General features: G+C 41.8%; 81 protein-coding genes and 2 tRNA genes (1 of these 83 running past the window's edge). 77 read left to right on the top strand and 6 right to left on the bottom strand.

Going from position 1 to position 54572, the window contains the following annotated elements; translation table 11 throughout:
- Positions 1-244 precede the first annotated feature (244 nt).
- The 8 genes from FLK61_RS13690 (at position 245) to FLK61_RS13655 (ending at position 5910) form a co-directional block, all read left to right on the top strand.
- Complete coding sequence (locus FLK61_RS13690) at positions 245-1384, top strand: GerMN domain-containing protein (protein ID WP_176009951.1); 1140 nt, start codon at positions 245-247, stop codon at positions 1382-1384.
- Positions 1385-1538: 154 nt separating this feature from the next.
- Positions 1539-2294 (top strand): ribonuclease PH, encoded by a 756-nt coding sequence (gene rph, locus FLK61_RS13685; protein WP_176009950.1) that lies wholly within the window; start codon positions 1539-1541, stop codon positions 2292-2294.
- A complete protein-coding gene (locus FLK61_RS13680; protein WP_176009949.1) occupies positions 2287-2883 on the top strand; it encodes an XTP/dITP diphosphatase in 597 nt (198 codons plus the stop codon). Before rph ends, FLK61_RS13680 begins: the two co-directional genes overlap by 8 nt.
- 27 nt (positions 2884-2910) lie before the next feature.
- Positions 2911-3423, top strand: coding sequence for a metallophosphoesterase family protein (locus tag FLK61_RS13675; RefSeq protein WP_176009948.1), 513 nt, complete (start codon positions 2911-2913; stop codon positions 3421-3423).
- 252 nt (positions 3424-3675) lie between these two features.
- Positions 3676-3749, top strand: a tRNA-Gly gene (locus FLK61_RS13670).
- Positions 3750-3763: 14 nt separating this feature from the next.
- Positions 3764-3840, top strand: a tRNA-Arg gene (locus FLK61_RS13665).
- An 87-nt stretch (positions 3841-3927) separates the two neighbouring features.
- Positions 3928-4887 (top strand): tyrosine-type recombinase/integrase, encoded by a 960-nt coding sequence (locus tag FLK61_RS13660; protein WP_176009947.1) that lies wholly within the window; start codon positions 3928-3930, stop codon positions 4885-4887.
- A gap of 234 nt (positions 4888-5121) precedes the next feature.
- Entirely contained in the window at positions 5122-5910 is a 789-nt protein-coding gene (locus FLK61_RS13655) for a helix-turn-helix domain-containing protein (RefSeq protein WP_176009946.1), read from the top strand.
- Between the two features lie 1068 nt (positions 5911-6978).
- Here FLK61_RS13655 and FLK61_RS13650 read toward each other — a convergent pair.
- Positions 6979-7200 carry a helix-turn-helix domain-containing protein gene (locus FLK61_RS13650; RefSeq protein WP_176009945.1) on the bottom strand — a complete coding sequence of 74 codons (222 nt, stop codon included), beginning with the start codon at positions 7198-7200 and terminating at the stop codon, positions 6979-6981.
- Positions 7201-7318: 118 nt separating this feature from the next.
- Here FLK61_RS13650 and FLK61_RS13645 point away from each other — a divergent pair, with 118 nt between their 5' ends.
- The 18 genes from FLK61_RS13645 (at position 7319) to FLK61_RS13560 (ending at position 18829) form a co-directional block, all read left to right on the top strand.
- A complete protein-coding gene (locus FLK61_RS13645) occupies positions 7319-7537 on the top strand; it encodes a hypothetical protein (RefSeq protein WP_176009944.1) in 219 nt (72 codons plus the stop codon).
- On the top strand, positions 7524-7796 hold the full coding sequence (locus tag FLK61_RS13640) for a hypothetical protein (RefSeq protein ID WP_176009943.1): 273 nt from the start codon (positions 7524-7526) through the stop codon (positions 7794-7796). The genes FLK61_RS13645 and FLK61_RS13640 overlap by 14 nt, the downstream gene beginning before the upstream one ends.
- Positions 7793-8032: a hypothetical protein gene (locus FLK61_RS13635; RefSeq protein ID WP_176009942.1), complete on the top strand. Its 240-nt coding sequence runs from the start codon at positions 7793-7795 to the stop codon at positions 8030-8032. The genes FLK61_RS13640 and FLK61_RS13635 overlap by 4 nt, the downstream gene beginning before the upstream one ends.
- Positions 8033-8058: 26 nt before the next feature.
- The gene (locus FLK61_RS20355; protein ID WP_176011248.1) at positions 8059-8241 is read left to right on the top strand and encodes a stalk domain-containing protein; all 183 of its coding nucleotides are present in this window, start codon (positions 8059-8061) and stop codon (positions 8239-8241) included.
- 3 nt (positions 8242-8244) lie between these two features.
- The gene (locus tag FLK61_RS13625) at positions 8245-8541 is read left to right on the top strand and encodes a holin (protein WP_176009941.1); all 297 of its coding nucleotides are present in this window, start codon (positions 8245-8247) and stop codon (positions 8539-8541) included.
- Between the two features lie 1028 nt (positions 8542-9569).
- Positions 9570-9785 carry a helix-turn-helix domain-containing protein gene (locus FLK61_RS13620; protein ID WP_176009940.1) on the top strand — a complete coding sequence of 72 codons (216 nt, stop codon included), beginning with the start codon at positions 9570-9572 and terminating at the stop codon, positions 9783-9785.
- A gap of 24 nt (positions 9786-9809) precedes the next feature.
- On the top strand, positions 9810-9992 hold the full coding sequence (locus tag FLK61_RS13615; protein WP_176009939.1) for a DUF5659 domain-containing protein: 183 nt from the start codon (positions 9810-9812) through the stop codon (positions 9990-9992).
- Positions 9993-9995: 3 nt separating this feature from the next.
- Positions 9996-11438, top strand: a complete 1443-nt coding sequence (locus FLK61_RS13610; protein ID WP_176009938.1) for a TOTE conflict system archaeo-eukaryotic primase domain-containing protein — start codon at positions 9996-9998, stop codon at positions 11436-11438.
- A 152-nt stretch (positions 11439-11590) separates the two neighbouring features.
- Complete coding sequence (locus FLK61_RS13605) at positions 11591-11956, top strand: hypothetical protein (protein WP_176009937.1); 366 nt, start codon at positions 11591-11593, stop codon at positions 11954-11956.
- Positions 11957-12084: 128 nt separating this feature from the next.
- On the top strand, positions 12085-12630 hold the full coding sequence (locus tag FLK61_RS20350) for an HNH endonuclease signature motif containing protein (RefSeq protein ID WP_217706290.1): 546 nt from the start codon (positions 12085-12087) through the stop codon (positions 12628-12630).
- On the top strand, positions 12621-12881 hold the full coding sequence (locus tag FLK61_RS13595; RefSeq protein ID WP_176009936.1) for a hypothetical protein: 261 nt from the start codon (positions 12621-12623) through the stop codon (positions 12879-12881). The genes FLK61_RS20350 and FLK61_RS13595 overlap by 10 nt, the downstream gene beginning before the upstream one ends.
- 14 nt (positions 12882-12895) lie before the next feature.
- Positions 12896-13201, top strand: a complete 306-nt coding sequence (locus FLK61_RS13590) for a hypothetical protein (protein ID WP_176009935.1) — start codon at positions 12896-12898, stop codon at positions 13199-13201.
- A 25-nt stretch (positions 13202-13226) separates the two neighbouring features.
- Entirely contained in the window at positions 13227-13838 is a 612-nt protein-coding gene (locus tag FLK61_RS13585) for a hypothetical protein (RefSeq protein WP_176009934.1), read from the top strand.
- 108 nt (positions 13839-13946) lie between these two features.
- On the top strand, positions 13947-14618 hold the full coding sequence (locus tag FLK61_RS13580) for a hypothetical protein (RefSeq protein WP_176009933.1): 672 nt from the start codon (positions 13947-13949) through the stop codon (positions 14616-14618).
- A gap of 70 nt (positions 14619-14688) precedes the next feature.
- Entirely contained in the window at positions 14689-14961 is a 273-nt protein-coding gene (locus FLK61_RS13575) for a hypothetical protein (protein WP_176009932.1), read from the top strand.
- Entirely contained in the window at positions 14951-17320 is a 2370-nt protein-coding gene (locus FLK61_RS13570) for a phage tail tape measure protein (protein ID WP_176009931.1), read from the top strand. The genes FLK61_RS13575 and FLK61_RS13570 overlap by 11 nt, the downstream gene beginning before the upstream one ends.
- Positions 17320-18384: an XkdQ/YqbQ family protein gene (locus tag FLK61_RS13565; RefSeq protein ID WP_176009930.1), complete on the top strand. Its 1065-nt coding sequence runs from the start codon at positions 17320-17322 to the stop codon at positions 18382-18384. Before FLK61_RS13570 ends, FLK61_RS13565 begins: the two co-directional genes overlap by 1 nt.
- A 1-nt stretch (position 18385) precedes the next feature.
- Entirely contained in the window at positions 18386-18829 is a 444-nt protein-coding gene (locus FLK61_RS13560) for a phBC6A51 family helix-turn-helix protein (RefSeq protein ID WP_176009929.1), read from the top strand.
- A 394-nt stretch (positions 18830-19223) separates the two neighbouring features.
- Here the strand turns inward: FLK61_RS13560 and FLK61_RS13555 are convergent, their stop codons facing one another.
- The 5 genes from FLK61_RS13555 to FLK61_RS13535 all read right to left on the bottom strand — a co-directional run bounded on the left by FLK61_RS13555 (position 19224) and on the right by FLK61_RS13535 (position 24011).
- A complete protein-coding gene (locus FLK61_RS13555) occupies positions 19224-20333 on the bottom strand; it encodes a site-specific integrase (RefSeq protein WP_176009928.1) in 1110 nt (369 codons plus the stop codon).
- A 10-nt stretch (positions 20334-20343) separates the two neighbouring features.
- A complete protein-coding gene (locus FLK61_RS13550) occupies positions 20344-20826 on the bottom strand; it encodes an ImmA/IrrE family metallo-endopeptidase (RefSeq protein ID WP_176009927.1) in 483 nt (160 codons plus the stop codon).
- Positions 20827-20918: 92 nt separating this feature from the next.
- Positions 20919-22298, bottom strand: coding sequence for a hypothetical protein (locus FLK61_RS13545; RefSeq protein ID WP_176009926.1), 1380 nt, complete (start codon positions 22296-22298; stop codon positions 20919-20921).
- 18 nt (positions 22299-22316) lie between these two features.
- The gene (locus FLK61_RS13540) at positions 22317-23279 is read right to left on the bottom strand and encodes a hypothetical protein (RefSeq protein WP_176009925.1); all 963 of its coding nucleotides are present in this window, start codon (positions 23277-23279) and stop codon (positions 22317-22319) included.
- A gap of 339 nt (positions 23280-23618) precedes the next feature.
- Complete coding sequence (locus FLK61_RS13535) at positions 23619-24011, bottom strand: helix-turn-helix domain-containing protein (RefSeq protein WP_176009924.1); 393 nt, start codon at positions 24009-24011, stop codon at positions 23619-23621.
- A 176-nt stretch (positions 24012-24187) separates the two neighbouring features.
- Between FLK61_RS13535 and FLK61_RS13530 the strand changes: the two genes are divergently transcribed.
- The 51 genes from FLK61_RS13530 to FLK61_RS13280 all read left to right on the top strand — a co-directional run.
- Positions 24188-24412: a helix-turn-helix transcriptional regulator gene (locus FLK61_RS13530; protein ID WP_176009923.1), complete on the top strand. Its 225-nt coding sequence runs from the start codon at positions 24188-24190 to the stop codon at positions 24410-24412.
- A gap of 241 nt (positions 24413-24653) precedes the next feature.
- Positions 24654-24908: a helix-turn-helix domain-containing protein gene (locus tag FLK61_RS13525; RefSeq protein ID WP_176009922.1), complete on the top strand. Its 255-nt coding sequence runs from the start codon at positions 24654-24656 to the stop codon at positions 24906-24908.
- Between the two features lie 11 nt (positions 24909-24919).
- Entirely contained in the window at positions 24920-25240 is a 321-nt protein-coding gene (locus FLK61_RS13520; protein ID WP_176011246.1) for a DUF771 domain-containing protein, read from the top strand.
- 13 nt (positions 25241-25253) lie between these two features.
- The gene (locus tag FLK61_RS13515; protein ID WP_176009921.1) at positions 25254-25616 is read left to right on the top strand and encodes a hypothetical protein; all 363 of its coding nucleotides are present in this window, start codon (positions 25254-25256) and stop codon (positions 25614-25616) included.
- Positions 25617-25804: 188 nt separating this feature from the next.
- Positions 25805-26068, top strand: coding sequence for a hypothetical protein (locus FLK61_RS13510; protein WP_176009920.1), 264 nt, complete (start codon positions 25805-25807; stop codon positions 26066-26068).
- Positions 26058-26222, top strand: a complete 165-nt coding sequence (locus tag FLK61_RS13505) for a hypothetical protein (protein WP_176009919.1) — start codon at positions 26058-26060, stop codon at positions 26220-26222. The genes FLK61_RS13510 and FLK61_RS13505 overlap by 11 nt, the downstream gene beginning before the upstream one ends.
- A 188-nt stretch (positions 26223-26410) precedes the next feature.
- Positions 26411-27001 carry a Rha family transcriptional regulator gene (locus FLK61_RS13500; RefSeq protein WP_176009918.1) on the top strand — a complete coding sequence of 197 codons (591 nt, stop codon included), beginning with the start codon at positions 26411-26413 and terminating at the stop codon, positions 26999-27001.
- A gap of 16 nt (positions 27002-27017) precedes the next feature.
- A complete protein-coding gene (locus FLK61_RS13495; protein ID WP_176009917.1) occupies positions 27018-27854 on the top strand; it encodes a conserved phage C-terminal domain-containing protein in 837 nt (278 codons plus the stop codon).
- Complete coding sequence (locus FLK61_RS13490) at positions 27841-28164, top strand: replicative helicase loader/inhibitor (RefSeq protein ID WP_176009916.1); 324 nt, start codon at positions 27841-27843, stop codon at positions 28162-28164. The genes FLK61_RS13495 and FLK61_RS13490 overlap by 14 nt, the downstream gene beginning before the upstream one ends.
- 2 nt (positions 28165-28166) lie before the next feature.
- A complete protein-coding gene (gene dnaB, locus FLK61_RS13485) occupies positions 28167-29456 on the top strand; it encodes a replicative DNA helicase (RefSeq protein ID WP_176009915.1) in 1290 nt (429 codons plus the stop codon).
- Entirely contained in the window at positions 29453-29731 is a 279-nt protein-coding gene (locus FLK61_RS13480; protein ID WP_176009914.1) for a hypothetical protein, read from the top strand. The genes dnaB and FLK61_RS13480 overlap by 4 nt, the downstream gene beginning before the upstream one ends.
- On the top strand, positions 29724-29909 hold the full coding sequence (locus FLK61_RS13475) for a hypothetical protein (protein ID WP_176009913.1): 186 nt from the start codon (positions 29724-29726) through the stop codon (positions 29907-29909). Before FLK61_RS13480 ends, FLK61_RS13475 begins: the two co-directional genes overlap by 8 nt.
- A complete protein-coding gene (locus tag FLK61_RS13470; protein WP_249777600.1) occupies positions 29902-30303 on the top strand; it encodes a Rossmann-fold NAD(P)-binding domain-containing protein in 402 nt (133 codons plus the stop codon). Before FLK61_RS13475 ends, FLK61_RS13470 begins: the two co-directional genes overlap by 8 nt.
- Positions 30303-31010, top strand: coding sequence for a hypothetical protein (locus FLK61_RS13465; protein WP_176009912.1), 708 nt, complete (start codon positions 30303-30305; stop codon positions 31008-31010). The genes FLK61_RS13470 and FLK61_RS13465 overlap by 1 nt, the downstream gene beginning before the upstream one ends.
- A 64-nt stretch (positions 31011-31074) precedes the next feature.
- Positions 31075-31272, top strand: coding sequence for a hypothetical protein (locus tag FLK61_RS13460; RefSeq protein WP_176009911.1), 198 nt, complete (start codon positions 31075-31077; stop codon positions 31270-31272).
- Between the two features lie 43 nt (positions 31273-31315).
- A complete protein-coding gene (locus tag FLK61_RS13455; protein WP_176009910.1) occupies positions 31316-31720 on the top strand; it encodes a YopX family protein in 405 nt (134 codons plus the stop codon).
- 30 nt (positions 31721-31750) lie between these two features.
- Complete coding sequence (locus tag FLK61_RS13450) at positions 31751-31888, top strand: hypothetical protein (protein ID WP_176009909.1); 138 nt, start codon at positions 31751-31753, stop codon at positions 31886-31888.
- A gap of 95 nt (positions 31889-31983) precedes the next feature.
- Positions 31984-32268 (top strand): hypothetical protein, encoded by a 285-nt coding sequence (locus FLK61_RS13445; protein ID WP_176009908.1) that lies wholly within the window; start codon positions 31984-31986, stop codon positions 32266-32268.
- A complete protein-coding gene (locus tag FLK61_RS13440) occupies positions 32253-32405 on the top strand; it encodes a hypothetical protein (RefSeq protein ID WP_176009907.1) in 153 nt (50 codons plus the stop codon). Before FLK61_RS13445 ends, FLK61_RS13440 begins: the two co-directional genes overlap by 16 nt.
- A gap of 56 nt (positions 32406-32461) precedes the next feature.
- Entirely contained in the window at positions 32462-32647 is a 186-nt protein-coding gene (locus FLK61_RS13435) for a DUF3954 domain-containing protein (protein WP_176009906.1), read from the top strand.
- 91 nt (positions 32648-32738) lie between these two features.
- Positions 32739-33194, top strand: coding sequence for an ArpU family phage packaging/lysis transcriptional regulator (locus tag FLK61_RS13430; protein ID WP_176009905.1), 456 nt, complete (start codon positions 32739-32741; stop codon positions 33192-33194).
- Complete coding sequence (locus tag FLK61_RS13425; protein WP_176009904.1) at positions 33191-33733, top strand: site-specific integrase; 543 nt, start codon at positions 33191-33193, stop codon at positions 33731-33733. Before FLK61_RS13430 ends, FLK61_RS13425 begins: the two co-directional genes overlap by 4 nt.
- Positions 33734-34019: 286 nt before the next feature.
- On the top strand, positions 34020-34961 hold the full coding sequence (locus tag FLK61_RS13420; protein WP_176009903.1) for a hypothetical protein: 942 nt from the start codon (positions 34020-34022) through the stop codon (positions 34959-34961).
- Positions 34962-35175: 214 nt separating this feature from the next.
- A complete protein-coding gene (locus FLK61_RS13415; RefSeq protein ID WP_176009902.1) occupies positions 35176-35373 on the top strand; it encodes a YqaE/Pmp3 family membrane protein in 198 nt (65 codons plus the stop codon).
- 73 nt (positions 35374-35446) lie between these two features.
- Complete coding sequence (locus tag FLK61_RS13410) at positions 35447-35830, top strand: HNH endonuclease (protein ID WP_176009901.1); 384 nt, start codon at positions 35447-35449, stop codon at positions 35828-35830.
- Positions 35796-35984: a hypothetical protein gene (locus FLK61_RS13405; RefSeq protein WP_176009900.1), complete on the top strand. Its 189-nt coding sequence runs from the start codon at positions 35796-35798 to the stop codon at positions 35982-35984. Before FLK61_RS13410 ends, FLK61_RS13405 begins: the two co-directional genes overlap by 35 nt.
- A gap of 103 nt (positions 35985-36087) precedes the next feature.
- Complete coding sequence (locus FLK61_RS13400) at positions 36088-36615, top strand: P27 family phage terminase small subunit (protein ID WP_176009899.1); 528 nt, start codon at positions 36088-36090, stop codon at positions 36613-36615.
- Complete coding sequence (locus FLK61_RS13395; RefSeq protein WP_176009898.1) at positions 36605-38155, top strand: terminase large subunit; 1551 nt, start codon at positions 36605-36607, stop codon at positions 38153-38155. Before FLK61_RS13400 ends, FLK61_RS13395 begins: the two co-directional genes overlap by 11 nt.
- Before the next feature lie 16 nt (positions 38156-38171).
- Positions 38172-38348, top strand: coding sequence for a hypothetical protein (locus tag FLK61_RS13390; protein ID WP_249777599.1), 177 nt, complete (start codon positions 38172-38174; stop codon positions 38346-38348).
- A gap of 5 nt (positions 38349-38353) precedes the next feature.
- Positions 38354-40402: a phage portal protein gene (locus FLK61_RS13385; protein ID WP_249777739.1), complete on the top strand. Its 2049-nt coding sequence runs from the start codon at positions 38354-38356 to the stop codon at positions 40400-40402.
- 19 nt (positions 40403-40421) lie between these two features.
- A complete protein-coding gene (locus FLK61_RS13380) occupies positions 40422-41339 on the top strand; it encodes an HK97 family phage prohead protease (protein WP_176009895.1) in 918 nt (305 codons plus the stop codon).
- 7 nt (positions 41340-41346) lie between these two features.
- Positions 41347-42567 carry a phage major capsid protein gene (locus FLK61_RS13375; protein ID WP_176009894.1) on the top strand — a complete coding sequence of 407 codons (1221 nt, stop codon included), beginning with the start codon at positions 41347-41349 and terminating at the stop codon, positions 42565-42567.
- A 45-nt stretch (positions 42568-42612) separates the two neighbouring features.
- On the top strand, positions 42613-42999 hold the full coding sequence (locus tag FLK61_RS13370; protein WP_176009893.1) for a hypothetical protein: 387 nt from the start codon (positions 42613-42615) through the stop codon (positions 42997-42999).
- A gap of 10 nt (positions 43000-43009) precedes the next feature.
- Positions 43010-43303, top strand: a complete 294-nt coding sequence (locus tag FLK61_RS13365; RefSeq protein WP_176009892.1) for a hypothetical protein — start codon at positions 43010-43012, stop codon at positions 43301-43303.
- A 4-nt stretch (positions 43304-43307) separates the two neighbouring features.
- Positions 43308-43883, top strand: coding sequence for a head-tail connector protein (locus FLK61_RS13360; protein WP_176009891.1), 576 nt, complete (start codon positions 43308-43310; stop codon positions 43881-43883).
- Positions 43880-44254, top strand: a complete 375-nt coding sequence (locus FLK61_RS13355) for a phage head closure protein (RefSeq protein ID WP_176009890.1) — start codon at positions 43880-43882, stop codon at positions 44252-44254. The genes FLK61_RS13360 and FLK61_RS13355 overlap by 4 nt, the downstream gene beginning before the upstream one ends.
- On the top strand, positions 44232-44654 hold the full coding sequence (locus FLK61_RS13350; protein ID WP_176009889.1) for an HK97-gp10 family putative phage morphogenesis protein: 423 nt from the start codon (positions 44232-44234) through the stop codon (positions 44652-44654). The genes FLK61_RS13355 and FLK61_RS13350 overlap by 23 nt, the downstream gene beginning before the upstream one ends.
- Positions 44651-45043, top strand: coding sequence for a hypothetical protein (locus FLK61_RS13345; protein WP_176009888.1), 393 nt, complete (start codon positions 44651-44653; stop codon positions 45041-45043). Before FLK61_RS13350 ends, FLK61_RS13345 begins: the two co-directional genes overlap by 4 nt.
- 5 nt (positions 45044-45048) lie before the next feature.
- Positions 45049-45663, top strand: a complete 615-nt coding sequence (locus FLK61_RS13340) for a major tail protein (RefSeq protein ID WP_176009887.1) — start codon at positions 45049-45051, stop codon at positions 45661-45663.
- 38 nt (positions 45664-45701) lie between these two features.
- Positions 45702-46028 carry a phage tail assembly chaperone G gene (gene gpG / locus FLK61_RS13335; protein WP_176009886.1) on the top strand — a complete coding sequence of 109 codons (327 nt, stop codon included), beginning with the start codon at positions 45702-45704 and terminating at the stop codon, positions 46026-46028.
- 35 nt (positions 46029-46063) lie between these two features.
- On the top strand, positions 46064-46219 hold the full coding sequence (locus FLK61_RS13330; protein WP_176009885.1) for a hypothetical protein: 156 nt from the start codon (positions 46064-46066) through the stop codon (positions 46217-46219).
- A gap of 35 nt (positions 46220-46254) precedes the next feature.
- Positions 46255-48315 carry a phage tail protein gene (locus tag FLK61_RS13325; protein ID WP_176009884.1) on the top strand — a complete coding sequence of 687 codons (2061 nt, stop codon included), beginning with the start codon at positions 46255-46257 and terminating at the stop codon, positions 48313-48315.
- Entirely contained in the window at positions 48312-49175 is an 864-nt protein-coding gene (locus FLK61_RS13320; protein WP_176009883.1) for a phage distal tail protein, read from the top strand. The genes FLK61_RS13325 and FLK61_RS13320 overlap by 4 nt, the downstream gene beginning before the upstream one ends.
- 6 nt (positions 49176-49181) lie before the next feature.
- Positions 49182-50075 (top strand): hypothetical protein, encoded by an 894-nt coding sequence (locus FLK61_RS13315; RefSeq protein ID WP_176009882.1) that lies wholly within the window; start codon positions 49182-49184, stop codon positions 50073-50075.
- A gap of 2 nt (positions 50076-50077) precedes the next feature.
- Positions 50078-51262: a hypothetical protein gene (locus FLK61_RS13310; protein WP_176009881.1), complete on the top strand. Its 1185-nt coding sequence runs from the start codon at positions 50078-50080 to the stop codon at positions 51260-51262.
- A 14-nt stretch (positions 51263-51276) separates the two neighbouring features.
- Complete coding sequence (locus tag FLK61_RS13305; protein ID WP_176009880.1) at positions 51277-51612, top strand: hypothetical protein; 336 nt, start codon at positions 51277-51279, stop codon at positions 51610-51612.
- A complete protein-coding gene (locus FLK61_RS13300) occupies positions 51605-51751 on the top strand; it encodes a hypothetical protein (RefSeq protein WP_176009879.1) in 147 nt (48 codons plus the stop codon). Before FLK61_RS13305 ends, FLK61_RS13300 begins: the two co-directional genes overlap by 8 nt.
- On the top strand, positions 51744-51893 hold the full coding sequence (locus tag FLK61_RS13295) for a hypothetical protein (protein ID WP_176009878.1): 150 nt from the start codon (positions 51744-51746) through the stop codon (positions 51891-51893). Before FLK61_RS13300 ends, FLK61_RS13295 begins: the two co-directional genes overlap by 8 nt.
- A 414-nt stretch (positions 51894-52307) precedes the next feature.
- The gene (locus FLK61_RS13290) at positions 52308-52895 is read left to right on the top strand and encodes a hypothetical protein (RefSeq protein WP_176009877.1); all 588 of its coding nucleotides are present in this window, start codon (positions 52308-52310) and stop codon (positions 52893-52895) included.
- An 86-nt stretch (positions 52896-52981) separates the two neighbouring features.
- Positions 52982-54112, top strand: coding sequence for a siphovirus ReqiPepy6 Gp37-like family protein (locus tag FLK61_RS13285; RefSeq protein ID WP_176009876.1), 1131 nt, complete (start codon positions 52982-52984; stop codon positions 54110-54112).
- Between the two features lie 23 nt (positions 54113-54135).
- Positions 54136-54572, top strand: the 5' portion of a protein-coding gene (locus FLK61_RS13280) for a phage holin family protein (protein ID WP_176009875.1). Its footprint extends 46 nt past the window's final position; 437 of the gene's 483 nt are visible here — the first part of the coding sequence; it begins with the start codon at positions 54136-54138; the stop codon falls past the right edge of the window.

Genomic DNA, 54572 nt, shown 5'->3' with positions numbered 1-54572 from the left:
AGATTTAAACTAGTTGGCACTTCATTAATCTAGCTCGAAGAGCTAGGCACTAAACTAATTGGCACTTTAGCAATCGGAGCTCGAAGAGCTAAGGAATTTGCACGAAAATTAGTTGGCACTTAAGCAACTCCAGCTCAGAGAGCTGGGAGAAGTTGCACGTAAACTAATCAGCATTTAAGCAAAACCGTTCTACTCTTTTTGCTCGCACATACACTCTAGTACAAACTGTATTGGAGGGACGTGCATGCGAATAGATAAAAGGGTGCTCATTGCCTGCTTGCCATTACTTCTCGCTGCTTGTGGTGGGAATGTAGATGATGTATTAGAGGAAATCGATCCTCCTCAAGTCGAATTCATCACAGAAGAGGAACTAGCTAATTATTTAGAAGAAACCACAACGAATGTCAATCAACAGGACGAGTCGCCGTCCAATATGAATGAGCCTGATGAAACAGAATCAGAATCACAGTCAGAATTAGAAGAGACCACTGACGACGTTGCATTAGAAAAGGACGGGCCAGTCGCGGATGATACCGTAAACCAGCTTTACTTATTAGATGCAAATGGACAAGTTGCACCACAAATTATGCGTGTTGGAGGCCAGAGCTTAGAAGGACTTTTAAGCTATTTAGTCCAAGGCGGTCCAATTGAAGAATCTCTTCCAAGTGGATTCCAAGCAGTTCTTCCGCCTGGTACAGAAATAATGGATGTCACAGTGATGTCCGGTGTAGCGGAGATTAACCTTAGTGAAGAATTTTTATCCTATGAAGAAACGAAGGAAACGGCTATTCTAGAAGCACTCACATGGACAGCTACATCCGTTGAGGGAGTGGACCGAATTAAACTCCTTGTTAACGGGGAAGAAGTAGAGGAACTACCGCATGGGGCATCTGTAAAAGACGGCTACTCTAGATCTAACGGTATTAATTTAGAACTGACAGACCATGTGGACCTCATTAATACCGATTCTGTAACGCTATACTTCCTTCAGCAACAGGCTGGTGACATCTACTATGTGCCAGTGACAAGACGCGTTGATGCGACGTCAAACAAGCACGAAGCGATTGTCAACGAACTGCTCTCTGGTCCAGAGTTTTCAAGCCCGCTTTTAACAGACGTCCATCAGGATGCGGCTCTCACAGATGAGCCTACTTTAAAAGACGGCACGTTAACATTAACGTTTAACGATGCGCTCGTGAATCAAGCTGAGGGCGCCATTCTCTCCGAGGAGACCGTCAACATGCTTGTTCTCTCCTTAACAGAAAACGAAGAAATTGACCGAGTAGCAATAGAAGTAGACGGCTTAGAGGATCCAATTATGATGTCTACGGGCGAGGTACTTGCCGAATCGATCTCAAGACCGCTTGTGAATATCGTAGAATAAGACAAAAGAGTACGGTCCACTAGTTTTGACTAGTGGGCTTTTGTTATGTGATGAAGGAAGTGTTATGCGGTTAATCCAAAAAGAGCGTTTGAATTTGCGTCTTGTAACAGCTATGATAGGAGAGGATTATTTATATTATTGAGGGAGTGTTTTGATGCGTCTTGATGAGCGTTTAAATAATGAATTGCGTAAGGTTGAAATTATCTCTGGCTTTGTGAAGCATCCGGAGGGATCGGTGCTTGTGTCGTTTGGCGATACGAAGGTGATTTGTTCGGCGAGTGTGGAGGATCGTGTGCCTCCGTTTATGCGTAATCAGGGCAAGGGTTGGATTACGGCGGAGTATTCGATGCTACCTCGTGCGACGGAGCAGCGGACGATTCGCGAGTCATCTAAAGGGAAGGTTACTGGTCGGACGATGGAGATTCAGCGTTTGATCGGGCGTGCGCTTCGTTCGGTTGTGAATTTGGATGCGCTAGGCGAGCGCACGATCTGGGTGGATTGCGATGTGATTCAGGCAGATGGTGGTACGCGTACCGCGTCGATTTCTGGCGCTTATGTCGCGGTCGGTCTAGCGGTGCAAAAGCTTTTAGCGGACGAAAAGATTGCAGAATCTCCACTACTAGGTCAGCTTGCAGCTGTATCTGTTGGTGTGTCGGCGGAAGGCGAGGCTCTGCTTGATTTAAATTATCAGGAGGATTCTACTGCGAGTGTGGATATGAATGTTGTGATGACGAGTGCCGGCGAGCTCGTTGAAGTCCAGGGTACAGGGGAAGAAGCGACGTTTACTCGCGCACAAATGAATGACATGTTAGACTTAGCAGAGAAGGGTATTAAGGAGATCTTTACCATTCAATCTGACGTACTAAATGCAGCTAGTGAAGCGCGTAAGGAGCAGATGTCTGATGTTTAAAGAAATTTTTATTGCCTCTAATAATGCTGGCAAAATAAAGGAATTTCGTCACTTTTTCGCGAAAAAAGGAGTAGAGGTAAAATCATTAGCTGATTTACCTGAAGAGATTGATGTTGTCGAAGATGGCGACACCTTTGAAGCGAACGCGATTAAGAAGGCGAAAGAAATTGGGGAGCGTTTTAACATTGCGGTGCTTTCAGACGACTCTGGTCTAGAAGTCGATGCGTTAGACGGAGCGCCTGGTATTTACTCGGCTCGCTACGCAGGGGAAGCTAAAAGCGATGACGCAAACAACGCAAAGCTTTTGGATGAACTTGCTGATGTTAAGGAGGGAGCGCGTTCGGCGCGCTTCGTATGTGCACTTGCCATCTATCATCCTGATAAGGGTGTAAAAACAGTGCGCGGCACGGTTGAAGGAGAAATCGGCTTCGAAAAGCATGGCGACGACGGATTTGGCTATGATCCTCTTTTTTATGTGCCAACTGAAGGCAAATTTATGGCGGAGCTTGGTCGCGAACGCAAAAATGAGATTAGCCACCGCGCAAATGCACTTCACTTATTAGATCAAGAATGGGACAAGTGGTTTTAATCTGACGAGGGCAGGTGAACGATGACGATGAAAACATTAATTTTAAGCGATAGTCATGGATGGACGGATGAAGTAGCAGAGATTACAGCGCGTCATCAGGACGTACAAGCTGTTATTCACTGCGGAGATTCCGAGCTTTCCGCTGACGAAAAGGCGATTCAAGGCATGAATATTGTCGCAGGTAACTGCGATATGCACCATGACTTTCCTGAGGAATGGACAGGAGAGATCGGCGGTCTGCGATTCTTTGTTGGTCACGGTCACTTACTCCAGGTAAAATCAACGGAGATGAATCTGCTTTACAAAGCAGAGGAAGCAGAAGCGGACATTGCATGCTTCGGTCATACGCACGTTGCTGTTGCGACGGAAGAGAAGGGCCGCATTCTGATTAATCCAGGTAGCGTGCGACTTCCACGCGAGTACCCAGTAGGGACGTATGTTATTTTAGAAGAAAAAGCAAACGCGATCGACGTGAACTTTTACGATACTTCTGGGCAATTTGTGGAAGAGCTAAGCAAAACTTTTAGTAAAAACAGTTGACTTTAGACCGAGGATTGTTTATGATAAGTAATGTCGCTACGGTGCGACGGAGCAATTCTCGGTTTTCTTTTTAAAGAATACTTGCTTATAAGGAATTCATTTATATTTGCGGGTGTAGTTAAATGGTAAAACCTAAGCCACGAGCAACGCTTCCAAGAATAAGCTACGAGTTGCGTCGGCAGATTAACGTCGAAGCGAATCTAGCAGAGGAAGACGCATGATTACAAAATGAGGAAACGAAATATTATAAATGCGGGTGTAGTTTAATGGTAAAACCTCAGCCTTCCAAGCTGATGACGAGAGTTCGATTCTCTTCACCCGCTCCATTACATAACTAGCTGTCCCAGTAGCTCAGCAGGATAGAGCAACGGCCTTCTAAGCCGTCGGTCGGGGGTTCGAATCCCTCCTGGGACGCCATAAATGCCTACGTAAGCCTCTTTTTCCGGAGTCTGTTACGGTCACTTGACCGGTCAGTCTCGCGTAAAAAGGAGGCTTTTTTGCGTTATGACTAGACGGAATCCAGCGTATTACCACCACGACTACGAAATAGCTTCGATATTTAACCCTGCGCGCGCCAAAGACGTCACGATTGACTTTGCGCTTGAGCAGGTACTCCTTCAATTACGTTCCAGCGGGTATCGCCCGCGAACACTCAACGATTACGAAACGATTGTCACCAAATTTGCGCAGACGATGCGCGTTCACACGATTCGCGAAATCACTCGCGACACAATTTACGCCTGGCTGTCCGGTATGGACGTCAGCAATCAAACGAAACTAACGCGGCTTAAATGCCTCAAAGCGTGGCTTACACATTGCGAGCGAAATGGCTTCGTGCGAGTAGCTTTTTGGCGCAACATCCACGTCAAGGTCGACGAGACGGTTAAGATCGCGGCAACCGAGGGCGAAGTCCGCCTGCTATTAAGCATGCTCGACCTGACGAAATTCAGCCCTTTGCGCGATGCTACCGCGATATATCTCATGTTCAAGACGGGAGTGCGCGTCGGTACCCTGTGGCAGATCCGCGAGTCTGACATCGACTTCGACGAAAAGGTGCTGCGGCTAGGCGGCGGCATCCTCAAGAATCACGAGTCTATTTATCTGCCGTTTGACGACCAGCTAGTCACGTTGTTCCGCCAGCTCATGAAGCACAACCGCGCGATCCGCAAGTATCACGGCACGGATAACGACTTGCTATTCATCACGTACCGCGGAAATGCCGTGTTTACGCCGCCGTCGAATCATCTCATCACAAAGCGTATGTCGGCTTATTGCCGCGAGTACAAGATCAAGTCGATCACGCCGCACGGGCTGCGCAGAGGCTTCGCCATGAGCCTGCTCGAGAAGGGTGCGAACATTAACGTCATTAGCCGCGCGTTGGGCCATAGCGATTTAGGCGTCACCAGTACGTATTTGCAGCTTGACAAGCGAGACGTGGCGACTGCCTTGCGCGGGTTCCTATAAATGAACGCAAATAAAAAAGGCCCCGTAAAGGGCCCATACGAACAAACACACGCTATTGCGACAGTTTGGCGACCTCGCAGTAGCTACCAACTAAATAGATGAACAACCGGGGAAACCGGAGGCTTTAAGTCTATTTAGACTAAGGCGTATTTGCTATACATTGTTATGGCAATTTTACACGAGTTCCCCGGTCATCGTCAAGCGACCTAACTACCTAACCGGGAGGACTGTATCATGTCTACTAAACTATTAGCTACGCCAGGCACGCTTACTAAACTATCAACTTTTCGCGATAAGGACCACATGGACGCTTCAATCCGCCAGCACCGCAAATGTCACATCCGGGCACTCACGCCAACTATGCGCGACGTACTCGACGTAATCGCACAATATGCCCTTCGCTATCCTGGCGTTTGCTATCTGCGCAAGCAACGCATTGCCGACCACATTGGCCGCAGCCGCCGCACGGTTATTCGCGCCTGCAAAGCGCTTGAGCAGCTCGGCATCATTGAGCAGTATCCGTTGTTCCGCGACAAGGGCGATCGCCGCCGCAGTGTGAACGCTATCGTCGTACAGCCTGCGCGTGTCACAACCGAATGTCACAGCCATAAACCCAAGCATAAGCCCGTTAAACAAACGAATAGCACTAACGGTACGCACACGCCTACTCGCCCGACCAAGCGTGCCGAACATAAGGAGCCACCGCATCTTGACGCGTCTTACCTTCGCGATAGTATGCCGGTAGCTTTGTTTGACGTACTCAGCCCGTTCCTTGACGCGAAAGCCCTCTACGAGGCAGTAGGCGCCATATACGCAGGCAAAGCCAGCATTGACGCCACGGTGACGATCGAGGAAGCGCCTAAACGGTGGGCTGACGCTATTAAGAGCGCCATACGCAGCTACAAAGCCGGCAGGGTGCGCAACTTGAACGGCTACCTCCGCGGCATGGCTGCGCGTGTGGCGAGCGAGGTCTGCCGTGTGAGGACTGGCGCAGGGGGTGCTACGTGGCTTACAGGCGCTTAGTGGCGGTTGATGACGTAATTGTAGACGAATGAGCTAACGTTGCTTATACGGCAATCTGAGGCGTCTGACGGCGTGTGTGGCGTGTGAGTGGGCGTTGGCTGGGCGGCTGTGTTCGGTGGAAAGACTCGCGTGTTGAAAAATGAACCTAAATAACTAATCTATATCGTTAGGTAGCGCAGTAAGTACGCCACATCACCAACCGCGCAAGCATGGGCATGACTGCAATATTTGCGGGGGAGGGGGTGCAGTATTTGCAGACGAACTATACTAAGAAATAACTAGACTAATTAAGCGTCAGCAAGCAGGCGGTTTTCCTGCGAAGCTAATTACTTAAAGAGCCATCGGGGCAAGGGCTGCCCCTCAACCTGCGCAAGAAAGAGCGCTTGCTTGGTAGTATAACGTTTATCGCGAAAAGGTATGGCGCAGGCAAGCCCGCAGGATCCGTTATAAGTCGCGCAAGGGGCTAACGGGGCTGGGCGCAGAGGCAGGCGTGTGTGGGCGCATATGGGGCGGTAGGAGCCCGTAGGAGTAGCGCAGGGCTATCGCATAGGTAGGCGCAGGCAAGGGCGTAGAGTAGCGCAGGGGGCTGATTTACCCGCGACGGGGTCCTGACGCGCGGGGGTCCGAAAAACTTTCGGCGAGCATGCCGCAACTAGTCGGGAATAGCTTACGTTTATGCAGGATTTTATGCAGGGGTACGCTGTATATTGCGGAGGGGTACCGTTGATATAGCGGTGAATAGCCGACTGCATATTCGTATATTATACGCGGAACTTATGCGCGGAGAGGAAACGTTGATATGACGGGGTTTTTTGCGTGTGTGATCGTTGATCTAGTTTACATAAGGTTTATTATCGGAACTTAATAACGCATAAACATGAATGTTGTATTCATCGCGAAAACGACCGTTTATAACGAACTGACGCAAGGCTGGCGACCCCACGGCACCCCCTCCGTTAGCCCGTTAGCTGGTCGGTCTAATATGCGCATATCATTTTAAAATGTTGGTTTTTGAGCGGTTTTTGAGGATTTAACATAGGTTTTGTGTCGAATCATGTCGAAAATAGACTAGCTTCTCGTCACTCGGAACAGCTTACTTATGTCAGTTATTTCCAATTCGTCCATGATGCGCGCAATGTGTTCCAGCTGCACACGTTCCAGTTTATTGCTCGCTAGTTTACTAATAGTAGCTGGCCGGAGCCCTGTTCTATTTGCTAGTTCCAGCTGCGTCATATTAACATCGATCAATAACTCTCGCAGTCTTACCTCTATTATAGTACGTTTAGTCATTTCGCCACCTCCTTGCGGTAAGTATATCAGTAAATTACGTAAAAGCGTAAAACATTTGTTGACATTAATTACGCATAAGTGTAATGTAAGGGTATACCAATTACGAGGAGGCATTACAATGACCGAAATTAGTTATAAAATCACACACGCAAGACTAGGCGGAGAGCCAGCTGTTCGCTGCACCGGAGCCAACGCAAAGCTTGTCATGCCATTATCGTTATGGCGCGCATTTGGTGGCGAAGGTCAGCCGGGCAGCACGGGCATGACGGAACTTGACGCGGAAACACTAACGGAGCTATCCGGAGAGCAGGAGGTATACGCATATGCTGTGTCTTGATCACGCAACTACCACACCTATAACGATTGACGTTGAGCAAAATGCCGTAATCATTTCGCGCAAATTTGGCGAGGTTGACCTTGCCTACGGAGCTAACACGGAGGGCGAGCGCTGGGTGCAACTGACCACGGAGGAGCAAACTATTTATATGCGAGTCAATACAGCTACTATGATGCTTTTCGAGCGTGCTGAGGAGCTCACAGGCGCTCAGATAGCGCTTATTATTGCTGTTAATACTAAGGAGGTTTTTGCGTTATGAAGCCTATTGAGCGCCGACTAATACGGAATATGTTGTCCTTGATCGAGCTCGCCTACGAACGCGACGAAGCCGGCGATGTGTTTAAAGTGCTGCGCTGGACGATACAGTCGCAAATGAAATTTAGCATAAACGATGGACAGTTCACGATAGATGAGCTTGCCGAGCAAATGCGTAATTATCACATAGACGATGCTGTCATTACTCGCGTAATTGCCGACATAAGCAGCGCGAAGTAGCCAACGGGCGCGAGTTTGCCGAGCTAATCGGCGCAACCCTTACGTGGAGTCAGGCGGACGGCGCACGCATCAACGGACGCAAGGTCGGCGGCAAGGTCATCGACGGCAGAACGTATCTGCCCGTGCGTCAAATCGCGGAACTGTTCGGCTTGACCGTTGGTTGGGATTCCGCCACACGTACGGCGACACTTAACGGAAAGGCGGTGTAAGCGATGGCTGAAGCAATCGGATTATCGCAGGTCGACCTCGTAACGCAAATATTAATATTCGCGACATTCCTCGCGGGCATAGTTGGCGCGCTAGTAGAAGTTTCGAAGCAGACGTTTAACTACCCGAAGAATTACGTGCCGTTAGTGGCGCTAGTTCTCGGCGGGCTGGTCGGCTTTGCGGCCGCGCCATTTACGGACTTAGACGTAGGACTTCGTTTGTGGGCGGGATGCCTGGCGGGACTAAGCGCCACGGGGCTGTTCGAGCTCGTCAGCAAGCGCGACGGGCAGACTAAGGAGTAACGTAGTATCATCGCAACACCGCAACAAGGTCGGCCTAGCCAGTCGCCCGTTTTGACCGCCGGCAGAGTCGTAATATATAACGGATAACGGAGAGGGGGAGCGCGCCAACGTTTCGCCCTCTTTTTTTTGCGGTAATTTAAACAACTTTATCGCAATTTCAAGCCTATAAAGTGAGGAGAGAGGTTTTTTTTGGGGGTAAACGTGACACTGCGGGGAATTAAACACCTTTAGAGTGAGGCGCGATATTTTATATAAAAACGTCACAATTGTTATTCCCATGACGGCAATAAGGGGAGAGACTTATTTTCGCGGAAATACCCATATTAAGGAGGCTTTCACGCCTATAAAGTGAAGAGAGAGCTTTTTTTCGAAAAACCCTGTTATTTGTCTCTGAGAGACGGCAATAAGGGGACGGCTGTAACTTTTTATTGCGTTAGTTGGATACGAAAGAGAGGAGAAGAGTTAAGTAATTCAGAACAGCTAGCTGTTTATTTGGTGTTTAGTTACTTACGCACTGTGAGAAGTTTTAAATAATAAAGGTTCATATTGTGTGAAATTGTGTAAATGACGAGAGTGTAGGGCACAAAACTGCCAAATTGTTAGGTATTAATAAATGAGGGAACCTTTTTGAAATCGGGTAACAACATTCCTGCTAATTTTTAAGTTATATAAATGAGGAGAATAATTTTTAAAAATAAGCTACGGATTTTAAGGCGTTTTGTGGATATACGTTATGAGAATATTTTTTCGCAAAAGTGGTTGTAAAATCGCGAAAATGTTATGTCTTAAATAATGAGAGAGCTATTTTTATTTAACTGATTACTTTTCATACACTTAGTTATCTTATTAAGAGAGACTTCCTTAGAAGAAGATAAACTCCATCATTCATTGGTGGAGTTTTTTTATTTTCGTGAAACTGCCAAAATTATTTTTTTAGCGTAACAGAATAATATGATAACTATTTTTTTGTGCCTATGTAAACATCTGATAGATTCCATAAAAAATCTTAATTAGGAGGAGGTGTTGATATGGACTCGATCTATATTCGCGCGGTCAGACACTATTTAAATATGACTCAAGATGATCTAGGCAGCTTACTTGGTACATCTAAGACATCACTATCTCTAATTGAAAATGGGCATCGACCAATTAGCAGTCGCACACAAGCAAGGTTATTGCAGATTTTTACGCCGGACGAAAGATTTGAAGAATTCTTAAAGAACTATCGCAAGCTTTCAAAATAAAAACCATTAAACGGGGGCGATTATATGGAAGGTAAAGTTGTAGTTTTTTCGCGAAGAGTTGCGAATGCACTGATTGAAAATGGGCATCCGATTCGAGAAATTCAGGCAAGCTTCCGCCAAAAGGACAAGCTAGTTTTTATTTTTGAGGACTGCGACGAGGTCCAAGCGATTTTAACAAAATTTAGACGTAAAAAAGAGATGGCATAAATTATGCCAATGACACCTCCAAAAATTAAGCAACCTTCAAAAAGTGTCAGGCAATTGAATGATCTATACTTAATGACGCGAAGCAAGTATCTCGTCCAGTTTCCGGGCGGAGCCTACAAGACGTTCAGCTACAAATCAGCCGGCCGCGTCCCGAAATTAAACGACTCCATGTTGCGCAAGCACCTAGCGGGCGACCTAACGTACGGCGTATTTGCCGGCGCCTACTTCACGAAGTTTATTGCGTTTGATGTCGATTTTACCGACGCCGACCTAGCGCGCTGGGCTACGCACAAGCTTATCGCGACACTTAACGAGGACTTTGGCGTTCCTTTCCGCGACATTCACGTTAGTTTTAGCGGCGGCAAAGGCTATCACGTCGAGCTCTTTTTCGCGAAGCCTGTCCAGCTAGCCAGCGTCAAAGCGTTCTATTCGAGCGTTATGACGCAAGTGGGCGACCTCGCCGGCGGTCAGATAGAATTTCGCCCTAACGCTAACCAGGGCGTGAAGTTGCCGCTAGGCGTCCATCAAAAGACCGGTAAGCGCTGCTGGTTTGTAGCGAACGATACGCTCGAGCCGTTGGTGGGCGAAGCAAGCCACGCTTACTTGCTCGCGATACAGCCCGCAGACCCTGCGCTACTGGACGTCGAATCATTTGCGCTTACGCAGGAGCAGGCGGCCGACTTCGAGACGGTGGCGACAGCGACGGACATCACCGTAAACGAATTTAGTGCAGAGGGCGCGCTCAAGAAAGCCGTCGCGATCATTGAGGCGGGGCAGCTACTGCGCAGTGGCACGCGACATGAGACAACGTTTTCCCTTGCCGCGTTTTATCATACGCAAGGGTTCGAGCGCGAGGAGGCAGTCAGCGCGATCATGACGATCCTCAACGCCACTCCGCGCGCCTATTTCAGCGAGGGCAGTAAGCCCGCGTATTGGCTGGCGGAAGCCGAGCGACTAACGAGCTACGTTTGGGCGCGCAATATAACGATACATGACAGCGCGAAGGAAGTTACCGTCAGTAAGGCGGAGATACTCGCGGTGCTTCGTGTGGGCACATTCGCGCAAAAGAAGCTGGCATACGCGATGCTGGTTACGTCTAAACGGTATGGCGCGGTGTTTTACTTAACGATGAATACTGCGCAAAAAATGATCGACAGCAATTCGCGCCCAACAGTAGTTAAAGCAATTAAGAAGCTAGTGGACACGGGCTATATCGAGTATGTGCGAAAAGCTGAGATCGATCGAGCTTTAAGCGAAAAGGCCGGGCGGGCTCATTACAAGCCTAATAAATATCGTATTATCGCGGAGCTGCCCGATGTTAAAGAAGAGGTCGAGGTTAAAGTAGGTGGCGATTCCGACCTAGTAAGCGTCGTTAAGAGCCTGCTAACTGAAGATGAGATAAAGCTTTATGTGAAGCGTCATGAGTTTAACACGCGGTTTAAGTAGTCGCTTGGTGACGGTGTAGGCGGTCTCTAAAGATATAGATTAGTTAATTAGGTTCACTTTTCAACAACCAAATTATACCTATTTTTAGCCGGCCGCAAATATACGCGGCTTTTTTATATGAGGAGTGCAGAGTGTAGAGAGGAGAATGTTCAATGGCATTACATGATGAGGTAAAGCAGCCACCGAAGGGTGCGCGCATCCGCCAACGAGTTACTCGGTTAGGACCGCAACGATTCCAGTGCGAGTGCGTCGTAATATCCGCGAAAGGGGTAGTGCTCACCGAGGATATCGTGGACATCAATGCGGACTTAGCTTTTGCTGCGTACACTTCGCTGGCTCGGCAAATTCCGACATTACGCGCGGAAGCTATTAGTAAGGTTCGGATCGTTAGCGACGTTCCTTACATTGCACAGGAGCTTGCTGAGCTTAGTAAAGCGCCGAGTCAAGCGCAAGTGGGCAGGATGGCACGAGTGACTTTTGAAAAGTTTTATGCAGCACGAATTGACGCTATAGCGTAATAATTTGCGCAAAAAAGGAGAATGTGGAGTGAGGAACATGTGGGATTTACAGAATGAGGTGGCCGGCTACTTGATCGGCTCAATGGTAGGTACGTTACTAATGTTGCTATTCGCGGGAGTGGTCGCGTATGGCTAAACGGAAATTGTACGAATGTTACAGCTGTGGCGAGCGCAAGCCGTATCAACAGATGACCGGCAAAAAGCGCATAAGGCGCCGTACACGCGGTGAATGTCTCGAGTGCCGACGCAAGCGCGACGCGAGCAATCGGCGCTTGTGGGACATGCGGTTCCGTACGAAGCAGGCGGGGGCATTTATGTTCTTGACGCGCGAGCAGTTGACGGAGTTGGAAGCGCGTACAAATTGCGCTTATTGCGGCGAGGAGTTTAACACGACTATAACGGGGCACAAGCAGATCGACCACGTAATGCCACTCGGCGAGGGGATAACTGCGCGGGGCAACCTAACCGCGGCGTGTAGTTCTTGTAATGCGGGAAAGCATAACCGGCATGTACTCGACTACTACGCTAGAAGCGACAAGTTTACGGACGAGCTACTGGACGCGCTGATCGCTGACCTTGCCGCGCAGAACCAATGCACGCCGAAAAGTATGCGGGGCTTGTTGGAAAGTAGCAGGGAGCTTATGAGCGAAAGGAGGGCGGCAGAGTGTACGTAAAACAAGCTATTATATCGCTACAAATGCGGGCGGTCGAAGGAGAGCCGCGCGTGTGGCGATTTTACGTAAAGATTATCGACAATGGAAACGCCCAGGTCGTGGAAGATTACTGTATGAAAATCGGCAACACGACGGAGCAGGCGGCTATTGCGCGGGCTAAACGCGAGGCGTACGAATGTGCGGCGAGGGCAGGGTTCGAGTGCGTGGCGCACATTCTGAGCAATATCGAGGCTTATAAACTAATACGATAAAAGGGGACGGTATTATGACCAGTAAAGAGCGTAATACGATAATGGAAGGAAACGGAGACGGAGTGGAGGAGCCAAGAGTCGTGATATCGATTAGTTTCGAGCCCGATTTTCAAACCGAAAACAGATGGATATTCACCGTTGAGTACTTAGATAAAGATACAAGAGATAAAATTGATGAAATATGTGTTCGCCCCAACTATGAGGGTTTGGACAGAGCGCGATTAGTGGCAACAGAATCAGCCTATATACACTTACTTAGGTCGGGCTATAAATGGGGAGGAACCCATAGCAGATGCATACCAGTAATAAAAAACTACTAAAAAATTAAAAAGGGGACGATTTATTATGACGGAATTTACTTACTCAAACGAAACACAGGCGAAAATTGACGCAATTAAGACGGAATTAGCAGAGTTCAAGGCGGAAAAGGAAGAGCACGAGCAAAAGTTGGCGGACATTGACGCGCAAATCGAAGAAAAGCAACACGCTACTGCCGCGGAGAGTGACGCTAACAAACAACTACAGCTTATCGAGGAGATCGAGCGGTTGCAAAAGTTGCGCGGAATCTTGGTCGAGAAGGCTCCCGTTGCTAAGGAAAATGCAGAGGAACGCAAGGGTGTTGTTTTAGAGGCGGACAGAGAGTTTTATCAGTTCCGCAAAAAAATAGCCGACGATTTAGCTTCAGAGATTAAAGACTTATCCCGCGAGATTGAGTTACGCGCCCTTAAGATCCAAGACCTAAGCAATGAAGCGCGTAGAAAAATCTTAGATACCTCCTCCGACTGCGGTTTAGGCCTGATTGATAAGCATTTAGGCAGTCTTTACATGAGGTATTCGGGCACTAATACAGGGCTCGCGCGTGTATATACACCTAAAATTAGTATGTTAGGAACATCACAGTTCCTGGATGCCTTACATCGTGGACAACGATTTCACACTAAAAACGAAGTAAAGTGATGTGTCATGAACAGACATTTTTGTGTTGGAGTTCGTAGGTATTTAATGAGAGTGCGAAACGTGAGCTTTATAACAGGAAGATAAAAACTTTGAGGAGAGTGGAATTTTATGACAGAAAAATTACAAGAGGCTAAAGCAAAATTCGGTGAAGCGTATGCTGTGAAGCAAGAAATGAAGGACGGTATTTTTATGATGCTGAAAAAATACGATTCAGATCGTGCGGAGATCAACGACGATCGCACATTGAGCGATGAGGCTAAACATGAGGATAAAAACGGATTGAGAAAACATTACATCGAGAAAACAGACGAATACTACCAGTCCCAGCGTGAGAAATATGAGAAAGCCTTAATTAGCGCGCGAACAACCGCCGAATTAGAGTTATCGAAGAAACCAGCCGAGCCGTCGGAACAAGACCGCCAGCTCCATGACCATGCGTTCGGTGAGATTAAGCTAGGAATAGCATTTACTGGACACCGCGACTACCTCGCATTAAAGGATTATGTGGACTCGTTACCGACTAAATACTCCGAGCATCAATTGCAATATTTCGCTGCTGATGTATTGTCCTATGTTGCGACACTCGTAGAAGGTAGCGACATGGATAAGGTCCGTCAAATGCGTCCTCTGTATGATAAGTTACAAAAGATGAAAGAAGGTCCATATGCAAGTGACGCAAAACAGATCATTGAAGGAGCAAACAGCATGCTGAAGAGTAGCGTAGTTGACCCAACTTACGCGCAAGCAGTCCAGCAGAAATTAAACTATAAATTTAAGTAACGACGGAAAAATAAAATTCGCAAGGAGCTCGCCATAACCGGCGGGCTTTTTTGCGTTGGGAGGAATTTTTATGGCGAGAATATCGCGCAAGAATCAGGAAGATATTAAGCTACTTGCTGGCACGATCATTGCGCAGCCTTTACCGCAGCTGTGGACGGATGCACAGGCGGATGCGGTACTTAAAGCTTCGCGAAGATTAAGGCGTAAGCCAAGCACTTCGCGTTTGGGGCGTCAGTATTATTTTATGTTTAAGGCGAGAGAGTGTCACTTAGCCGGGGATATCCAAACGGCTAAGAGTTACCTAGCTAAGTCTGCGGAAGAAGCTGGTTTCAATGGCATTTAATTTAGAGGCGGTACTTAAACTTCGCGATGATTTTAGCGGAGAGATGCGCAAAGCCACGGACGAGGTTAAAAAATCCGAATCTATTTTCGGTGGCTTCGCGAAAAATGCTGGCAAAGCTTTACTAGGCGTATCTGCCGCAACAGCTGGTGCGATGGCTTACTCAACGAAGCAATTTGCGGACTTTGAACAGGGCATGAACGAGGTTTACACGCTAATGCCCGGACTAAGCGAGAAAGCAATGGGCGAAATGGAAGGTCATGTACTGGACTTCTCGAAACAGTTTGGCGTGCTTCCCAACGAAACTATCCCCGCGCTCTATCAAGCTATCTCCGCAAGTGTACCAAAGGATAACGTGTTCGAGTTTCTCGAAACTGCGCAGATGGCTGCAAAGGGCGGGGTAGCTCCGTTAGAGACTGCCGTAGATGGTATAACGTCAGTTGTAAACGCTTACGGTAGCGAAGTATTAAGCGCAGCTGAAGCGTCCGACCTTATGTTTACGGCGGTTAAAAACGGTAAAACCGACTTTAATCAGCTGGCTAACACGCTTTACAACGTCACACCAACTGCGTCTGCTTTAGGCGTAGAATTTGGCGATATAACTGCGGCACTTGCGACAATGACGGCAGCCGGAACACCTACCGCAACAGCTACGACCCAACTGCGCCAAGCGTTTATTGAACTGTCCAAAGATGGCGGTAAAGCTTCGGGCGTATTCCAGGACATGGCTGGCAAAACATTTACGGAGTTTATCGCGGAGGGCGGCAACGTAGCCGATGCGTTTAACCTTATGTATGATGCCGCGGATGAAATGGGTGTAGGTGTAAACGACCTGTTCGGCTCAGTCGAAGCCGGGGCCGCAGTATTAGGCTTAACGGGCGGTAGTGCCGAGACATTTGCGAAAAACATCGCGGACATGGGCGATTCTGCCGGAGCCACTGAAACCGCCTTTGAACAGATGAATAGTGGTATTTGGGCGAGTTTAGATCGGCTTAAAGCCGGCATCGTTGCCAATGCGATTGAGCTCGCAAACGAGTGGGAGCCCGTCATAACAAGCGCGTTGGACGGACTTGAGGCGCATCTACCGAAGATACAGGAATTTATTTCCGGTGCCTTTGAGAAGGTCGGCGAGGTAATTGCGTGGGTTTCGAATGACGTTATTCCTATCGCAACGGATGCTATTCAGAATGTTATTTCTAAGGCGCAGGAGTTTCGCGACTATATAACGAGCAACTGGGCGTCAATCGAACCGATAGTGTACGGACTTGCTGGCGCAATGGTGGCGCTCAAAACGGGCATGATCGCAGCCCAGACGATTGACGCGGTAACGAAGGCATGGACGCTGTACCGTACGGCTGGCTTCGGTGCAGCTGCCGCGTCGTGGGGGCTTACTGCCGCGCTGTTGGCGAATCCAATTACGTGGATTGTCGCAGGTATAACGGGCTTAGTGCTTGCGGGTATTGCGCTGTGGCGCAACTGGGACACCGTTAAGGAGAAAGCAACGGAGCTTTGGGCGTGGCTTCGCGAATCATTTAGCACGGGCAAGGAATGGGTTGTTACGAAATTAGGCGAATTAGCAACGGGCGCGGTCGAAAAGTTCAACGAGTTACGAACGCGTGCAGGCGAATCCTTGACGCAATTTCTTGAGTCTACGAAGTCATTCTTCGCACAGTTACCCGAAACAGCTGCGTATTACCTCGGCTTAATGATCGGACAAGCGACGGTTTGGCTTCAGCAACTTCCTGCGCGTATGAGCGAGTTCCTAATTCAGACGCGAGACACCGCAGTAGAAAACCTGTCGTCTATGGCGACAAGCTTCGGTGAATGGTTTAAAGCTGCGTACGACAATGCGATTGAGTGGGCGAGCCAACTTCCGGATAAGATCGTGGAATTTGTCGCGTCTATCCCGGGAAGAGTGGAGGGGCTTATCGGAAGTGTGAAAGAGAGCTTCGCAAGTCTCGGACGCTCGGTTATTGACGGATTTGTTAGCGGATTCAATAAGGCTAAAGATGCGATAACTGGCTTAGCTGGCAGCGTATTTGAGCGTGCTGTGGGCGGATTCCAAGCCGCGAGAGATGTCGGCGGAAGCTTCTTGTCCGGTTTTACTGCCGGTAGAAGTGGCGGGGCTAGTCGAAGTCATTATCACGGATTAGATCGCGTTCCCTTCGATGGCTATAATGCGACGCTGCACAAAGGCGAGCGCGTACTAACTGCGCAGGAAGTAAAGGCGATGGACTCCGGCGCCGGAACTGGAGTCGTAATCAGCGGAAACACGTTTAACGTGCGCCAAGAAAGCGATATTGACGCCATTGCAAGCGCGCTATTGGCGAAACTAGAGCAAGCGCGATTGGCGGGAGCTTAATGAGTACGCCTATTATGCGCGGAGGATACGCGGAAATCCGTTTAGAGCATGATAACGGGTCTCGAATCGCCGACGTAACGGAGATAGTGACGAGCGTAAATTGGTCGGGAGATGTCAACGAAGCTTATCGCGCGCTTGAGGTGACGCTCAAGAATACGCTGGATATGCGCGAAAGACGCATCGACTTCGAAAATGGTGACAGGATTCGGTTTTACAACCACGACGAGGAGCTTTTTCGCGGGCGTATATTCAAGTTCGGCATTAACCACACTGGCGACGAAACGCTAACGGTGTACGATACGAATACGTACCTAACTAGGTCGCAGATAACGCGCACATTCAGAAACGTAACCGCGTCGGATATATTTACTCGTGTTGCCCGCGAGTATGGCGTCACGCCGGGCGAAGTAGCGGACACTGGCTACCGTATTCCGAAGCTAGTTGCGAACGGGGATACGCTATTCCAGCTGTTTGTTAAAGCGCTGACCCTAACGGAGAAGCAGAACGGGCGCAGGTTCCGAATTATCAACCGCCAGGGCCGCGTTCATTTGGAGGAACGTAAGGCGCAGGTGACGCGGCAGGTCCTGGAGAGTGGCGCCAATATACTAAGCGCGAGCTATTCGCAGTCGATCGAAGATTTACGCAATCGGCTCGTTATGGTGGGCGGAGATAAAGACCAGTTTCGCGAAGTCCGCATAAACCAGCAGCTCATCGACAAATACGGGCTGATGGCGGCGGTTGAATCGTATAGCGGTAACGAGGTCAAGCGCGCCGAGGTGAAGCAAGCCGCCGATCAAAAGTTTCGCGAGTTGGCGACGATTAACGACGAAGCTAACGTGACGTGTCTCGGTATTAATAGCGTTACCTCGGGTAGTGCCGTTTATGTGGTCGAACGTATGACGGGAATCCTCGGAGGTTATTACGTATCAAGCGACCAGCATACGTTCACCAACGGAAAGCATGAGATGCGATTGACGCTATCTGCGACGGATGATTTGCCGCGCATTGAGGTAAAGCCGGAGAAAGAACCGAAAAAACCGAAGAAAAAGAAGGAGGAACGCTGACATGGCAAAGAAATTAACCGAAAAACAGTTGCAGGCGATTGAATTAATCTCGACATACCGCAAGCCAAAGCTCACGTATCGAGAGGTGGCGGATAAGGTAGGTGTAAGTGAGCAAACTTTGCGTAGATGGCGACAAGATAACGAGTTCTATGTTGAGCTGAAAGAAGAGATTGTGCGCAGAACGGTGCTCGATCTCCCGGATGTTTATCATTCGATGGTAGACGAGGCTATTAACAAGCGTAATGCCGCGATGACTAAGTTACTACTTCAATCGCACAGTATGCTTACCGATAAGACGAAAATTGAAACGTTTGAGGTACCGCGTCCAGAGATCGACGTGGACGAGTTGAAGGCAATGACGGAACGCTTTAAATCCGGCACGGATACTAGCGACGAGCCTCGCGAAAATGTCCAGCTAACGCTACAGATTCCGCCAAAGTTGTAGCTGTCAGACGCTCTCAGCGTAATCGACAAACGGGTTTGCGCATAGTTGCCCGTCTCGTTTGCGCTGAGCCGTGTTACGTTTCGCGATGAACGACAAATATAATAGAAGAAACGCGCACAAACTCGTTGCTTTTACCCGCGGATATTGGTAGAATAAGCCTAATAAACGCAGTCTGTGCGGTCACTTGCCGTTTCAGATTTCGGGGAAGCTAACGAGGCAAATCGTCGGGGGTTCGAATCCCTCCTGGGACGCCATTTGCTTAAAATGAACGGAAATATAAAATATCAATTTTGCCACAAAGCCTTATATATCAAGGTTTTGTGGCTTTTTCTTATTTTTAACTATCAAAGGAGATAAAATATAAATTAAATTTTTTCTATACAAATTCTATACATCATCCGATCATTGATTTAAATAATGAAGCAGTGGCATTCTCGTCTTTGTCTCTTAGTTCTTTTACGATATGAGCATAGGTGTTTAATGTCGTCTCTATATCGCCATGTCCTAGACGTTCCGACACATAATAGATTGATACGCCTTTATAAAGCAAAATGCTCGCATGAGTGTGCCTGAGACCGTGTATCGTGATATGGGATAATTTTAATTCTTGTAAGAGTTTTTTCAATTCCTTATTTACTGCATTATTGCTAATGACACCATATTTTGAGGCATTGCTATAAAACACTAGTTTGGAGATATGTTCTGGCTCATTTGCAAACAGATCTTGAAACACATTCATAGTCATATGATCCATTTTAATCTCTCGATTAGACTGCTCGTTCTTCGTAGGACCCCATCCAGTGTGCATCTTATTCGTATATCCCCATGTTTTGTTTATTGAAATAGTCTTTGTTACAAAGTTAAAGTCTTTTCTAGTTAAGCCTAGAAGCTCGCTGAAGCGTAATCCTGAGGTTGTAGCTAATAAAATGAGGTATTGCACCTTAGATTTGTTTTTGTGCTTATAGAGCCATCTCAGAAGAATTTCACCCTCTGAATAATTTAAGTGTTTATCAGAACTCTTTTTCGTAGGAACTGATCCAGATAAAGTAACCCCACGAGTAAAGTCTACCCTTATTAATCCCTCATCTACTGCATCTTTTACGCAAGCTCTAATGTGAGTGTTTAGCTTACGAGTAGACTCTTTTGCGTGAGATTGGGCGTAGTCATTTAAAAATCCTTGATATTTTCGCTTAGTAATCTGCTGGATCGGCGTGTCGCCAAAGTAATTCAACACAGTATTAACGGAGTTTTGGTAACGAGATAGAGTGTTGCCTACTATATCTACTTTGTAGAGGCTTAACCATGATGCAAAATAATCCGAAAAGGGTACAGGTTTTAAATTTGGCACAACACCTTTCCGCATTTCCAGTTCAATTTCAGCAGCTGCAACTTGTGCCTCTTTTTTTGTTGTGAATCCACTTTTTGTAATCGGCATATACTTAGCATTGACCATACGACTTATAGAATATTGCCACGTTTTACCACGCTTTTTAAAACTAGCCATAAATAACACCTCATTTCGTTAATAATTGGTATTGAGCTTGCTTCTCACGAATAAATTGTAATTTCTTTATAACATAGCTTTCTGGAACACAAAAACTATCAGATAAGTGATAGACAACTTGTGGATCGTTGAGATCAAATTCATCCATCATTTTATAGGGCATGGCAGCATAAAATTCGAAGTGCTGTGCATCCCACTCCATAAAATCTTTTAAAGCAGTGGGGAGAAGGTGAGCGCCCGGAATGGATCTTAATAAGTGACCAAGCTCATGAAAAAATTCTAACCTACGTTGTTTAGGATCCAGATCGATATTCAAGTAGATAGCTCTAAATCTACCTGATTGCTGACAATGAGAAGCTTTATTTGTTTTGTTTATAAATATTCCAAGTTGGTAAGCGACCTCCTCCTCAGACATATCTCTGTAATTATTAATACCGATTTGATCAAGTAGATTAAATACAAATTCTTCTCTGTGACTGTGAGTGTAAATCATAGAATTCTCCTATTCAATTTATAATTATCATCATAAAGAGAACGTACGTTCTAAAAAAAGGTTAAAAGAAAACTTACTTAATAAAAGTAAGATTAAACAAAATATGTTAGGTAAAGTGTTATTCCATAAAGGCAAAAAATTTCGATAAGCCAAAAAGTTGAAAAACGTACTGCGGTTAATAAAACAGTATCATTATTATATTTTAAATGCCTTTTTGAAAAAATTTTATTTAAATCTTTCGCATCAAAAATATCTTTGTAAATTTTCTTTAGAGAAAAGAAATACCTAGTGTTAATCATAAGTTCTTTTCTAATTTGCTTAATGGTTATAATTAAATAAAAGGTGGAGATAAGAAGAACTACCATTGTAAAATTATAAATTTCAGTATTAAATATCCTTAATTCTGAATTCGATGACAAAGAATTAAAGACAAATATTGACACGAAGTAAGTTAGTAATGTCAATGTATTGTTTTTAAAACTTGAAATAATATAGCCAGTAACATCTTTAGATTTCACAGAGATCTCAGCAGAAATTTCAGCAACTTTATTTTTCACTTCAATATATTTTTCAACGTTGTCCTTCAAGTAAATCTTATATGCTGATATTATCGATTGGAAGCAATCATTTTCGATAATAAATTGATTTTCTCTAGATATTATATGCCTAGAAATAATGTTTCTAGAGAGACCAAGTTTATCATCGATCGTACTATGAGAATCTTCATAAATCCACAAATAGATTTTATTTAATTCTTCATCATTCTTTATATCGAGGTTTTTAAAGTCTAAGTTGTAATCGATTAATTTATATCCGTTTAATTTGAATTGAAATTCGTTGTCATTAATTGTAGATAAATCTGCTAAAAATGATATATTTAATAAGAATTTGATTTTGTCAAATATTATCTTAAGATTAGAGAAGCTTTCACTGTATTCAATCATATTAAAATCATCTGGGATAAAATTAAACTGATTAATATTCTGCGCATTGCAAGAAATTTTCCAAGCATCTAATCGCTTCGACTTATGTGATCCGAGGTTTTGGCTGGCGAAAGCAACATAATCACCATTAGACGGTGATTTAAAGTTCAACAAATCTGAACCGGTGAAGATTTCGGATAAACTATTTAGAATCTCTTCTAAAGTTAAAGTATTAACATGATCGTAAAATGCATTAATATCATAAATTGACAATGTTGATATATTGGACTTAATAATCTCAAACTTTAAAGTGAAAATCGATTCTTTATCAATATTATCGTTAATACTCAAAACATCATTAAAATCATCTATGTTTTGTATAGTGAATCTTTCTGGTTCAGACTCATCAATAGAAATAGCTATATTTAGTGAATCAGAATTAATTAATAAATTGTTATAATGGGTAAGGACACCTTCTTTAATTTTTTCACCGGGCTCCAGGACGACCTTGGAAGAGTAAACTGAAAAATCCTCTGTTACATCAACCATGTTTTCCCCTCCAAATAATTAATCATCATTTTTAAAATTAAACTGTTTAAAAACTTCATCATCATTAACTTTTATTTCTATAATTTTTTGTCCATTGGCTTTTTTCTCTGCTCTAATAATATGTTTTAAATTTCTTACGTGTCCATTGGTTCTTAATTCAATTTCATCTGTTAGTGGATAAGTCTTCTTGAATCTAGCTGTAATTTCCGAAGGGATTAATTTGAATTGTGTGTCAAAGTTTTCCTTCTCTTTTAACTTGGTAACCTTGTCCTTTATATGATCTATAGTTACTTTATCATTTTCCATAGTATAATTCCCAAAAACATGATCTATCATTCTATCAAAATGAAAATTCTCCTGATTTTTAAAATAACCTACTAAATTATTTCTAAGCTCAGTATAGTCAGCTGGAGCTTGCTTTTTTAAATTTTTAGATATTATAAGTTCTATATCTTGAAAGGCTAATCTAGTGTTTTTTTGATCGCTTGTCATTTCTTTAGACTCTAAGAAATTATTAGTCCAATAATCAGCTATTGAAGAGCTTGTATCTGCAACTACTAAATCTAAATCGACTTCATCGTCGTCAATTAAAACAAATTTAATGATAGCAGTTTTGAGAGCTGGTTCATTAATCAGAAAGCCTGAATCTCTTTCGAAATTTTGTTCAGATAAAAAATCTTCAGAATCAATTTTGGCTAAGACACACGAGAACTCCCCATAAAAATCAACATTGAAAGTTATTATCAAACTTCCTTTTCTCGGCTTTTGCATGGCAGGTCTTGTATTAATTAAGTGTATCTCTGAATTTAATAGTCTCTGTGCTATAATTTCACACTTTTTTAAGAATGAGCTAACAACACTTTTATCATCGCTATTTGTATAAATTTCAAATAATTGATTAGCTACTTCAGACGTGTTGCTATAAAATCTATAACCTCTTTTGTTTGGATTTTCTAATATGTTATTTATTGTATCATTCACAAATTTCTCTGCATCATTAGTATCAAATTTTCTACTGATAACAGTTTCTGAATCACGATCAATATTAAATAAAGAAGCAGCAATTGTTTTAATAATAATCCCTCTTTCAATTTAAATAATTTAGTTGTATTTAACGCAAATTAATACTGTTTATTTTAGAGATAAAGGTCTTTAAAATTGTAATTCAACAAATAAATTCTTTTAATGACAATTTTTTCGCTATTGTGTATAAAAAAGGGACAAGCTGCATGATGGCTACTTGTCCTTTTGTGTTTTAAAAACCTACACTTTACATTGTAAAGTGATAGGGTAAAAAAAATGTGCACTCTATAGTGCGCACTACTCGCCTTTCTTCTTCGCTTCCTCATCCATCTGCTTTCTCTTCTCAACCACCCATTTAAAATGATTGCGCAGCTCTTCAATGTCTTGCTCGGTCAGATTATCCCAATCAGCCTGATTGTAGAAAAACATGTCAATACCATGTTCGCCAGCTTCACGCTGTAGATCGGCGCCTGTAATCTTTTGTGGCTCTGGATCATTTACTCGGCCAAGGAGGTAATCTGTAGAAACATCATAGAATTCAGCAATTTTAGTAAGTGTGTCATAATCCGGCTTACGTTTACCTTTTTCATAGGCGGTGTATGCAGGACGAGTAATTCCAATAATTTTGGCTATATCTTCTTGTGTTTTTTTTCGATTACTTCTCAAGTACTGTAATCTTTGACCTAACATTGTAGGCACCTCATTATTTTATTTATTGTTTAATTAAAATTATAACGTAACAAATAGTTACAATACATCCCATGTAACAAATAGAAACATTTTTTTGCTTTATTTGTTGACAAAGTAACAAAATGATACTATTATGAATGTAACGAAACGATACTTTTTGAGGGGGTGTTACTTTTATGAGAACTTGGATGAAAGAGTTAAGAATTAGTAAAGGATTGACTCAAGAAAAAGTTGCTGAATCAGCTGGGATCAAGCGTCCTTATTATGCAATGATAGAATCTGGTGATAGAAACCCTAGCGTTAATGTAGCTAAGTTAATTGCAGATAAACTGGATTTCAACTGGACAATTTTTTTTGATAAAGAATGTAACGAAAAGACACATTCCGAGGAGGTGATCTAGTGATCTGCCCCCGATGCAATTGGAACGAAAAAGATTGGCGCACCTATTGTCGGATTTGTAATTACCCACTTAAGAAAGAGCAAAAGAAAAAGTGATGGTGACAGTCGAAATGGGGAGGGCATGTTTAGGCTCACGGGTAAGTTCTTATCTCTTCTATATAAAAAGTATACTCGATAGCATAAATAATTATTGCCCACTGTCTGCACATGTGCAGCATTTGCACGCTAGGGAGGTGATTACCATGCAGTTCGGATCACTTCTACGCAAAACTCGCAAAGCATCAGGCTTTAGTCAAGAGGAGGTAGCTGAAAAGTTATTAGTCTCTAGGAGCACTGTTTCAAGATTAGAGAACGACGAAATTGAATTAAAGGCAGTCGATTTAATTCGGTGGTTTCAGGTGACACAGGCTCCTGAAATAACAGTCGCTTTGCTAGTAGGTCTCGATGTATCAGCTATACAGCAAATAGTCTCTAGTCTCACACAGATCATTAGTTAGGAGGATGAATGATGGAACAACAATTGAATGTACAGCTTACGATTCCTGTACCTGAGGGACAAGTGATGATCTCTAAAGTTGAGTTAGAAGAGCTAAAATCGAGTTCGTTAGAAGGTCTTTACTGGAACATGAAGGATTTAGAAAAGAGGACAGGAAAGAGTGATCCTTGGATTAAAGAGAACATTTTATATCCAACGAAGTTTCGCCAAGAGTTGGACATTAAAAATGGAGGATTTGTTTATTACCCAGTTAGAGGACAGACTTGGTCGTTCCAAGCGAAGAAAATGTCCAAATTTCTAGAAGATAATTTTAATCGAATTTTTAATATGTAAAGGGAGGCAAATCATGAAGGCTAAACCATTCCAACATCTTAAGGAAGAGGCAGTTAGATATATGATCAGCAGCATTTCACTTGAGCGAGAGTATATGAGTGGGACGGAAAAAGATTTACTCGATATTGCTTTTTCGAAAGTCGTTTTATCTCGTAAAAACGCAGAATTAGACAGCATGGAAATGATTCTGTTATCGAAAGCGCTCAAACGATTATCAGTGCGACTCTTTGAACAATATGGACGAGAAGCGTTCAAGCCAACAAGAAGAGAGCTAATCAATACGGCGCACAAAATTGATATTGCTCGCTTGTATCACCAAAAAAAACATCATCCACTGAATGACTTAAAAAAGCACAAAAAAATACTGACCGCCTAGTGAACGATCAGTAAAAAGATAAATTAATGTCAACAACCTACTTAAATTATAGCTTAATGCTATTTAAAAGGCAAGCTTCGGCTTTGCCTTTAGGCTCCTGGGATATTAACCTGCGTCCTTCCTAATTCCTCGCCCGGGAGCCTAAAGGTGTAGCTGACACCAACTAATGCAGAAGGGAGAAAAACAAAGTGAAAACGATCAAGTACAATGGAGACCTTTTTGAAGTCGTTGATGAAATGTATTTAGACTATGAAGAACGTACAGGAGTCATGATGGGATATTTAAAATGCCTTCATGTGAGTGGAGAATTCGGGCACGTAACAATATTAGAGGTCGAATTTTCTTATCACAGCAATTTAGATAACCCATCTTTCTACAAGGCTACATTAATAACTTTAGGTAATAAAATGATGCGAGCTATTAAAGAGAGGAGAAAAGAGTATGCCGATTAATACAGTTAGTGGAGAGGTTAGAGTGTTTTGTGGTGCACAGTCGCAAGTTAATGAGTTTCTTTTCGAAAACCCTGATTTAGAAGTCCTAGACATTCAAATGTCTTCTGGATCGTCGTTTGTAAAAATCATGGTCATTTATCGCCCAGAAGAATAACTTCCCCTAGGAGGTAGATTAATGTGAACAACCTATTTAGACATCGCAGGATTCTACTTCCTAAACATTGTTTCGATCACGAGAAGCCTCTAGAAGGACGTATAAGAGCTTATTTAGATAAGTCCTATCCAGAGGTTAAACTCGTAAGAATTGATGGCAAATTCGCCATTTGTGAAGGGAGGTAGACAATGGAAGCTTTAACATACGAACGGGCTGGCAAAGTCGTTACGGATTCAATCACTTTGGCTGCTGCTTTCGGTAAAGGGCATGACAAGGTATTACGAGATATCCGAAAAATAAATTGTTCGGAAGGATTTAGACTCGCCAATTTTGGAGAGTCCGAATATCAGAATAAGCAGGGAAGAAAGATGCCCATGTATATCTTGACCTATGAAGGGTTCGTATTCATTGCAATGGCTTATACAGGATCTAAAGCAACAGAGCTAAAAGAGGCTTTTATCTCCGATTTTTCAAATCGATTGAATGCGGTTGAATCAAATAGTGAGCATGTTCAGCAATTAGAGTCTGCATACATAGACTCCATCACGCTCCGATCATCTCAGCAAAAAGATCTTCAACAAAAAGTTAGAGAGATTATTTATCGGTATAAGGAACATGTAGATGATAAGGGTAGGCGAAAGTATTTTGCATCTATCTATAGCTCATTAAAGCGTGAGTATCAAGTTGACTCTTATCGTGACATTTTAGATAAGGATTTCACTTCAGCGCTTGAATATATTGAAAGATGGGGACACGCCACATTTGGAGAGTCGTCATAAAAGGGGAGATTGGCTTATGAATCAACAAGATTTTATGGAGCATATGTTGTCAATCAACATTGAAGGGCATGTGATCCCTCATGCTTGGTTTAATGCACTCAAATTTGAAAATGGCAAAGTTGATTTGAACAGCATTGTCTTGCTATCGGAAATTGTTTATTGGTATCGACCAGTAGCAGATAAAGACAAGCTCACAGGTGAATTTAAGGGGTACAAAACTAAGTTTGATGCAGACAAGTTACAGCGATCGTATAAGGCGCTATGCAGCCAGTTTGGATTGACCACAAAACAAGTTAGAGAGGCTCTAAAGCGTTTAGAGGATAAAGGGTTGGTTAAGCGTGAATTTAGAAACGTTAACGTAAAAGGTAAGCAAATGAGTAACGCCATGTTTATTAGCCTTGATCCGATAAAGCTTAAACAAATATCGGGGGTTAGAATCCAGAAGGATGTTTCCCTAGAAGGAAATACCCCCCTTCCCTCAAAGGAAACACCCTCCTTCCCTGGAGGGAAAGACGTATACAAAGATTACTATACAGAGATTTATAAAGAAATAGTGTCTTTCTTGAATCAGCAAACAGGCAAGGCATTCAAACACACAACACCAAAAACCCAAAAGCTAATAAGAGATCGACTTAAAGAGGGAAACACTGTTGATGATTTTAAACAAGTTATTCGGAACAAAGTCGCTAGTTGGAAAGGCGATCCAAAATGGGATGAATATTTACGCCCTGTGACTTTGTTTAGTAATAAGTTTGAAGGTTACTTAAACAAGAATGTGCCAGCAAATAAAAAGCCAGCTGGAGGTTTCGCTCAATTTGCTGAAAAAGGGGATGATCCTAGTGACAAGGAATGAGGTTGCAGAGCTTTTGGAACAAATCAATGCAGCTTATCCAAATAAGATTGAGCAAACGGAGACAACGTTTAACTTATGGCTTAGACAAATGAAAGATCAATCAGCAGCAGATGTCTTTAGACGATTAGACGCCTATATCCTTGTTAACAAGTTTGCTCCAGGAATTGGCGACTTGAAGCGAGTTGAGCGCCCTGAGCATAACAAGAATCCATTGCAAAAATATGAGCATTGGAAGTCTAAAGCTTCGCAGGGACCTAGTGAAGAGCAGAAACTTCGCATCAGGGAAATATTATCTGCTAGGGAGGGATAAACGTGGTAGAACAAATTCAAAACGTCGAAGCCGAGAAGTTGCTTTTGGGTGCCATATTAAAAGATTCCGATGTAGCCAAAGAACTCACCATTGAGCATAAGCATATTTCGGTTATGCATCGTCATATTTTTGAAGCAATCACAAAAATCGTTGCTGAGAATGAAAAAGTGAACTTAGCTACTATTAGTGCTTATCTCCCTCCGGGTGTTATGAGCCAAGTTGACTGGCGAGGCATAAAAGATCAGGTTCCCTCTGCTAGATCACACGAGACCTATCAGCGACTCATATTAGAATCGTATAAGCACAATGAGTTGAAAAGGCTAGCACAATCATTCTTAGAAGAATCTAGTGAGCATGTTAACAGAGATAGTTTTGAAGACTTTCTTAACAAAGCGATGCAACTCAATTTAACCCACCAGGTTCAAAAGGATTTTGATTTACAAAGTGTGCTCATGGATATCTGGAATGATGCGGAATCCGGGAAAGTGGATCAAGGGATTCTTACAGGTTATAGCGAGCTAGATCGTATGACAAATGGCATTAAGAAAACGGAGTTGACGATTGTAGCAGCTCGTCCATCTGTCGGCAAAACAGCTTTTGCAATAAACATAAGCAATGCGCTTATGTCGCGAGATGCATATGGTCATCTATATTCTCTTGAAATGGGCGAAAAGAAATTTGTTACGAGGATGTTAACCGCCGAAGGGAATATTGACTCTATGAAAATGCGAAATCCTAAAGATTATTTCGAAGCGAGTGATTGGGATAGGCTTGCATATGCTACGGCTGCTGTTAGTAAGCAAAGCATGTACATCCATGAAGCATCGAATGTCAAAGTTGCTCAAATCTACGCTAATACTAAAAAGTTGATGAGACAACATCCGGATAAAGAACATTTTGTTGTCATTGACTATTTACAGCTACTTACACCGACTTCTAACAAGGTTAATCGGAACGAGCAAATTTCTGAAATTAGTCGAGCACTTAAAAATATGGCAATGGATTTAAACATCCCTGTTATTGCTTTATCGCAGTTATCTCGTGGGGTTGAACAGCGACAAGATAAGCGACCAATGCTTTCGGATCTACGTGAATCGGGAAGCATTGAGCAAGATGCTGATAATGTTCTTTTTCTATACCGTGATGATTACTACGACAAAGAATCCGAGAAGAAGGACATTATTGAGATCATCATTGCAAAACAGCGAGAAGGTCCTGTAGGTACTGTAGAACTAGCCTTTATCAAGGAGTACAACAAGTTCGTGAATCTCGAACGGCGGTATGCATCATGATTGACGAAAAGAATAGAGCTGACGTTCCTGAGGAAATAGCAAATTGGACAATAGCAGAATACTATGAAGCCATATTAGAGGGTGGAGGGATGGCTCCTATCGCTGGGCTGATCGAGTATTTAGTTTTTGAACGAAAGGTATTACGGATGGATCATAACCACCGAAATATAGCGTTCGTGTTAAAAAAGTACCCATTTATAAATCAAGAGATTGAGGCTTACACGCATCGAATGGGTTATAAATACAGGCCTGAGGAGGGATGGGAAGTTGGGTGAGTTAAGGCGCGTTTGTATCATCGATGAATTACACAACATGCAATTCTATGAATCTCGTGATAAGCGACCTTTAAATTCGTTATCGCTCCAAGAATTGGAGTTAGAGCGCATAAGGTTACCAGAGGTAGCTTACACAAATAAAATTAAGCAGGAAAGAGGAGGCGCAACTAATGACTGAAACTAAGAAGATCATTAATCTAGAAGAGTTTGCAAATGGAGCTTTATCAGAGAGGCTGAATGAGGAATTGTTGAAGGTGCTTGATAACATTGCTGATCCTAATACACTTCCAAACAAGGCTCGTGTCATCACAGCCAAGCTAAAAATAGTTGGCGACAAAGAACGTAATCTAGGAAACACGCTCATTGAAGTATCGTCCAAGCTTGTTCCTGCTGAAGAAATCCCAACAAAAATCCTTATTGATCAAGATTCAAATGGGAAGACCACTGGGGCGGAATTGAAGAGTGGAGTAAAAGGACAAACTTACATGCAAGATGATGGAGTCTATAGCGATTTAGGCGAAAAAGTTTATGATTTCCAATCTCAAAAAAATATGTCTGAGGGGGCAAAATAATGATTGAACAAGCTATTAAGTATTTAGTGAAGTTAGGAAATGTGGAAGCGCAAAAAATCAACGAAAGATTTTACTCTACGGAAAAACTCTATCGTATTGAAGATCCGTCGGTTGATTCGTTACAGGTCAACACGCTCAGTGGTTTAGTAGAATACGTCAAATCAGAGTTTGATACGTCGGTTAGTTTGATGGTTCATGTTGTCTCACCAACAGAAGTTAGGGTGTTCGATAAAATTAACATGGACAAAAATCGTGACACTTATATAACGGCTCATGCATTGCTACCAAGTCTAAGTTTTAATCATTATTACTCGGTCGAAGACTTTAATATTGAGCTTCAGTCTACTTTTGTGAGTAACGAAGATCGAGCTACGATGCTACAAGTCGTTGGAAATGTAAAAGAAGAAGCAGTTAACCAAATTGGTGATGATGGTATGAGTCAATCCGTTGTAGCCAGAACAGGGGTTGCTCAAGTTGGTAATGTAAAGGTGCCTAATCCAGTTCAGCTTATGCCATACCGTACGTTCTTGGAAATTGAACAGCCGGAATCTCCATTTGTCTTTAGAATGCAGTCGGGTCCAAAATGCGCCTTGTTTGAAGCAGATGGTGGAGCTTGGAAGCTAGAAGTAATGAAAAGTATCGCAGAATACTTAGAAAGTGAGCTTACTGACTTAATCGGTGAAGATAGAGTGATGCTGCTAGTTTAATCATTGGGTAGGGCGCTAGATCATAATTTTAGTCTAGCGCCTAATAAATAAAGGAGAGGTCGGCATGAAGGAAATTAAGACGATCAAGAGCCTATCCCCATTCGCCAGTGATATTAAAGTGTCCTACATGGATCCAGATGAAATTGAGAAACGATATCCAAAACGAGTCAAGTCTCCAGAAGAACAAGAATGGGACCGAAAGCAATTAGCCAAAACAAAAGTAGGTTATCAGATCGGTGATCAAAGCAAGTATTACTTTTGATGCGCATAACGGACATTAAGCTATTTAAAAAGGAGGGATACTCATGAGAAGAGAGTTAGAGTATAAAGCTTATGCAGTAGATAAAATGGCGAAAAGCCAGTGGATTTATGGATTTGGGATAGATGATGTTCAGTTCACAAAAGAGTACGTCAATAAGTTAGGCAGAGATAGTGACTGGTGGTTGTACTCAAAGGGAGGTACTTATTTAGTACATCAAAGTTCTGTGGGGAAGTTTACTGGTCTTGTGGATATAGCAGGTCAGAAAATCTACAGTAACCACATCCTAGAGGACGATGAAAAGTTCTTATGGACAATCATATATAAAAATGGTGCTTATTATGCAGTGTGCAATGATTTAATGGTGTGTCAATTACTATCTACAGTCAACTTACATTGCAAAATAAAGGGTAACACTTTTGAGCATAGCGATTTATTAGAGTCACAGTAACCACATTATGAAAAGCAAAGGTGGTATTGGATGTATTATTTTTTAATTGGATTGTTACTAATCTCATTTCTAGGAATTGTAGGGCAGACAGATACGATGGACAAGAAATCAATGAGCCATATCGTGATAACCTGTATTATTGCGCTAGTCGTTCTGACGATCTTCTAATAGAAGGTGATTTATTATGATAGGTGTTTTGGCATTATCGTTTCTGCTACTGATCCTACTTTGGATCATAATTGTGAGTTAAAGAGGTGGTAGCAATGAAATTAGCTATTCAACTAAATTTATTTGAAAGTGATGAAAGAGACGCTCGCCCTTACGAAGAGTTATGTCGGCAATGTGGTATAGGAGGAGCACTCATTGCAATATCAAGAATCAAAAAAGAAGAGCTTGTATGTAAGATCGAAAACAAATTAATTATGATGAAGTGGGTCTCTGATCCGACAACGAAAACGGATTATGAAAGCTTTATCGGTTGCATCGAAGAAGTAAAGGAAATATCAATCGAACAATTAAGGAGTGGATCATCGTGGTATTTGGTTTAATTAGAATGTGTAAGAGGATTCGAAACGCTAGTATTCTAGCTGGAGATATAAAGGCAGCAAGAAGAGGTGCAGGGCATTTAGGTAAAAGAGTAGCATCTAGAAAAGTAAAAGGACCTTATAAGTACCTTGTAAAATAAAAAAGTCATCCTCTCGGACGACTAACCAATTTCATTATAACATCCGAGGGGGAATAATGGTGAAAATTAATAAAGAAGCATGGACAGCTGAAGTCGATCTAACGGAAAACGCTGTTTATATAGTAAAAGACGGTTTTATTAAAAAAGTGAATCGTCCAGAAACGGGATTTGGAAGACATATTGTTTCCTGGCAAAAAGGAAAGCCTGTTTATGCAGAAATCCAAGTAACCGAACATCTATAATCGCGCTTATCGGAAAAACCGAGAGCACAACCCTGCTACAGTGGTTTGTGCTCTTTTTATATGGAGCAAATAAAAAATGGAGGATGGTCTTATGAAAACGATGGATTTTCCACTTGCAGACATCAATAAGAAGGAAACAAAGAAGAAAGTAGAAAGAAAGCTGAAGAAATTATATTTTCATTTTCGTACAACTAGATCGATGCCTTCAGTGACAACTTCTTATTCATTAGCACCTAATGGGCCATCTAATCAGTTTAGTTCAAAAGTTGAAAAAGCAGCCATTGCGAACGTTGAACAAGAACAAAAATTGATAGCCCAGGAAGAGGAGATCCAAGAAATTACTGAGTGTATTAATTTATTGTCATCCATTGAACGAGAGGTGATTTATAAGGAGTATTTTGAAGATGAGTACGTTTTTAACTATGAGATATATAATTCTATGGGTATATCCGAAACCAAGTATTACGAGATCAAAAGCAGCGCATTTTATACATTAGCGTTTATGCTAAAAATACAAGTTTATAACGGAGAAGGTGTTAACGCATGAATTTCGTGCAACCTATTCGCGATGTGGAAGTTCTTCGAGAAATAAAAAAGTATCTTCGAATGTGGAATGAGAGAAATTACATGCTATTCCTCTTAGGGATTAACAGTGGTTTACGTATATCAGACATTTTGCCTTTGAGGGTATCTGACGCTAAGAAAAACTATTTCAACTTGCGTGAGTCGAAAACAAATAAGCAAAAACGCATTACGATGACACCAGAGCTAAAAAGAGAACTACACAGATATATAGAAGGGAAAGAAGATCATGAGTACCTGTTTCAATCTAGAAAAGGTATTAACCAGCCTTTGACTCGTGATGCAGCATATAAGATACTTCAGAAGGCTGCTCAACATGTCAATATAGACGATATAGGCACACACACTCTACGTAAGACATTTGGCTATCATTTTTACCAGAAGACCAAGGACGTCGCGTTACTACAGGAGATATTTAATCACAGCAGTCCTCAAGTAACTAAGCGATATATAGGCATCAATCAAGATACAATGGACAAAGCATTGAAAAGCTTTCGTATCTAAGCTCACTCATTTACGTTGAGTGGGCTTTTTATTATGCATAGAAAGCCATTTAGCAACCACTGAAGCAGCGAGTTGTTTAAGCGAATGGCAAAATAGACGCCCCATATGACGCTAATTCCACTCAAAAACAACATGTATTATTCAAAATGACGATATGGACTTAGACTATGTGGGACAACGCATTTAGCGTTTTGGTGAACTATTGCTTTTATAAGATATGAATAATTCAAAAGCTAACATAAAATCTGGTACAATTAACATATAAGAATAGAGAGGGGAAGGATCATTGGAAGATGCAATTTCTTTGCAGGTAGTATTCTTTTTTGTTACGGTCTCAACAGCTTTTTTTGTAATGATAAATTCTCAATTAATGGGATTAATTAAAGATTCCAAGGCAACTATTAATAATGTCGAATTAGAGCTAATAACCTTAAGAAATGATCTAATTCTTGACTATGATGAAATAATCCTACGTCAAAAGATGATCTACAAAACTACAGCTTTGATAAACTTAGTTTTAAACCACGATCAGATACTAAATAACGAAAAATTTGATTATAGATATTTGTATTCAATAAATGCTGAAAACGGGTTAGAGAGAAAACAATTTGAAAAGGAAGTTATTAAATTTAGAGAAATTAATAACAACTTTTCGAAGCTTAAGCCCCATCTATTAACAATGGAAGATAAGTTTTATTATGATATTTTGAACAAAATTAAGTATAAACACAAAAATATAGAGGAGATAGTAGAAGGATTAAATAGCTCTAAATTAAATATGCATGGTAATACATTAGAGAGCTATAAAAAAATCGATTTAAATAATTCGAAATTCATGGCATTAGTTAAGCAAACAAACTCTATAAACTGGAAGTTAATTAAGAAATTCAGAAGATATTCGGTTTGGACAGGAACTTTAGGTATGATAGTTCCTATTGGATTTTCTGCAAATACACTTTTAGAGTCTAATTTTATAGGGCTTTATGCTCTTATCATGTTATTAGTTATTTCTAAAGGTATGTTCTCACTTGATAGCTATTTGGATGATAATAAGCAAAATCATATAAAGATCTCAAAAGAATTAGCCGGGTTAGATCTACAAATAAAAAATAAAGAAAAGACTATCTCTAAATCATATAAAGAGAGATACGTTTCAAAAGGTTTTATTCATTTTAAGAATAAGAACCTAGTGACACATTCAGAGTTATACTTTGTAAAGAAAAATTAAACTAATTTAATTGTCTGTAATTATAGGAATGAAACGGAGTAAATGCGGAGAATATCCGGAGAGTATTCTAATAATAGCCTGTTACTATGTTAATAGGGTGATAAGCCAATCATTCCCTCCCTGAAAGGCATCCACATGTGTGGGTGCCTTTTGTAATTAGACTTACTAAATACCTATTAAATATGGTAAGATTAAGCAAAACGTAGGAGGCGATATGATGAGATTTCTGGCTATTGTACTACCCCCAGTAGCAGTTCTGTTTTGCGGAAAACCAATCCAAGCACTTATCAACTTATTATTAACTATTTGTTTATGGGTTCCTGGTGCCATTCATGCTTGGGGAGTTGTATCAGATCGAAAAGATGATAAGAGAATGGAAAAGTATGCGAAAGCTATGGCATCAAGTAAATAGACGAGAACAAGGCAGCCTTTCAGGTTGTCTTTTTTGTTTGTAAAAATACCCCCCTATCCTTGGAGGTGATAAGGTGCCGATCAAGCCAAAGAAAAAATGTAGCGTCGTTAGTTGCAATGTCTTAACAAGCGAGAGATTTTGTCCTGATCACAAGAAAGAATATTATCGCAGGCTAGATAAAGAACGCGGTACCGCACATGAACGAGGTTATAACAGTAGGTGGAGAAAAGCCCGGCTCTTTTATTTAAGAAGGCATCCCCTTTGTAAACGGTGCGCCGACAACGGGCAGGACGTCCCCGCTCAAGTAGTGGACCATATCATCCCACATAAAGGGGACGCCAAACTATTCTGGGCAGAGGTTAACTGGCAGTCGCTATGCAAGTCATGTCACGATACCAAGACAGCAAAGGAGGATGGAGGATTTGGAAGAGAAGCAATCAACGAACCTAAACAATAAGTTAAATGTTTCTGTTAATATTCTTCAGATCGATCTTTTTCATAAAGTCTTAAACCTAACAGAAGAGCTCTTTGAACAATCCACCCCGGAAGTACGGGAGGAATTCATGGATAAATTAGATGCCATTTTGTCAGAGGTTGAAGAGAGTCAGTAGGGGGAGGGGGGCTCAATCCCTTGGGGCTGTAACGCTGAAACCGTCGCGGCAGGCACGCGTGAATTTTTTTCGCAAAATAGAATTTTTTTGGGAGGTGGATGAATTGGCAGGGAGACCAAGCAAGCCAACGCAATTGATCAAATTAGAAGGCAATAAAGACCGACGAACAAAAGCCGAGCTTGAGCATCGAGAAAAGGTGGAGAAGTCTCTGCAAACCGGCACGTCGTTTAGAGAAGAAGCAACGACGAAAGCTGATCCAGTTGCCCACAAAGAATTTTTACGTTTGCGAAAATTATTTAAAGGCATTGAGTTTGTCGAAGGGTTAGATCAAGCTACGATCAACAGGTATTGCCAACTGAAAAGTACGGAACAAATGTTGCAAGAACTCTACATTGAGGTAAACGAAAAGATGCAGTCTTATAAGCAAGTATCCAAGCGTTTATCCTTGTATGATGATCTTAAAGACATTATCTCGAAACAAAACCAAGTCAGGGATAAGATGCTGAAGCTTGAGGATCGGCTCTTCTTAAATCCAGTTGCTCGAATGAGGTCGATCCCTAAGGACCCTGATAAGGGCAAACCAGCCAGTCCGATGCAAAAATTCTTAGATAAGAAACGCAATGGCACATAATAAAGAACGAGCGCTTGAGGTTGTGGAGTTTTTACAATTACTCAAGCTTACGGATGATTTCTTTGGACAACCATTTGTGTTAATGGACTGGCAGCACGAAATCATATGGGATGTCTATGGAACTGTGAACGATAAAGGGTATCGCCAATACAACTATGCTTATTTAGAGATACCTAAGAAGAATGCCAAAACGACGACTATCGCAGGATTAGCGGTTTACCATCTAACGTGTGATGATGCAGAAGGTCAGATATATTGTTGTGCTGCTGACCGACAGCAAGCCACGCTAGTTTATAAAGCAGCACGAAGCATGATTGAACAAGATGAATCATTATCCGAGTTTCTGAAAATCACAGACAGTAGAAAAGAAATACTGAATATGGAGACTGGTACTGTGTTGAAGGTATTGTCTGCTGAAGCATATTCCAAACACGGTATTAATCCTACTGTCGTAATATTTGACGAGCTGCACGCACAGCCGAACCGTGATTTGTGGGATGTTATGACCTTCGGGGCTGGCGCAGCAAGAAAAGAACCGTTGTGGTGGGTTATCACTACCGCAGGCGATGACCCGGATCGTCATAGTATTGGATGGGAGCAACATGAATATGCCAGACGTATTAGAGATGGGGAAATACATGATCCATCTTGGTATGTAAAAATATTCGGGGCGCCTGATGATGCTGATATATATGACGAACAGATATGGTATATGGCTAACCCGTCACTTGGAAAGACGATTGATATAGATGTTATTCGAAAAGAAGCGTTAACAGCACGAAATAATGAAGCAGCAGAAAAGCTATTTCGATGGCTCCGGTTGAATCAGTGGGTGTCACTCAAGAAAATTGGGTGGCAGCCACTTTCTTTATGGGATTCAACAGAAGGTAAGTGGAGCCTAGCAGATTTAGTAGGAAAAAAATGTTATGTTGGGGTCGATTTATCAAGTACAACCGACATTACGGCTGCATGTTACCTTTTCCCACCACAAGATGGTATTGATGATTGGCGCGCGATTTTTGATGCATGGATACCTGAAGATAATATGAAACAGCGAGTCAAAAAAGATCATGTACCATACGACCGATGGGTAGATAAAAAGTTTCTACACGCCACGCCCGGTGATGTGGTGGATTACGAGTTTGTAGAGAGCAAATTAGTAGCTGCAAGTAAGCAATACAATTTAAAACTACTTGGTGTGGATCCGTGGAACAGTCGAATGCTCTCGCAAAATTTATTGAAGAGAGAAATTGATGTGGTTGAGATACCTCAAGACATGAAAAATATGAGTCCATCGATGAAGACGATAGAGCGCTTTATGAAATCGAAGTTCTTAACGCATGAAAAAAATCCTCTTGCACGTTGGTGCTTCGGTAATGTGGTTGTTGCCGTTGATGGCAATGAGAATGTTAAGCCGATGAAAAATAAAAGCCATGAACGGATTGATTTAACAGTTGCCATGATAAATGCGATGGCAACAGCGATGTTAGAAGTGAATGTAGATAGTATCTATGACGATAGAGGAATTCGTGTCCTCTAGAAAGGAGGGGACGAGCTTGAAAGACTTAGATGTAGCTGATTTGATCATATTTATCGGAATTATAGCGATAATCTATGGACTGGCATTAATATATATGCCTTTAGCGTTTATCATAGGCGGAATATTGGTCATGTTAATGGGGTTTGTATTAGCTAATTATAAAAGTAAAAAGCAAAAGGCAGGTGATGATTAGTGGGGATGTTCAGTTCACTGTTTAGTGGATCTTCAGGCGTTGGCGGTGATCCTGCTGAATGGATGCGCTCTGTATTGTCAGGGAGAAAGTCGCAATCAGGGGCAAGGGTAAATGAAGTTAGTTCCATGCAACTGCCGGCGGTATGGGCTTGCGTGAGAGTGTTAGCAGAATCTGTAGCACAAACGCCGATTCACATTTATGAACGTGTCGGAGCAGATCGACGAGTAACAGCGCTTAATCATCATTTGTACCAGATGTTACACCTTCGACCGAATCATGAAATGAGTGCGGCAACTTTTAAAGAAACGCTAATGGTTCATATCACATTGTGGGGAAATGGATATTGTGAGATCGAGTATAACGAATTTGGAGAGCCGATTGCTTTATGGCCATTGATGCCAAACGAAACATGGAAGTATCGTGATCCACAATCTGGAGAAATAAAGTACACGACCATCATTCCACACGGCAAAGATAATAGACGAGCTGTTACGTTGCCGTCATATAGGGTATTGCACATACCCGGAATTTCCATGAACGGCTTAACTGGAATATCGGTCATTAGAGCGCATATTGAGAGCATTGGTTTAGGTAAGGCAGCGCAAGAATTTGGTTCTCGTTTCTATTCAAATGGTCTAAATACAGGTGGAGTTGTCACCCATCCAGGAGAATTATCGGATAAAGCATATGCTCGCTTAAAGAGTGATTTAGAAGCAAAAAACACAGGGCTATCTAATGCAAATCGAATGATGTTACTGGAAGAAGGAATGACATATCAAAAGATTGGTATTCCTCCTGATGATGCTCAATTCTTGGAAACTAGAAAGTATCAGAACCAAGAAGTTGCACGTATATTTCGCGTGCCTCCGCACATGATTCAAGACTTAGAAAAAGCCACCTTTTCGAACATCGAGCATCAATCCATTGATTTTTGGAAGTATACGATGATGCCATGGTTTACCAAATGGGAACAAAGCATTAACAACCAACTTATTTTCGGAGAATACCGAACGAGATATTATTCGGAATTCGATCCTAACTCTCTTATGAGAGGGGATAGTGCTGCTAGAGCGTCCTATTACAATACAATGCTTCAAAATGGGTCATTTAGTCATAATGAAGTTCGTCGTAAAGAAAATATGGATCCGATTGAGCATGGAGATGTGCATTTTGTACCTCTTAATATGATTCCTCTCGATCAAGCTGTAGGTGGAACGGCGAACGATACTGATAGCGAAAATGAAGAGCCGGATCAGGAAGAAGAACGCATGCGACCTCTTACAGAAGTTCGCTCATTACCTCAGCACGAACAAAGAACACGAATTTATCAAATTAGAAGCGCTCAAAGCAGAAAAAGAATTAAGCAGAACTACGAAAGCAGAATTCGAATGGCTGCTCAACGTACTGTGAATTTTGAAGCAAGAGCCTTACGAAAAAAGATAAGTGATTTAGCGACAGATAGAAGCACGGAATCCTTTGAGGGATGGCTAAACAATTTTTATAGAAATGAAATGCCTGATTATCTCCAAGAACAATTTGGCTCAGTATTTTCAAGGATGGGGCAAGAAATAAAGCGCGCAGCCGAAAAAGAAATTGGTCGAGATGCTGACGACGGACAAGTTCAAGAATTCATTCGTAAATATATTGCTAGTTTTATCGCTCGTTACACGTCAAGTAGTAAGGGGCAAATTTTAGCCTTACTACGAACGCCAGCTGAAGATGTGGAAGACGATGACATGGATGAGTTGCTGTTGGATCGAATTGACGAGTGGCAAGATACACGAGCAGACAAAGTCGCTATGAATGAATCGGTGAAGCTGGGAAGCGCGGTTGCTAAAACAGTCTTTGCTATCGCCGGTATTGTATTAATAAGGTGGCTAGCGTTTGGCTCACAAACTTGCAACTTATGCAGTGAATTAGATGGACAAACAATTGGTGTACAAGAAAAGTTCGTCAATAAAGGGCAGGAGGTGGGCGATATGACAGACTATCAAGGCACAGGGCATCCTCCACTCCACCAAGGATGTGAGTGCGAAATTGTTGCTGAAGAATAAGTAAAAGGAGGATTCACTCATGCCATTTCCAAGACCGAAAGACGATGAAAAGAAAGATCAGTTTGTTGATCGATGTGTGGCTGATGATTCTGTTAGCGGAGAGTTTGAGGATGACCAACAACGGTTGAGCATTTGTCGAACTATCTATGACAGCGAAGGTCAACGTAAAGATAATGAGCAGGAAAAGAAGAGTGACGACTCAAATCCTGATGAAGAAAAAAGCGATGAAGAAGAAAGTGATGAAAAAGAAGGCAATAATGAAGAAGATCGAAGTTATGATGAAATTCGAATGCATGAATTTGGTACAAACATGATCGAGCACCGACAAGAGGATGGTCAAGATATTCTAAGTGGTTATGTCGTGCAATTTGATCGTATGAGCTTGCCGATAGGAGGCATGTTCCGAGAAAAGGTGGAGCGAGGGGCTTTCACCAAAACACTTCAACGTACCAAAACAATTGCCGTTTGGAATCATAACATTGATTTAGTTCTAGGAAATACTCGTAACAGAACCTTAAAGCTATATGAGGATGACATTGGTCTACGTTTTGAAATTAAGCCTCCCAATACACAAGCTGGCAGAGACGCTATCGAGCTAATCAAGAAAAAATATGTCACAGGTGTATCTATGGGGATGAACGTAGTAAGAGACAATTGGGAGGAAGGTGGAGAGCTTCCAATTCGAACACTTTATGAAGTGGATTTAATTGAGATTAGCCCAACGCCTTTACCAGCCTATCCAGATAGCGGAGTGCAAACGAATAAACGAAATCATTATGATGGATCTCAAGTAGCTGTAAGAGCTCTTTTTAAATTGTCAAAAGGTCTTAGCCTTAAAGACGATGAGAAAAGGGCTCTTTTACATGCAAAAGAGAGTGCATCGTCTGGTGAAGTTGATTATTCAGAATATGAAATGAAATTATTAGAGATGGAGTGATTAAAAGATGGAAAAAATCTTAGAGCTACGACAAAAAAAGAAAGAATATGTGGATGAGGCTCGTTCGGCGTTAAGCCAAGCACAAGCAGAAAACCGTTCTATGAATTCAGATGAACAAAGTAAATTCGATAAGGCACAACGGGAAGTCAGAAACATCACAAAACAAATTGAGAATGAAGAAGCTATGCTTGAAATGGATCGTTCATTTGAACCGAACACGCGTGAGCAACGTCAGGATCCCGAGCAAAAGCAAAATGAATTTCGTGACATTGGTGAATTCATTCAAGCTGTTCGTTTCCAAGGGGAAAAACGTGATTCTCTCAAAATGTCAAACGGAGAAAATGGTGGATTTCTAGTTCCTGATCAATTCCTTGATCAAATCATGGAAGTACAATCTCAAGATGCTATTTTCCGACCACGAGCAAGCATCATTCCTGCCGGTAGTGAACCGGATGCAGGAGTGACATTCCCTGCACTTGATCAATCTGGTGACAAAGGCGTCTATTCAGGGGTTAGCGTAAATTGGATTGGAGAAGGACAAGAAAAGCCACAAACACAGCCGTCATTTCGTGATGTGACACTACGTCCTCACGAAGTAGCTGCACACATTGTTGTTACAGATAAATTGCTTCGTAACAGTCAAGCAGCTGGCGCTATTATCCAACGACTTTTACGAAATGCGATTCTAGCATCTGAAGACAGTGCCTTTTTACGCGGTGATGGGGTTGCCAAGCCTTTAGGTGTGATTGGTCACAAATCAAATGTCAACGTCAACCGTCTAGCAGCTAATTCAATCGAATATCCAGATATCGTGGCAATGTACGCAAAAATGAAATTGGGTGGACCGATGGTGTGGATCACATCTCAAGAGACGTTACCACAGCTCATGACAATTAAGGACGAGAACGGTCGTTACATTTGGCAACCGAATGCCCGTGAAGGAGCTCCTGGAACTTTGCTAGGCGTCCCTGTCTTAATTAATGAACGTTCACCGCGACTAGGAGCAAAAGGTGATTTAATCCTGTGTGATCTTAATTACTACATGATTAAAGATGGTTCAGCGCTATCTATTGCAGCATCGGAGCATGTGAAATTTACCGAGAATAAAACAATCATCAAAGCGTTTTGGAATGTGGATGGTCAGCCATGGCTCAACTCCCCACTGAAGCTCGAAAACGGATATGAAGTATCTCCGTTCGTTATTTTAGACGTACCAACAGCAGGATAAGAGAAGGGGCGCAATGCCCCTTCTATTTAAAAGGAGGAATTTGAAATGATCGGATCAATTAGCGAAAACCTAAAATTTACTTCCGCAGGAGTAGGCGATTTAACAGAATTGAATGGTGAATTTGTATCTGTATCTGGGTTTCGAAAGGTGGCAGCGATTTTAGCGACTGCTGAAGCAGGAGAAGAAAGCTCAGATGTTACAATCTCCCTTTATGAAGCTAAAGATGAAGATGGTGCAGATGAGCAATTACTCGTAACACGAACGATTACAGTAGTATCTGGTGAAACGGGGCAACTAGTCCAGTCTTTCGATGTTCAGTATCTAAGTGCTGATTACACGCATGTAGCTGTTAAAGCTGAAGCAACAAATGCAATTGATGGCGTCGCATTTTTGGCGCTTGCTGATCCACGAGAACGCCCTATCACGGAGTGAGGTGTCTAAAATGGAGGTTAATTTGAAGTACGAAGCTATTGTAAACGGAGTCCGTCGAAAGGCGGGCTCCACTGTCAATGTGAGTGAGGAAGTGTTAGATAAACTCGTTGCCTCTGGTGTTATAGAAAGCAAGGCAGAAGCAATGAAGAACCTAACTTTTGAAACGACCTCGCAACAGCCTACTGAAACAAAGCTATCATACGAACACGTTGGTGGTGGCTACTATGTCATCAAGCGCGAAGGTGAAGAGATTGATCGTGTGAGAGGGAAAGAGGCATTAGAAAAGCGTTTGAAAGAGGGATAATCGAATGGCATTAACAATTGTCCATCAACCTACTACAGCAGATGAACCAATTTCACTTGAAATGCTCAAGGAGCATTTACGGTTAGATGATACAGAAGAGGAAGAGGAAATTTACCTTCAGGGGATCATTGTTGCTAGTCGTGATTATGCAGAGGGCAAGTTAAGGCGTTCTATTGCTAAAAAGACGTATCGACTCACACTAGATCAACGAGATAATTCCTTGATAGAATTACCTGTTCCTCCTGTTGTTGAACTCGTATCCATTTCAACCTATGACCGTGATGATTCAGAAGTCATATTGGATGAAACGGACTATTTTTTCGATCGAGAGTCAGAGCCTGCGAGAATCATTTTCAAGAATGAGTTGCGAACTCGTAAATATAACGCTATAAAAATGGAGTTTATATCAGGATGGTTGCCTGAGGAAGTTCCTGGGGCAATTAAGTCGGCCATTAAACTTATAGCAGCCAATATGTACGAGAATAGAGAACCAGTGGCGCTAGGTCCTAACGCTCAAAAGATCCCTTTTACCGTTGACAGCTTATTATCTATTCATCGGTTTTGGGGTGGTGAAGTATGAGCGCAAAAAGAAGAGTTGGCGAGTTAAATAGACGTATCACAATACAAAAACTTGGTCCTGTTCAAAATGAGTATGGTGATTGGGTGGAAGGTTGGACGGACTGGAAACGCGTGTGGGCTTCCATGGAACCGGCTGGCGGTCGAGAATATTGGCAGTCAGAGAAATTCAATGCCGAAGCAAACGGCGAAATTGAAATTCGGTATCAATCTGACATTAATCCGGGAGCTATGCGCATTCTTTATAAGGATAGGGTGATCGACATTCAATACTTCTATCATCCACGCGAAAGAAGAGATCGGACAAGGTTAATTGTAAAGGAGCAAATAAGTAAGGAGGTGCCTTTGATCAATGAAGAGTCAAATGAAGGTTGAAGGGCTTGATAAATTGCAAAAAGAGTTAGAAAAGCTTGCAAAAAAAGTAGACGATAGTGAAACAGAATCCATCGTCTATAAAGCAGCAGAAAGCATTGTGACTCCTGCTATTCAATCAAAGGCACCAGTAGGCGAAGGTGGAAGCATACGTGATGCAGTTGTGACAAAACAGATGCCACGATCCTCTAGTTATCCTTCTATTGCTATTAGCGCTATAGATCGAAAAAAAGCGCCTCACGCTCACATTATTGAACTTGGTTCTGGACCTCGTTTTGATAATTTCGGGCGTTATAGAGGAGAAGTCTCACCTAACCCATTCTTTCGCCAAGCCGTATCTCAAAGTTTGCCTAGTGCCCTCAACTTTATTAAGTCGGAGCTAACGAAGAGGATAAACGGATGATTGAGATGTCAGCTTTTATAAGAGACTGGATGAAAGAGCATGTTGAGTCGCTAGAAGGTCGCGTATATAGAGTTCGCTCTTTGCCGAATACGAATACTCCTTATGTAGTGATGTACCTAATTAATGAACCTCGTGGCTCATACGATTCAAAGCAACAGCAATATCAATTTACGATTTTCGGTACCGAATATGGCTCAACAAGAGCATGTGCAAACGAGCTCAAAGATGCAATTGAGAAGCTGAATGAAGATCAAGAACAAGGATTGCATAACGGAATTTTTCAAGCGTATGTAGATTCAGACAATGAATTATATGATCGAGATTCCGGACTCCATCAAATTCCTATTGATGGGGTTTTTCATTATCAATATAAACAAACGTGGGGGTGAAGCAAGTGGGCAAAAAAGGAATTCCATTTATCGGGTTAGACATGTTTCACTATGCTATTTTAACGAGTGATGAGAGCAGTGGAACGGAATATGAGGAAACCGTTCACATTCCGAACATTGTAGAAGCAGGGTTTAATCCTAACAGCTCAAACGAGGTGTTTTTTGCCGATAATGGTCCAGCTGATTCGTACAGTCAGATTGGAGCGCCAGAAGTAACACTAAACGTCGGTGATTTACCTCCTAAAGATTATGCTACATTAATGGGTGCTAGTTACAAGAACGGGCAAATCAAATATAGTGTTAACGCAAGTGCACCTGATGTAGCTATTGGTTATCGACGCCAAAAGACGAACGGTGAATATCGCTTTATTTGGTTCTACAAGGGTAAGTTTTCTCTCCCTGAAGAATCTGGTCAGACTAAACAAGATTCTGTAGAATTTCAGACGCAAGAAATTGTATTTACCTCGGTCGCAAGGGTCTCCGACCACGAGATTTTTACTCGCGTTGATTCTGACGACGATGAAGTTCCGAACAATATTAACAAGGCGACTTTAACGCAAGAATTCTTTGATGATCCAAATTATGAAGTTCCAGATGCAGAACCAGAACCGGAAGAGTAGGGAAACCCCTGCTCTTTTTTTAATGGAGGGAGATTAGTATGAGTAGAAATCAAAAGTTGAAACCACCGCAAATTACTATTGATGGGAAAACGTATAAAGTAAAGAAACGTCTAAAGCTACTTCGACGCATGTATGAGCTTAATGATCAAGAAATCGAAGTGGAATCTATAGAAGGATTGGAAGTCCTTTATCAGTTCTTAGTGGACTGTTTTAACGATGAGGCAGTTACTATGGATGCGATTGAAGATAATGTAGATGTCGATGAATTCATGGATTTGTTTGATGCAGTCGCCGGCTTTTTGCGTGATTCATTTACATCCAAAATGGAATCAATGCCAAAAAAAGAACCAGGGACAAGTCACTAGTAGATGGCTTGTCCGATTACGAGACAATTATTCATATGTACACACAGTATGGCAAGCTTTTTCATTTATCCCAACAGAATATTGATGATGTAGATATGGATTTCTTTTTCGATCAGCTCGCTGTGATGGAAAAAGAAAGTCTAGCTGAGGAAACAGAGAAAGCCCGTAGCATTGAAGCTATGGGCTTTTAGTGCGTTACACGTCTTAAACGAAAGAGGGTGAATACATGAGTACAATTGCAAATCTGATGGTGTCTTTAGGTCTCAATTCGAAAGAATTCGAAAAGGGTATGGACGGCGCAGAGAAATCCAGTGGGCGATTTCGTAAAGGCGTTGGTACAGTTGGAAAGGTAGTCGCAGGTACAGCAGCCGCAGCCGCCGGATTAGGCGTGGCTGCTTTTGCTGCTACAAAAAAGGTAACTGAAGGCTTCGATAATATTGCAAAATCATCTACGAAGCTAGGTGTTTCAACCGATGCCTACCAAGAGCTTGATTATTGGGCTGGTCAAAACGGATTGTCTACCGGTTCAATGGAGCGTGCTGTGGGACGACTTAACCAACGTATTGGTCTAGCAGCCGATGGAAATGAGAAGTATGCTGGTGCCTTAACAAAAGTCGGAGTCGATATGGATGCGGTTAGAGACGGTACTATCACCACTGAAGACGCCTTTGCACAGTCTATTCAGACGTTATCTGAAATGACGAACGAGCAAGAGAAATCGGCGTTAGCATCCGAGCTGTTCGGTACGAAGTTAGCGCGTGATCTAATGCCAGCCTTACAAGATGGCTCGCTCTCATTCGAAGAAGCTAAACAAAAGGCAGAAGAGCTAGGAATTGTTATTGACGGTGATACATTAGCAGCAGCCGAAGAATTTCAGGATACATGGGATGACGTGACACGTTCCCTAGGTGCTTTTGGCCAAAAGATATTCGCTGAATTGATGCCTATTTTTCAATCAATGATGGATTGGATTTTAGCTAATCTACCTCAAATCAGAGCTATCTTTGACACCGTATTTAGTTTCATTTCAGAAGCAATAAGTTGGGTTGTGGAATGGATACAATCCCTTATGGCGTTCTTAGATGATTGGCGATCCAGTAATGATGATACTCTAAGCAGCATTTCGGGAGCTTTCGAACATTACTTAGGTCTGGCTATAGATATTGCAAAAGATGTCTTTACGACACTACAGGAAGTAGTGAAGATAGTATTTGATTTTGTAGTTAACTTTGTGAATACAGCTCTACAAAACGTCTATGACTTTTGGAAAAAGTACGGAGCTGACATCCTGTCAACGGCTCAATCTGTATTTGAAGACGTAAGATCAGTGGTAGAAACAGTCCTGACAACGGTTTGGGAGATCATTCAAAATATCCTGTCGAGAGCTGCTGATTTCATCAGTGACATTCTGAAGAAAATCCTAGCTTTTTGGGATGAGAACGGTGAAGCAATCATGCAGATTGTTGAAACCGTATTTAGCACAATTAGAAGAATCATTGAAGATGTCATGCCGATCATCCAAGGTATTATTGAGGTGGCATGGGGCATCATTGAAACCGTTTTTGATACCGCGTTAGGCATCATTATGGGATTGATTGAGACCTTTATAGGATTATTCACTGGCGATTTCGAGAAAATGAAAGATGGTATCACCAAGATTGTCGAGTCACTATGGGATGGTATCAGAGGTATATTTGCATCAGCTTGGGATTTAATCTCAGGACCTCTTCAAGATTTATGGAGCATGTTGGAAGGTTGGTTCTCTGACTTGAAAAACAATGCTGTCGATTGGGGTAAAAATATGATCGATGGATTCATCGACGGTATTAAATCCATGGCAGGAAAAGTTGGGGAAGCCGTGCAAGGCGTTATTGATAGTGTAGCTGATTTTATGAAGTTTTGGTCTCCGGCTAAGAAGGGTGAAGGTCGTTATATTACTCATTGGGGACGTAACATGGTGGACGGATTCCTAGATGGTGTTCGCGACGAGTCATCATCTGCCTCTGACGTCATAAACGACATGATCCGAAATATGAGACCCGGCGCTTTAGACATGAGAACTCTGTTACCTGAAGAAGGATACGTGAACGATATGGTGGCTCGTATGCCGTCATCTCAGAAGAATAAACCGAATCCGCGAGGCGGAGATAATGGCTCAAGTGGGAAAGGTGACATTAATCAGTACATTACTGTTAATAGTCCAAAGCATCTATCTGAAAGTGATCTTCAGCGAAAATATAAACAATCAGCGAGAGAGCTCGCTTTAGAATGGGAGTTAGACGAATGAGCCGAAAAATCTATCTAACAACGTCTAGAGGGAAAATTGAATTGTCATCATCTAGCTTATATATTCTTGAAACGATAGAAGGGGCAGACTCTGCCCCAAAAGAAAATACCTTAACGAGGAGTCCTCGGCAAGATGGAGCATATAAGACAGCTAGTCATTATGAGCCACGTTACATGGTTTTTCAGGGAGCGATTAAAACGAAAGAAGCATTATCAATAGCAGAAAAGCGTAAATTCCTGCAAAATATTTTATCGACAAATGAGATTGAGGTTGAGTATGTTGATGCAACAGGTGCCTATTTTATTGATGCGACCTTAGATGGTGAGGGAATTACATTCCCACCAAGGCAAGGTGGCTGGCAGTATTTTTTTATCTACACGGTGAGCCCAGACCCTTTCTGGCGGTCTGATAGCCTTGTAACAGAGCCAACCTTTGAACCTCTATTTGAATTTGTTTTTGAAGACGAAGGAGAAGAAGATGGTAGCTTTGAAATGGGCCTGCAGCGAGATGAACGAGTTGTGATTAACGATGGAGATGTCGGAGCTCCGGTTTTAATAGAATTTCATGGACCAGCTGAAAATCCTCGAATTGAGAATGTCACCACAGGTAAATTCCTTCAGGTGAATCAAAGTTTAGGTATTAATGAAATAATGAGGATTGAAACAACGTTTGGGAAGAAGAGCGTGAAATTCATAGATGACACAAATGAAGAGGAAAGAGACGTTTTAAACTGGATTGATCCTCAAAGCGAGTTTTGGATTTTAAAGCCGGGAGAAAATGAAATTGTTTATACAGCTGATAGTGATATACAAGGTGCTATTGTAGATATTTATTATTTTAAGAGGTATGTGGGGGTGTAATTAAGAATGGGAGAAGCAATTAGAAGTTTATTTTTTAATGGTGCCCCCGGTGATCGGAGGCGTTACCAAGCAAGAGACTTTGCCGAATATTTTGGCACAGTTTTAAGTGCCGGACTCTTACACACGGATGAAGAGCCAGGATTAGAAGTGGCTGTAGTGACAGGTGAATTGAGAACGACAATAGGACCAGGTAAAGCGTTAATTAAAGGATATCTAGGCCAAAGTACAACGGAAGTGACGTTGGAACATGGGTTGCCAGAACCCGACTTAGATCGTATTGATCGGATTGTAATCAGACTTGACTTACGCAACCAGTCTAGATTTATTGAATTGGATATTTTACAAGGAACATCAGCTGAAGAGCCAACACCACCAACGTTAACGCGCGATAACGTTATTTATGAGCTTTCGTTAGCTCAAGTCTTTGTGGAAAGAGATACTTCGCAGTTGCAGCCAACTAACTTGCTAGACGAAAGATTAGATGAGGATGTATGTGGCATTACGCATTCGTTAATAACCGTTCCTACCCAGCAATTCCTCGATCAGTGGAATGCTTTTTTTAATGCAACTACTGACGAGATCGACGAAGAGAAGCAATCCTTACTCACTGAAATAGTCAACAGTATTGTAGAGGTTCAAACAGAACTAGACAATTATAAAGCTACATTAAATGGAAAACTACAAGAATTTGAAGATGAGTTTTATGACTGGTTTAACGATATTCAAGATAATGGATTTGCTAGTCAGACAGAGTTTGTTGCGCATAAGGAAGAATTAGCGCAAGAAGGCGCGCACGGATTAACACCCGAAAAAACACGCTCTATTTTTTCGGGTGAAGCCGAACCTTCTAACTCACTTGGCGAAGATGGCGATGTATATTTCCAGTATGAGGTTGATTAGTTATGTCTAATTTATATACGAAACAATCTGGAGACTATAAGTCTATTACGCAACCATTTTATAAATTTGAGGGCGAGTGGAAAAAAGCAACTGTTTGGAAGAAAGTTAATGGTGAGTGGTTGGACTTTAAACAAGAGTGGTTAAATAACTTTGATGTGTTATTTAGTGGAATTCCGTATCCAGCAACAAGACCAACAACAGCTTATTTCCCCAACTTAGGGGTTAACAGTGTAGACTTGTTTGTTAATTATAACGAGGGAAATAGTGGTAGATTCGCAAGGGTAAATAAGTATACTGGCGAGTTTGTTAGTTATTTTTCGAGCGGTTCCGTGCCTAAAGCCTTACTTGCAGTTGATATTAATGGTGTACCATATGGAGGCTCCTCCTCCAGAGATAGTGCTGCTATTTTTTCTATCAATCCAGATGGAGAGCGTGGCGACATTACTTACTCACAAGGTCGAGTAAATGACTCTTGGGAGATACAAAGTAATGAGTTATTAAAGAATGACTTAATAATTATTGGTAACGACACGCTATCGAGACGACAGGTGTATAAGGCTACTGGAGAAAATGAACTTCTTTTTGAGTTCCCTTCGGGAGTTAATGGGATAGTATTAAACTCAGTCTTTTATGCAGATTTTGACCAGGCAAGAAATTTAATTTATGTAATGGACGCTAATCGTATTTTTGCGGTAGATAAAACAACAGGGTTAGAAGTATGGCGTTCAAGAGTAGATGATTTTTACACAGAAAGTTCTGGCGCAAGGACGTTTAGAGCCTACTTATATTTACCAAAAAAAGATGTTTTAATTGGGTGCGCTCCAGTGCAAACATTTAGTGGTAGACCTCAAACAAATGATATAGCTTATATAGATCCAGCGACAGGGTTAACCATCGAGGTAGTCCAACAAGTGCAATCGTTAAGAAGTTTAAAGGTTGTAGTAGAGCCTAGTGGCAGAGAAACTATCGTAGGGATTAACACACTTAACAACCATTTAGAAAAACGCGATCCAGACGACAACATGAACCTTTTATACTCCATAAATTTAGATGAAGTAGCTGGAACTCCTCTGAACATTTTTACAGTGTATCCAGAAGTAGAAAATAATATTGTTTATGTTTATGGTAGAGCTGAAAGTGCGTCTTTTACCACTTCAACATACGTGATGGCGTTTGAAATGTCATAAAGGAGGGTCAAAATATGTTTTATATCGAGTACGATTCAGAAGGAAATATAACACGAATGCATGGCAAGCCCTTTGATGATAAACGAGGGCTAGGAAAGACAGAAGAGCAACTTCTCGAAACAGGTTTACTATTTGAAAAAAACGAAATACCAAATGAGGACGGAGTTTTAAAAATCAATCTAGAAACTATGGAGCTTTTCAAAGAACCACTTGAAGAGCTTCCAAACAGACTAGATCCAGAAGAAGCTGCAAGAAGGATTGAAAAATTAGAAGAGGATTTAGAAAACAGTGTCATTGAACTATCGACAGCTTTATCAATGCTGATGATGGGAGGTAACGCAGATGTTTAATCCAGATAGCGTAGTTGCTCGCACATGGGCTAAAGCAGTTAAACGAGGTGATAAAAATGAAGATGATGTACCTAATCTGTTTAACTTGCGTGACATTGTTATTACTATTCTTAATAATGAGGAGGATTCCGATGTTTAATGAAAATAGTATGTTAGTTAGAACGTGGTTTAGTGTGGTGGTTTCTGGTGCTTACACATTTGAGCAAGTACCTGTATTGTTTAACTTGAAAGACGAAGTTGGTAAGAAACTAACGGTGCTTGGTTTTGATATTGGCACTTAAGACAAATTTTACAGTGAACTTGAGTTTGTTCATCATTACTATTCAAAGTAATTCTAAGAGGGGGTTACCTCCCCCTCTTGAATCGATTATCTGCTTGAGAAATAATACAGCAAGGTAGAGCTCCTACTGCAGTTATTGCACTTTACATCACAAATAAGATCTCCTTGATGAGAATAGTCTAGTCTGCATTTTAATATATAAATAGAATTCTTTTTACAGTGCCTACACATCATAAAATTCACCTCCTAATTAAAGCTAATAGGATCAAAGGCTTTAAAATAGTATTGATAAATTATTAATTGATGTTATATATTACTCATCTATTTGGACTTTCATTCATTTAAAATACAATTATTTTTTAAATAGATGCTATACTTATTTGCAAATAGATTAAGGCAGAAAGGAAGCATTGGAATGGAAGATATTATCATTAGAATGAATGAAATAGAATTAAGATTTAATGCTCTATCTGACAGAATAGAATTGTTCCAGGAAAATATCTCGAATAACATTACTTGGTTCTATTCATTACTAGGTGTTTTCGTAGCACTTATTGGAGCAGTGGGTATTGCTTTATATTTTCTAGTGAATAATGCAGTTAAAGCAGGTATAGAGAAAGGAATAAATAAGGTAGAAACTGAAGCTATGGAGCAAATAAATTTAATGAAAGAATCGAACAGGGAATTTAAAATAAATCTTGAATCTTACAATAAAGATTTTAGAAGTTTGATTAAATCCGAATTTAATTCGATTTCAAAAAATAACTCTCAAATAGGATATATGAGGGGAACGAGTACAGTTCAGGATTCAACATTTAAATTAGTGGTACCAAGAAATTTTTCAGCAAACAGAATTATTTTGTTCCAAGTATTTACTAGAGATGGTTTAAGAGTAAATGACAGTCTATACAATTTTACTGAAGATGGTGAGGGAGGTCTAAATATAGTTTTAAAAAATATAAAAAATTCTTACGTCTATTGGGAAGTTATTTTCGAATACTAATATTTATAAGGCAGATTATAAATTACTATATTTATCAAAAAGTTCTCCTTCATAGAGAACTTTTTTATTTAATTAAGGAGGTATAAATGAACGCAATACGAATTCTAAATCTAGATTTTGAACGAATAGGTGAGATAGATATTTATTCGTCATTCAGTATTGTTCGAAGGTGGAATAGACCTGGCTCTTTCACATTAAAACTAAATGTAGATTCACCTTATGTAGACCAACTAATTAAAGACAATATTGTTGTAGTTGGCGGTAGTCTTAGAAAAGCAGGTTTGATCTTATATAAGCAATTTGAGGAAGGTGATGAAGAAATTTTGACTGTAAAGGGTGTAACGCTTGATGGGATAGTAAAAAGAAGGTTGGTTATACCCGAATCAGGTCACACCAACTTAGAGTTTAACGGAAATGCTGAATCCGTCATGAAGCACTTTATTGATAAAACTTTAGTAAATACGTCGGATCCTAGACGTTCGTTTCCTAACGTGAGTATTGCAGATGGTCATAATCGAGGAATAAATATTATTGGTGAACGAAGATGGGACAATCTATCCAATGTATTAGAGGATTTCTCTAATCTGTCCAAGCTCGGATATGAGGCATCTTTAGATTATGAGAACCAAAATATTGTATTTGAAGTTTATGAAGGTACCGATCGTTCTGCAGGACAGGTTGATGTCCCCCCTGTTATCCTATCGCCTGACTTTGAATCAATTATGGAACAATCATACATTGAGTCCTTTCTTGACTACGCCAATGTAGCTTATGTAGGAGGGGAAGGAGAGAAGCAGGACCGAAGGGTGGTGATAGTAGGGGAAGATGAAGGCTTTGATCGTTTTGAAACATTTGTAGATGCAAGGGTTTCAGAAGAAGATGACGAAGGTAACCCAAAATCGAATGAAGTTATTATAGAAGAAATCACTCAAGCCGGGAGAGAAATACTCGAAGAATTAGCAACTCAGTTGTCTTATGAGGGGCGTTTAGCAGATCAACAAACTTTCGTTTATGAACGTGATTTTTATTTAGGAGATATCGTTACTCTCCGGAATAAATCGTGGGGCGTCACATTAAACACAAGAATCACAGAAGTTACAGAAATCTACGAAAGAGAAGGGCAGAAAGTTAATTTACAGTTTGGAACGAACAAACTAAATATCACATCAAAGATAAGGCGCTCTTTGCGCCAAGTCTCGGGGGAAGTATTTAGATAGATTCTTCAAGGAGGCGATTTATAATGAAAGGAAAGGGTGTTTTAATGGGTGACATAGCCTTAAACTCAGCTAAAATAGGAACGGGATTTGTGACAACATTAATATCGTTCCTGTGGGGAGAGTGGTCAGTTTTTCTGACTGCTCTTTTTGTTTTTGTCACATTCGACTGGCTTACAGGATTAGCAGCCGCATGGCGTAACGAAGAACTATCGGCCAGGGAAGGTTTTTGGGGAGTCACTAAAAAGATGTTTATTTTTGGTGTGATTACACTAGCCTACCATGCAGACAATGTCTATGCAGAACTAGCAGATGGTCCACTTGAAATAGGTGAGTTTCACTTATCGGCAGTCGGAGCAGCAATTTTATGGTATTTAGCTAATGAGGCAATTAGTATTACCGAGAATCTAGGAAGAATCGGCATGAGGCTTCCTACTTTTGCAATTAAGGCAATAAAGGCTTT

The sequence above is a fragment of the Paenalkalicoccus suaedae genome, assembly GCF_006965545.2.
In the GTDB taxonomy this organism is placed as follows: domain Bacteria; phylum Bacillota; class Bacilli; order Bacillales; family Salisediminibacteriaceae; genus Paenalkalicoccus; species Paenalkalicoccus suaedae.
Note: the sequence above shows the minus strand (reverse complement) of the source record. Positions and strands in the feature narration are given on the sequence as shown.

Coding starts and splice junctions, on each gene's coding strand:
- FLK61_RS13445 (WP_176009908.1), top strand. CDS start 31,984: ATGAAATTAGCTATTCAACTAAATTTATTTGAAAGTGATGAAAGAGAC.
- FLK61_RS13640 (WP_176009943.1), top strand. CDS start 7,524: ATGCTGTGTCTTGATCACGCAACTACCACACCTATAACGATTGACGTT.
- FLK61_RS13370 (WP_176009893.1), top strand. CDS start 42,613: ATGATCGGATCAATTAGCGAAAACCTAAAATTTACTTCCGCAGGAGTA.
- FLK61_RS13530 (WP_176009923.1), top strand. CDS start 24,188: ATGAGAACTTGGATGAAAGAGTTAAGAATTAGTAAAGGATTGACTCAA.
- FLK61_RS13310 (WP_176009881.1), top strand. CDS start 50,078: ATGTCTAATTTATATACGAAACAATCTGGAGACTATAAGTCTATTACG.
- FLK61_RS13380 (WP_176009895.1), top strand. CDS start 40,422: ATGCCATTTCCAAGACCGAAAGACGATGAAAAGAAAGATCAGTTTGTT.
- FLK61_RS13645 (WP_176009944.1), top strand. CDS start 7,319: ATGACCGAAATTAGTTATAAAATCACACACGCAAGACTAGGCGGAGAG.
- FLK61_RS13690 (WP_176009951.1), top strand. CDS start 245: ATGCGAATAGATAAAAGGGTGCTCATTGCCTGCTTGCCATTACTTCTC.
- FLK61_RS13650 (WP_176009945.1), bottom strand. CDS start 7,200: ATGACTAAACGTACTATAATAGAGGTAAGACTGCGAGAGTTATTGATC.
- FLK61_RS13570 (WP_176009931.1), top strand. CDS start 14,951: ATGGCATTTAATTTAGAGGCGGTACTTAAACTTCGCGATGATTTTAGC.
- FLK61_RS13505 (WP_176009919.1), top strand. CDS start 26,058: ATGCCGATTAATACAGTTAGTGGAGAGGTTAGAGTGTTTTGTGGTGCA.
- FLK61_RS13635 (WP_176009942.1), top strand. CDS start 7,793: ATGAAGCCTATTGAGCGCCGACTAATACGGAATATGTTGTCCTTGATC.
- FLK61_RS13330 (WP_176009885.1), top strand. CDS start 46,064: ATGTACACACAGTATGGCAAGCTTTTTCATTTATCCCAACAGAATATT.
- FLK61_RS13320 (WP_176009883.1), top strand. CDS start 48,312: ATGAGCCGAAAAATCTATCTAACAACGTCTAGAGGGAAAATTGAATTG.
- FLK61_RS13535 (WP_176009924.1), bottom strand. CDS start 24,011: ATGTTAGGTCAAAGATTACAGTACTTGAGAAGTAATCGAAAAAAAACA.
- FLK61_RS13580 (WP_176009933.1), top strand. CDS start 13,947: ATGACAGAAAAATTACAAGAGGCTAAAGCAAAATTCGGTGAAGCGTAT.
- FLK61_RS13375 (WP_176009894.1), top strand. CDS start 41,347: ATGGAAAAAATCTTAGAGCTACGACAAAAAAAGAAAGAATATGTGGAT.
- FLK61_RS13620 (WP_176009940.1), top strand. CDS start 9,570: ATGGACTCGATCTATATTCGCGCGGTCAGACACTATTTAAATATGACT.
- rph (WP_176009950.1), top strand. CDS start 1,539: ATGCGTCTTGATGAGCGTTTAAATAATGAATTGCGTAAGGTTGAAATT.
- FLK61_RS13625 (WP_176009941.1), top strand. CDS start 8,245: ATGGCTGAAGCAATCGGATTATCGCAGGTCGACCTCGTAACGCAAATA.
- FLK61_RS13605 (WP_176009937.1), top strand. CDS start 11,591: ATGGCATTACATGATGAGGTAAAGCAGCCACCGAAGGGTGCGCGCATC.
- FLK61_RS13365 (WP_176009892.1), top strand. CDS start 43,010: ATGGAGGTTAATTTGAAGTACGAAGCTATTGTAAACGGAGTCCGTCGA.
- FLK61_RS13460 (WP_176009911.1), top strand. CDS start 31,075: ATGAAGGAAATTAAGACGATCAAGAGCCTATCCCCATTCGCCAGTGAT.
- FLK61_RS13325 (WP_176009884.1), top strand. CDS start 46,255: ATGAGTACAATTGCAAATCTGATGGTGTCTTTAGGTCTCAATTCGAAA.
- FLK61_RS13500 (WP_176009918.1), top strand. CDS start 26,411: ATGGAAGCTTTAACATACGAACGGGCTGGCAAAGTCGTTACGGATTCA.
- FLK61_RS13455 (WP_176009910.1), top strand. CDS start 31,316: ATGAGAAGAGAGTTAGAGTATAAAGCTTATGCAGTAGATAAAATGGCG.
- FLK61_RS13660 (WP_176009947.1), top strand. CDS start 3,928: ATGACTAGACGGAATCCAGCGTATTACCACCACGACTACGAAATAGCT.
- FLK61_RS13470 (WP_249777600.1), top strand. CDS start 29,902: ATGACTGAAACTAAGAAGATCATTAATCTAGAAGAGTTTGCAAATGGA.
- FLK61_RS13585 (WP_176009934.1), top strand. CDS start 13,227: ATGACGGAATTTACTTACTCAAACGAAACACAGGCGAAAATTGACGCA.
- FLK61_RS13680 (WP_176009949.1), top strand. CDS start 2,287: ATGTTTAAAGAAATTTTTATTGCCTCTAATAATGCTGGCAAAATAAAG.
- FLK61_RS13555 (WP_176009928.1), bottom strand. CDS start 20,333: ATGGCTAGTTTTAAAAAGCGTGGTAAAACGTGGCAATATTCTATAAGT.
- FLK61_RS13355 (WP_176009890.1), top strand. CDS start 43,880: ATGAGCGCAAAAAGAAGAGTTGGCGAGTTAAATAGACGTATCACAATA.
- gpG (WP_176009886.1), top strand. CDS start 45,702: ATGAGTAGAAATCAAAAGTTGAAACCACCGCAAATTACTATTGATGGG.
- FLK61_RS20350 (WP_217706290.1), top strand. CDS start 12,085: ATGGCTAAACGGAAATTGTACGAATGTTACAGCTGTGGCGAGCGCAAG.
- FLK61_RS13430 (WP_176009905.1), top strand. CDS start 32,739: ATGAAAACGATGGATTTTCCACTTGCAGACATCAATAAGAAGGAAACA.
- FLK61_RS13615 (WP_176009939.1), top strand. CDS start 9,810: ATGGAAGGTAAAGTTGTAGTTTTTTCGCGAAGAGTTGCGAATGCACTG.
- FLK61_RS13290 (WP_176009877.1), top strand. CDS start 52,308: ATGGAAGATATTATCATTAGAATGAATGAAATAGAATTAAGATTTAAT.
- FLK61_RS13610 (WP_176009938.1), top strand. CDS start 9,996: ATGCCAATGACACCTCCAAAAATTAAGCAACCTTCAAAAAGTGTCAGG.
- FLK61_RS13435 (WP_176009906.1), top strand. CDS start 32,462: ATGGTGAAAATTAATAAAGAAGCATGGACAGCTGAAGTCGATCTAACG.
- FLK61_RS13395 (WP_176009898.1), top strand. CDS start 36,605: ATGGCACATAATAAAGAACGAGCGCTTGAGGTTGTGGAGTTTTTACAA.
- FLK61_RS13515 (WP_176009921.1), top strand. CDS start 25,254: ATGAAGGCTAAACCATTCCAACATCTTAAGGAAGAGGCAGTTAGATAT.
- FLK61_RS13675 (WP_176009948.1), top strand. CDS start 2,911: ATGAAAACATTAATTTTAAGCGATAGTCATGGATGGACGGATGAAGTA.
- FLK61_RS13295 (WP_176009878.1), top strand. CDS start 51,744: ATGTTTAATGAAAATAGTATGTTAGTTAGAACGTGGTTTAGTGTGGTG.
- FLK61_RS13385 (WP_249777739.1), top strand. CDS start 38,354: ATGTTCAGTTCACTGTTTAGTGGATCTTCAGGCGTTGGCGGTGATCCT.
- FLK61_RS13360 (WP_176009891.1), top strand. CDS start 43,308: ATGGCATTAACAATTGTCCATCAACCTACTACAGCAGATGAACCAATT.
- FLK61_RS13305 (WP_176009880.1), top strand. CDS start 51,277: ATGTTTTATATCGAGTACGATTCAGAAGGAAATATAACACGAATGCAT.
- FLK61_RS13425 (WP_176009904.1), top strand. CDS start 33,191: ATGAATTTCGTGCAACCTATTCGCGATGTGGAAGTTCTTCGAGAAATA.
- FLK61_RS13590 (WP_176009935.1), top strand. CDS start 12,896: ATGACCAGTAAAGAGCGTAATACGATAATGGAAGGAAACGGAGACGGA.
- FLK61_RS13345 (WP_176009888.1), top strand. CDS start 44,651: ATGATTGAGATGTCAGCTTTTATAAGAGACTGGATGAAAGAGCATGTT.
- FLK61_RS13350 (WP_176009889.1), top strand. CDS start 44,232: ATGAAGAGTCAAATGAAGGTTGAAGGGCTTGATAAATTGCAAAAAGAG.
- FLK61_RS13520 (WP_176011246.1), top strand. CDS start 24,920: ATGGAACAACAATTGAATGTACAGCTTACGATTCCTGTACCTGAGGGA.
- FLK61_RS13300 (WP_176009879.1), top strand. CDS start 51,605: ATGTTTAATCCAGATAGCGTAGTTGCTCGCACATGGGCTAAAGCAGTT.
- FLK61_RS13545 (WP_176009926.1), bottom strand. CDS start 22,298: ATGGTTGATGTAACAGAGGATTTTTCAGTTTACTCTTCCAAGGTCGTC.
- FLK61_RS13560 (WP_176009929.1), top strand. CDS start 18,386: ATGGCAAAGAAATTAACCGAAAAACAGTTGCAGGCGATTGAATTAATC.
- FLK61_RS13450 (WP_176009909.1), top strand. CDS start 31,751: ATGTATTATTTTTTAATTGGATTGTTACTAATCTCATTTCTAGGAATT.
- FLK61_RS13285 (WP_176009876.1), top strand. CDS start 52,982: ATGAACGCAATACGAATTCTAAATCTAGATTTTGAACGAATAGGTGAG.
- FLK61_RS13315 (WP_176009882.1), top strand. CDS start 49,182: ATGGGAGAAGCAATTAGAAGTTTATTTTTTAATGGTGCCCCCGGTGAT.
- FLK61_RS13550 (WP_176009927.1), bottom strand. CDS start 20,826: ATGATTTACACTCACAGTCACAGAGAAGAATTTGTATTTAATCTACTT.
- FLK61_RS13565 (WP_176009930.1), top strand. CDS start 17,320: ATGAGTACGCCTATTATGCGCGGAGGATACGCGGAAATCCGTTTAGAG.
- FLK61_RS13465 (WP_176009912.1), top strand. CDS start 30,303: ATGATTGAACAAGCTATTAAGTATTTAGTGAAGTTAGGAAATGTGGAA.
- FLK61_RS13525 (WP_176009922.1), top strand. CDS start 24,654: ATGCAGTTCGGATCACTTCTACGCAAAACTCGCAAAGCATCAGGCTTT.
- FLK61_RS13655 (WP_176009946.1), top strand. CDS start 5,122: ATGTCTACTAAACTATTAGCTACGCCAGGCACGCTTACTAAACTATCA.
- FLK61_RS13575 (WP_176009932.1), top strand. CDS start 14,689: ATGGCGAGAATATCGCGCAAGAATCAGGAAGATATTAAGCTACTTGCT.
- FLK61_RS13495 (WP_176009917.1), top strand. CDS start 27,018: ATGAATCAACAAGATTTTATGGAGCATATGTTGTCAATCAACATTGAA.
- FLK61_RS13480 (WP_176009914.1), top strand. CDS start 29,453: ATGATTGACGAAAAGAATAGAGCTGACGTTCCTGAGGAAATAGCAAAT.
- FLK61_RS13415 (WP_176009902.1), top strand. CDS start 35,176: ATGATGAGATTTCTGGCTATTGTACTACCCCCAGTAGCAGTTCTGTTT.